This is a genomic window from Halioxenophilus sp. WMMB6, from assembly GCF_033283405.1.
Taxonomy (GTDB): domain Bacteria; phylum Pseudomonadota; class Gammaproteobacteria; order Pseudomonadales; family Cellvibrionaceae; genus Halioxenophilus.
Window position 1 is genome coordinate 57672 of record NZ_JAWMQR010000008.1, and the last position, 57143, is coordinate 114814.

The following is a 57143-nucleotide window of genomic DNA, read 5'->3' on the forward strand; positions in this document are numbered from 1 at the left end:
TGTGTGGAGATCACCAGCCTGCCGCAGGAGGATATCGACGAAGCCCACCGCCGCTTAACCGAGCGGGTGATTCCGCCGGTGCTGGAGGTGGGCATGAAGCTCGACGGCTACGAAGTACAACAGGTGTTGTACAGCGGGCCGCGCAGCCACATCTACCTGGTGAAACACCCCAACCACCAGGGCTGCTTTGTGCTGAAGGCGCCGTCGGAGAGTTTCGCGGAAGATGCCCTCTACCTGGAGGGGTTTGTGCGCGAGCAGTGGGTGGGGCGCAAGCTCAACAGCGACCTGGTAATGAAGATCTACCCACAGGAGGAGAGCCGCTTCCTCTACCACCTGTGCGAATACGTCGAGGGGCAGACCTTGCGTCAGTGGATGCACGACAACCCGGCGCCGGCCCTCGATCGCGTGCGCGCCCTCACCCGGACTATCGCCCAAGCCCTGCGGGTGCTGCAACGGGCGGGCATGGTGCACCGGGATCTGAAGCCGGAAAACATCATCCTCACCCGCGATGGCCACGCCAAGCTGATCGATTTTGGCACCGTGCAGGTGGATGGCCTGGCCGAGGTGGGTTCGATAATCAAAGACGATACGCCTGTCGGCTCGGTGAACTACATCGCCCCGGAGTATTTGCTCGGTGGCCGCGGTGTCAGCCAGTCGGATCTCTTTTCACTGGCGGTGATCGTTTACGAGATGCTCACCGGCCAGCAGCCCTACCAGTTGGAGCACGCCCATCGGCGCACCCCCACCAACCTGGCCCAGTGGCAATACCGGCCTCTGCGCGAGCTGCGCAAGGATATTCCCAAGTGGGTGGACCTGGTGTTGATGAAGGCGGCCAACCCCAATGTGCACAACCGCTACCAGGCCTTCTCTGAATTTCTGCAGGATCTACAGGTACCCAACCCGGGCATGCTCAAGCAGATAGAGGATGCACCACTGATTGAGAAGCACCCCGCCCGCGTCTGGCAGCTGATCGCTTTTGGCCTGTTGGTGATCGTGATTATTCAGGCCTATTTGTTAAGCCTGCGTTAGTTGAGGGCGTCGGCCGTCTGCTGGGCGATCATCAACTCTTCATTGGTGGGAATAACATAGACGCCAACCGCACTATTGGCGCCGGCATCGATGCGGGTAGCGTGACGTTGATTGGCGAGCTCATCCAACTGCACCCCCAACCAGCCAAGGCGTTCGCAAATCATGGCGCGGGTGGCACTGCTGTGCTCGCCAATGCCGCCGGTAAAGACAATGGCATCCAATCCACCCAGGGCTGGTAGCAGTGACGCCAGCTTTTGTGCCGCGCGCAGGGCGAACAGCTCGCGGGCTTCACGCGCCTCGGCGGCACTGCTCTGCTCCAGATCGCGCATGTCGCTGCTGATACCCGATACCCCCAACAGACCCGACTGCTTGTAGAGCAGGTTTTGCACCTGCGCCAGACTCATGCCCAGCTCCTGACAGAGGTGCAACACCACGCCCGGGTCCAGCTCGCCGCAGCGGGTACCCATCATCAGGCCATCCAACGCGGTAAAGCCCATGGTGGTGGTCACACTTAAACAGTCGCGCAGGGCACACATGCTGGCACCGTTACCCAGGTGGGCCACCACCACCCGCGCCTGCTGCCTGGGCGCCAAATGCACCGGCAAAACCGTGCTGATGTAGTGGTAGGAGAGGCCGTGAAAACCATAGCGCTTAACGCCGGCGGCCATCAGCTCCCGGGTTAGGCCAAACCAGCGCGCCAAGGGCAGCTGGGTGGCGTGGAAGGCAGTATCGAAACAGACCACCTGGGGCAGCTTGGCGTAGTAGCGGGAGATCACCTCAATGGCGTCCAACTCGGCGGGCAGGTGCAGTGGCGCTAATGGCACCAGCTTGTGCAGCTCGGCCATCACCTCGTCGCTGACCGGCGTGGGCAGGGAGAAGCGGTCGCCGCCGTGCACCACCCGGTGGCCGACGGCAGCCACAGCGGCACTGCCATGCCGGTTTTCCACCAGCGCCATCACCCGGTCGAGGGCGTACTGCGCCGGATGGGCTTCACCCTTGTTGAACTCAATTTTGCCGGCATCAATCTGCGTCAGCTCGCGAGCATCGTAGACCGAGTACTTAAGATTGGAGGAGCCGGCGTTGAGGGTGAGGATGACTTTGGTCATATCACGATTTTTTGCTGCGCGCGTAGATCAACCCCAGGGCGCAGGAGGCCATACGGGTGGGCCCACGGCCGGCCGCCCGGCTGGTGAGAATCACCGGCACCCGGGCACCCAATACAATACCGGCGCCATCAATACCAAACAGATAACCGAGCTGCTTGTAGAGCATATTGCCCGACTCCAGATCCGGGGCGACGATGATATCGGCGTCACCGGCCACCTGGGAGACAATCCCTTTGGCGGCGGCCGCCTCTTTGGAGATGGCATTGTCGAAGCCGAGCGGGCCATCGAGCAGGCCACCGGTGATCTGGCCGCGCTCTGCCATTTTGCACAGGGCAGTGGCATCCAGCGTGGAGGGGATGGCCTCGTTGACGGTCTCCACCGCCGATACCAGCGCCACCTTCGGCACCCCCCGCCCCAGGGCCAGAAAGAGATCGATGGCGTTTTGCACAATATCGGTTTTTACACTGAGGTTGGGCTTAATGTTGATGGCCGCGTCGGTTAAAAAGAGCGGCTTGTGGTAAGTGGGAATATCCAGGGCGAAGACATGGCTCATGCGCCGGCCGGTACGCAACCCTTCGGTTTTGCTGACGATGGCGGCCATCAATTCATCGGTGTGCAACTTGCCCTTCATTAGGGCCTCCACCTCACCGCGGGCGGCCAGGGACACGGCAATTTCGGCGGCCTCGTGGCTGTGTTCGGTGGCGATCAGTTTGTAGGGGGAGATATCCAACCCCTCCTGCTCCGCCACCGCGCGGATTTTGTGCTCCGGGCCCACCAGTATCGGCGTTAAAATGCCGGCTTCGGCCGCCTCCACCGCGCCACCGAGCGAGGCGCCATCCACCGGGTGAACGATGGCCGTCACCAGTGGTTCCAGCTGCGCCGCCGCAGTCATCAGTTCATTAAAAAACCTGCCGGCCTGCTCTTTAAACTCCACCTCGGGCAGCGCCACTTTTTTGCGCTTGATCTTCTCTATGGGGGCAATCACCAACGCCTCCCCCACCACCACCTGTTTGCCATCCTGATTGCTGCAGTCACAGGCAAAACGCAGATGGTTTTTGCCGTCGTTGAGTTTTTCGATCACCTTCACCGAGGCGGTAATGGTGTCGCCCACCTTCACCGGCCGCAGAAATTGCAACGACTGATCGAGATAGATGGTGCCCGGCCCCGGCAACTGGGTGCCCAACACGGTGGAGATAAGCGCGCCGCTCCACATGCCGTGGCCGATAATGCCGTGAAACATATCGCTCTTGGCGTACTCCTCATCCAGGTGCGCGGGGTTAACATCGCCCGACATCACGGCAAACAGCTGGATGTCGCGGGTGGTGAGCACATGGTTGACGCTGGCACTGTCGCCGACTTCGATCTCTGAAAAGGTTCTGTTTTCAATACAATCCGACATGTTGCAACAATTCCGCCCTGTAGCCTGCGATCAGAAAATTACGCGCCTGTTGAATTTAAGAAAGTCATTTCCAAAACAGTAAATTCAAAAACACTCGATTCGATACATCCAATTCAAAACCCAAGCTTTCAACACCCGTTAATTTTTGGGTTTCAAAAACTTGGATTTGAAAAACTTGGGCTTCAAAAACTTAGGTTTCAAAAATATAGGTGCCCGGGGCGTCACCCAACAGTGGCAGCCCCTGCTTGGGCGCACCCATGGCCGGTGGCGCCACCGGTTCACCGGAGCGTTTTTCCAACCAGTCGGCATACTCCAGCCACCAGGAGCCCTCCTTCACCGGGGTTTCATCCAGCCAGTGATCCGGGTCAAGGTAGACATCCTGGTCGCTGCGGGTGGAGACCCGGTAGTGGCGTCGGGGATGGCCTGGCTCAGAGACAATGCCAGCGTTGTGACCGCCCTTGGTGAGCACAAAGGTCACCTCGGTGTCGCTTAGAATGTGAATTTTATAGACCGACTTCCAGGGTGCGACGTGATCTTTTTCGGTGCCCACGCAGAAAATCGGCGCGCGAATATCGGTAATGGAGATGGGCCGGCCGTCGACCAGGTAGTGACCCTGGGACAACTCGTTGTTTAAAAAGAGGTGACGCAGATAATGGCTGTGCATGCAGTAGGGCATGCGCGTGGCATCGCTGTTCCAGGCCATTAAATCGTTGCTGGTGCTCTTCTCGCCCATCATGTATTCGTGCACCAGGCGCGACCAGACCAGATCGTTGGAGCGCAACATCTGGAAGGCACCCGCCATCTGCGAGTTATCCAACACCCCCTGGTGCCACATCATATCTTCCAGGAAGGTGATCTGACTCTGGTCGATAAAGAGCATCAATTCGCCGGCTTCGCTGAAATCGGTTTGTGCCGCCAGCAGACAGATACTTTTAAAGCGTTCCTGCTGGGCACGCGCCTGGGTAGCGGCGGCGATGGAGAGCAGGGTACCGCCCAGGCAGTAACCCACGGCATGGGCCTGCTTCTGGCCGGTGATCTTTTCGATGGCGTCCAGGGCGGCTTCAATTCCGAGCGTGCGGTAGTCCTCCATGGTTAATTCACGGTCCTGGCTGGTGGGGTTGTGCCAGGAGATGGTGAACACCGTGTAGCCCTGTTCGGTCAGGTATTTGTAGAAGGAGTTCTCCGGCGAGAGATCGAGAATGTAATATTTCATGATCCAGGCGGGCACCACCAGAATCGGCTCCGGCTTCACCTGCTCGGTGGCCGGTTGGTATTGAATCAGCTCAATCAGCCGGTTGCGAAACACCACCTTGCCGGGGGTGGTGGCCAGGTTCTCCCCCACCTTAAAGTTTTCCGCCTCCGCCGGGCGCTGGCCGCTGCTGGCCCGGCGCATATCGTCCAACCAATAGTGGAAGCCGCGCACCAGGTTGGCACCGCCCTCCTGCCAGGTTTGCATCTGCACTTGTGGATTGGTGGGCAGAAAATTACTGGGCGAAAGCATATCGAGCAGCTGCCGGGCGCCAAACTCCACCATATTTTCGTGGTGCTTGGAGACGCCGCGCACACCGGTGGTCGCCTTGTACCACCACTGTTGAGTCAGCAGAAAATTTTGATGAATTAAATTGTAGGGCCACACCTGCCAACTGGTATGGCTGAAGCGCGGGTCGTTGTCGAGGGGTTTAATGCAGGGCTCGCTCACCGACCAGAAGCAGCTGCAGGTGGCGTAGTTGAGCAGGCGCATATTTTTGTTGATCGACTTCTCCAGCAGGCGCCACTGCTTGCCTGGCGATATCGCCAGATGGGAGGCCCAGTCGGCGTAGGCTTCCAGCACCGAAGCGGGCGAGATACCCATGGTCAACTTGGCCATGGTGGCGTGCACCGAACGGTCCAGTTGATCGCCCATCAATTTGGAAGGGGCGTGAATAATTTCGGAGAGCTCCTCAAGGTAACGATGAAAGGGCCAGATGGCATCCACCCGTTTGAGTTTCTCCTGGGTGCGTTCGCTCAGATCTTTAGGGTAGTGGTGCTCACGATCCAGATAGACAACATTACTAGAGCTGTTCATAAAGGTACTCACACTGCCCGACTGCAGCGGGCGTTGACTAGATCAAAAAGGATTAGCGCGCGACCTCGGCCAACTCGGTTTTCTGCTGCTGGCCGCGCACATAAGTTAACCACTGTTCACTCATTTTCGCGACCGATTTAAACCCCTGGGCCCGGGCAAAGGTCTCAATCGCGGCGGTGAACTGTTTTTGCCGATACTGGGCCATGCCCAGCAACACCAGGGCGTTACCCTTATCGTGCAGGCCGCCCTTGGCCAACGCCTGCTCGATAGCAACGGCGGCACCCGCCCAATCCACCACCGAGATATAGGTGTGCGCCAGGCGCAGACTGCTGTTGCCATCCTCAGCCATGGCCGCTGCCCGGGTTAGAGGGGCGATGGCGCGCTTCGGTTCCTTGGCCAGAGTCCAGGCCTGGGCCAGCAACTCCAAATCCCGCTGCTCGGCCAGCCAACCCGCCGCAGGCGCCTCGCCACCAACACCAAACTCTCCCGCGCCCACATCGCGCCAATTCAGTTCCCGTTCCAAAACCCGCGCCGCCTTGGCTGGCACCCCCTCGGCAATAAATAACTGCGCCAACAACAGCACCTGGGATTTATTGTTGAGGTAACCCGACTCATAGAGCGGCTCCAACAACAGCAGCTGCTTTTGCAACTGCTCCAACTGGCCGTACACGGCCGCCAGGTTGTAGACGTATTTATCTTTGGGGTAGTCGCGAATCAATTGGTCGAGCACCGGCACCATGGCCTGGTAGTCACTGCGGAAATGGTAGATGGCATTCAACAGCAGCAGCCAATTCTCGCGGGCCCTACCACCGGCCGCTTGCTCTACATCAATCGCACTCTTAATGGCGGCTTCCGCCCGAGGATAATCCTCCTGGTGGTAGAAGCACTGGGCTCGCAAGGCGAGCAGATTGCTGTCCGGTTGCTGTTTTATTTGCAACAGTTGCTCGGAGTAGGCAATGGCCTGGGGGTAGTTTTCGGCCACCATCTGCAGCTGTACCAATACCAGCAGTGCGCTCTGGCGCAGACCATCGGGAATATTACTGGCCGCCACCACCGCCTCGAAGCTGGCCACCGCTTGAGGGTACTTTTTTTCCATGGTGAAAATATTACCTTCCAAATTTTTCACCTGGGCCAACTCATGGTCGTTCAGACTGCGCGCCATAAGATGGTTGAGCAGAGCGTGGGCTGCAGCATAGTCCTCCGCCTCGGCCGCCTCCTGTACTCTCTGCATCTGTTCAAACACTTTCTGGTCCATACCAATCACCGCCCAACTGGCGGCACTGGCAAACAGCAACCAGGCGACACAACTTAACAGCCAATAGGTTTTAATCGGTTTGCAGTTCGAAGATAAATCGGTTGTAGACACCTTGCACCTCAATGGCTTCGCCATTCACCACGCGCGGTTTGTATTTAAATTTCAGAGCGGCATCCAGCGACACCTTTTCAAAGACGGGGTGATCACACTGGCCCGGCACAACACTCACATTTTTCACCGAGCCGGTGGTGGTCACGGTATAGGTAACCAGGCAGGCCCCCTCAATACGCCTTTGCTGCGCCACCAGGGGATAGACCGCCGCCACTTTAACGATCGGCAGATACTCTCCGTCGTGGGCACCAAAGCCGATACCCGTCGGATTGATATCCAGGCCTGGATCAACGCCGGTCGGCAACGCAGTCACCGCCAGGGCATTGGCCGAAGCACTACTCTCCTCGGCGGGAGCATCCGGAGCGTCGGGCGGGGGGGCGCTGTTGGGCCGTATCAAATTACGGGTTTTGGCCTGCACGGTTTCATTGCGCTTCACCCGCACAAAATCGAGCGACTGTACCCGGCCGGACTCATCCAAATGCTGATCACCGGATTCGATCAAGGCCGACATAAACCAAGTAAGAAAAAAGGCGACCAGCAGCCCAAGCAAAGTACTCAATAGCAACCGCCAGCGCTGGCCGCGATGGTTAAACTGCAAGCCGGTATTTATCCCGGCCGAGGAGCTCATGCTTACTCCTGGGCGGCCAGGGCGATATCAAATACCCCAGCCTGACGGGAAGCATCCATCACCTGCACCAGACGCTCATTGGTGGAATTTTTATCGGCCTGAATAACCACCGTGCCTTTCGGATTTTCGGCGTGCAGCCGTTCGATGTTGGGCCGCAGGGCGCGCACATCGATTTCCCGGCGATTAATCCACACCCGGTTATTGTCATCGATGGCGATCAGAATATTGGCCTTCTCCTGCACCACGGCGGTGGCCGCCTGGGGCGGATTCACCTCAATGCCGGACTCTTTGGTAAAGGTGGCGGTAACAATAAAAAAGATCAGCATAATAAACACCACATCCAACATGGGTGTGATATCAACACCCGCCTCTTCACCCGATTTTTTAGCGGTCAGAAAATTTCTCATCGGTTTACCTCCGGCTGGGTTTGGTAATGCAGCAGCTCACTGATCAACTCCTGCTCGGCCTGCGCCCGACGGCTCAACATACTCGCCAACAACAAACCGGAAATCGCCACCACCATACCGGCCATGGTTGAGATGGTCGCTTTGGAGACCCCCGCCGCTGTCGCCCGCGGACTGTTGGCACCGGTGGCGGCCACCGCATCAAACACCTCCAGCATGCCCAACACCGTACCCAACAAACCTGCCAATGGGCAGATTTTTACCAGGGTATTGATAATGCCCAGGTGCTGATTTAACACACACTTTAATTGTGCGAGCAGGCGCGTACGAAACTGCTGAGCAAACCAGGAGCGACGATCACTGCGCGCCAACCACAATTGATACGCCTGGCGAGCATAGCTTGGGTAGGCAAATTGAAAGAAGAGCAAGCGTTCGATAATCATGCCCCACATTAAGAAGGCGATAAGTATGATCAGCAGCAAAATATTGCCACCCAACTCCAACAGATCGCCAAACCAGGGAAAATAGTTATCAAAAAATAGCGATAGCATAACCGTCTCACGCCGGCTCTAAGGTTTTATGACCAACATCCGACGGCTGATTTTGATCAGCAGGAACCACACGGTTTTGTTCGGCCTGGCCCGCGACAATAGCCACCCCCTCCTGTTGCAGAATATCGTTGATCTGCTCCGCCCGGGTTTGCAGTAGGTTGTGCAACAACAAGGTGGGAATGGCAACGGTTAAGCCCAACACCGTGGTTACCAACGCCTGCGAGATACCACCGGCCATCAATTTCGGGTCGCCGGCACCAAACAGGGTGATCGCCTGGAAGGTGACGATCATACCGGTGACCGTACCCAGCAACCCTAGCAGCGGCGCCACGGCGGCGATTATTTTCAGAAAGGAGAGGCCGCGATTGATTTTTGGAATTTCCCGCAGTACGGCTTCGCCCAGTTTTAACTCCAGGGTTTCGGTATCCTGATGTTTATTCTCCGCATAAACCGCCAGAATTCGGCCAAGGGGATTATCACCCGGCACATCCGCTTGGCGTACCTGCTGTTCTATTTTCACCTGCAACAAAGTGAGGTAGGTGAAACGCACCAGCGCCAGTGTAATACTGACTATGCCCAAGGCAATAATGATGTAACCGATCACACCGCCCTGGGCGATACGCTCACGTAAGCTGGGTGCTTTTACCAAGAGTTCCAGCAGTTGCCCGCGGGTGGGGTCGACAGCCACCAAGGCCACCTCGCCGTTACTGGACTCCAGATTTTTAATGCGCTGCAGGTAACGGTTGGCGGGTTGACGTCCATACTCCACCACGCGCCCGGTCTCGGGGATAAATTGCAGATAGTGACCGTTGGCCACCAGGTTGAAGCCGCCAATGCGGGTAACCGCAGTTACCACCTCTACTCCTTCAGCGGTAAGTACTGGTTGATCAAACTGCACCACTTTTCCCAGTGCGGTCATCTCGCGCTGCATTTCAAACCAGAGCCGTTCGATTTCAACGATGGAGGGCAGCTCTTTGGTCTGCCCCATCTTTACTGAAAAATCCAACAGTGTCTGGCTGCGCTCTGGGTAGTGCAGCTGAGTAATGGAGTTGGAAAATTGTGCGTTGGCATCACTGGCGACCTGCTGCAGAACGCCAAACAGCTCTGTCAAACCACCCAAACGCTGGTTCAGTCGTTCCTGCAGCAGGGCCAACTCCTGTTCGTTACTTGCAAACGCCTGCTCCTGTTGCGTGCTCAGCGCCTGCTGACGCTCCTCTTCAGCAATAATATCAACCAACAGCTGCTTTTGATTTTTTTGATCATCTATAAAATTTTTCAACCGTTCAGCTTGTAGCTGCCGATCCTGATCCCGACCCTGCTCAACCTGCCGCAATAATTGATCGACACTAAACGGTGCCTCGGCTGCGCTCAACGGCAGCACCACAACCCAACAAGCCAAGAACGCCAGCACCTGTCCTTTAAACTGAAACATTTTTACGCTCCGCTATTTTGCCGACGAGTAGGCGATTGGAATATTGATCATCTCCGGCGGCGTCTCCTTGGCCGCCACCTTCAGCCCCTGTTCAACAAAACGGCGCACAGCACTGCTGTTATCGACCTGCCACTGTTTTTTAGCCACATCCCAATAACCGGTGGAGTGCTGGCCAATAAGTGAGTAGAGCAAAGCTATTCGGCCCACCCGCAACACCTCGGCATCGTAACTTTTACCGTCGATCTGCAGCTGGCTTTTATAGGATTCAATGGAACGACCAAACTCATTTTCGATCTCAAACGCTTCAAATACCCGGCGACACTTCTCGGCGGTGGAGACATCGGAGCGGGCCAGCATTGCGCGTAAACCGTCAACCCGCTGACGCCGCTCGTCGAGTAAAAAAGGCATATCCAATTCGACAAACTCCGCCAACGAATTAATCATCCGCTCCATTAACGGCGTGATACGGCGTTCAATAACCGCGGCATCGGCGATGGAATTTTGTAAGGTGGTTATCTCCTCCTGCTGACTATGTAGCTGGCGGGCCAGCAGGCGGTTGTATACATCCAGGCTATCCACTGAATCCAGGCGAGTTTCGTACTCTTTAATGGCAGCCTGGGTATCCTCGTAAATCGCATCAATCTGTTGTTGGGACTGTTGCGCACTCAGCAAACGCTGCTCGCCCTCCGACAATACCGGCTGCGTGGTGTCCGCTTGAAGCGGCAAAGCGCTCACCAGCGCGATCACCAGTAAAAAAATATTTAAAAAAAGAGATTGCCCAACCATTACCCCACACCCCGTTTTGCATAACCAATTGTTGACAACCGAGATAACTAACCACTGCGCTATTACTCCGGCTACAACACAATTTGTTTGTAGTAATGCGAATTAAAAAATAAAAACAGGCCATTTATGCGGCCGTATTTATCTGCATAGCGCAGAGATACAACTCAACCAACGAGATCGATTAGATATTCTTCCCTATTCGCCGGCTTGATTCACAGCAATTGAGCAGCACGCTTCATCAAGTGGTAACAAAAGGGAGAGATAGGAGAAGTGGCCAGTGTAAAAGTGGCAGGTGACAAGCAGGTGACAAAAATCGGCTAACTGCGCCGGTCGCTATTCAGCCAGCGCCGCTATTTTTATGTGCTGACACTCTTTAAGCGGCGGCCTTCTTTTTATGCGGTAGCCCGTAAGGCACGCGCCGTAAAAATAGGCCCAAGCACTTCAAACACCACCGTGGTGGCAATTACGATTTGTAACAGTGGTTGCTGGTATTGCGGAAAATGGATAGCCGCCACCAGCGCCATACCAATGGCCGCACCCGCTTGCGGGAAGAGCCCAAAGCCGATCCAGCGGCGCGTCAGCGTCGGCAGGTGAGCAATGGTCGCCCCCAGATAGGCACCCGCCCATTTACCCAAGCAGCGGCACGCTACATAGATAGCAGCCGTGAAGCCAACCGCCAGCAGGGCATCAAACTCCAATTGCGCACCGGCCAATGTAAAAAAGAGCAGCAGAAAAGGCCATTCAATATTTTCGATGGCATGGAAGGGGCGATCATGGTGGCGCGCAACATTGGCAATGGTGGCACCCATCACTATGGCGGCCAGCAGGAAGGAGACCTCCAACCAGAGCGCCAAACCGCTGCAGAGAAAAACCAGGCAGAGTGCTTCTAAAAGAATCGGCTCGCCGGGTTTTAAACGGCCGGTGAGATAAGCCGCCGGCAGGCCCAGCGCGAAACCCAAACCAATACCACCGCCCAATTCCCGCATGGCAATCATCAAGGCACCACTTTCGGTGCTACTCGCCATTGCCGCCACCAGCGTCACCCCCACCGAAAAAAGTAATAGCCCCCAGACATCATCCATGGCGACAATCGCCAGCAGCAATCTGGAAAAAGGGCTGTTGACCCGATTTTCAACCACCGCATCAAAGGCCACCTCCGCAGCCGTGGCGGCGGCAATGCAGCCCAAAATAATGGCCAGTTGCCAATCGACCCCGGTGACAAACAGACCGAAACTGACCAAGAGAGTGGTCACCAAAGCTTCGCTGATAGAGACCCAGAAAAGGCTGGCACCGTGGCGGATAAAAGTGTCGGAATTCAAACTGCCACCCAACAAAAAACCGATCATCACCAAAGCCACACTCGCCAGCCAATCAAATTGCAGACGTACCGGCTCGGGAACCCAGTCAAAACCTTGCGGGCCCACCAAAATTCCGATCACCACCAACAGGGTTACCCGAGGTATCGCGGTTTTGCGAGCAATAGCATCCGCCGATAAACCTAGTAAAAAGAACAGGCCAATCGCTACCAATAGTTGTGCGTATTCGGTCATCAAAAGCCTCTAAACCTGTTGGCCAAACCAGCATCATCAGCAACATAACAATCATTCAAAAACAGTGAGCGGTGAGTAGCCACTCGCTCACCACTTATCAGTATTGAAATGTTCCTGTAAAAAAGTGACCTGCCTCTCAGATGGTGAATTTTCTACACCACTGCTTTTAACTTTATTGCTCAATTCCTGGATAATTCGAACACTCGACAGACCCGCCAAACTGGCTTGTTCCGGTCGCAGATTTTTTATCTGCCGTCGGCAGCTTAGACTTTAGGTCTGCTGGGCAAGGGATTCTGATCCAAGGCGTTCCAGGCAACAGGGAAGTCAAAAAGCAAACGACTTTATTTCAAGCAACAGTCAATAAAGCGCAGGTTGATTTGCTCTAAATCCCCTGTTCTCTATTTTGTTTGCGTTAATAAGTTTGTGGGCTTACGCGCCGTTTTAAGCGCGATCGCCACTGGCCTTGCGATTATTTCCGATAAGCACACACAGTCTATACAAACCTTTGGCCACTCATGTTGCCGGCACTACTTGCCGGCGTTGGTTGTCGACACCAATTGTCGATCCTGGTCAAGCGCTGTCGCGGGGGTTTAGCGACTCAGGCAAAATTTAACAAGGACGCTGCAGATGATTTTAGAAAAAGCCAAACGCTCTCAGCGGGGGCGCCCAATCTCCTTCGACAAGGCCCAACTGGTCGACTCTGTCATGCATAAATTTTGGGAGCTGGGTTACAACAAGGTTTCGCTCAACGAAATCGCCAAGGATCACGGCCTGACCCGCGCCAGCCTGTATCACAGTTTCGATTCCAAAGAGGCGCTTTTTTTACAGGCTTTGCAACTCTATCTGCAACGCGCACCCGATGTATTACTGGAGCACAGCCGCGAACCGGAGCAGGTGGGCAGCCTGTTGTTCGCCCTGTTTGACAGCATCTGCAAAGCCCGGGCGGAAGATCCGCAGCGGCGCGGCTGCCTGGTGCTCAACTGCATGCACGAACTGATCACCACCGACAGCCCGCTCGCCGATCACATGCAGGCCATACTGACCCGACGTCAGGGCCAAATGAAAGCACTGGTGGAACGCGCCCAGCGCAATGGAGAAATAAACCCCGGTGTCGATGCCGAGTTAACCGGCAACATGGTGATCAACTTTCTGTTTGGCTTAAACACCTTCTCCAAAACCTGCACCGATGAACAGCAGCTGCTGGCTCTGTGCGAAGCCTTTCTCAACAGTCTCGGCTTTCACCGCCAAACCGAACTCAATCAGCGCGCCATGTAGCGCTTGTCACTGCCCCCAACCGGCCATTTCAATTCGCTCCAGCTGCCGCACTCACGGCATCGGCAACTCCGGCAGGGCGGGGGTATCCATCTGCACCACGTGTTGGTAAACCCGGCTGCTCTTGTGATGCTCACCCATATGCGCCAGCAGGCGCGCCATTTCGGCGTAGGCGATGCGCGACGGCGAGACCTTGGCACTGGTTTCAAAATACTCCAGCGCCCGACCCCACAGGTGGTTGCGCAGGCAGATCCGGCCGAGGCTTAGCAACAGTGCCCAGTCGTCCGGGTGTTGTGTAAGCCAGTGCTCCGCCGCCCGCAGCTGTTTAGCGGGCTCGACCGTCGCCAGCAGGCCATAAAAGATCACCAGCTCCGAATGCCAATGGTGACGCAGGTATTTGCGCACCAGCGCCTCCACCTCGACCCCTTCCTGCAGCGCCAGCAGCTGCTGGCAGTAGGCCAGTAACACCTCTGGCTGCTGTTGCACCTGGGCTGACTGCTCCAGCCAGAACATCTGCAGCTTCTGCTTATCGCCGTCGTGGTGGTGACTGCTTAGGCTGCTGCCCAATTGGTGCAGATGCGCCACCACCAGTTGGCCCTGCAACTCCAGCCAGCGTTCTCGCGGCAGACGCCGGCGCAACCCGGGCAACAGCTCCCGCACCGACTCCCAGTGGCCCAAGGCGATATGAGCATCGCACAGCCGGTCGCGCACCAGGGCATCGTGGGGATGGCGTTTGACCGTCGCCAGCAGGGTTTGCAGGCGCTCCTGCTGGCGCCCGGCGCGGCGATAGATCTCGGCCCGCGCCAGGGCCAAGGTCACATCCTGCTCACCAAAGTGCTCCTTGGCCCGATCAAGGAAGGCCAAAGCCTGGTCGACGTCGCCCAGGGTATGGGCAGAGTCGGCCGCCGCCAGCAAGTTTACCAACGGCATGGGCGAGCGCTTGGCCGAGCGCAACAGCCAGCGCTGGGCCTGCTCGTGATCACCGCGCAGGTAGGCGAGCAGTCCGCGCTCGGTTAAACGGGTGTAGTTTTCCGGGCTGCGCCGGCCAATCAATGGCAGCAGCAGGCGCCACAGCCAACGCAGCCAACGCAGCCCCCAGTAGCCGCCTACCACCAGCACCACCACTGCGGCGATGGCAAACCAGAGGTTCATCTCGACGGTGGTTTGACTGATGGCGATCAGTACATAGCCGGGCAGGTGGGTAATCAGTTGGTCGAGCAGCACCGCCGCCAACACCAGGGCCACCAGATAGACCAGCGCTTTCACAGTCAAACGCTTAATCACTCGGCGCTCTCCTGCTCTGACCCCTTAAGTTGATGCAGGCGTTCGATATAGGCCTGCAACTGCTGCAGTGAACCGGTGATCTGCGGCAGGGTGACCGCAATCGGCATCTGGCGCAGCTGACTAAGCTCGGTTTGCAGAGCTTGATTGGCTGGGCTTTCGGGGAAGTAGCGCTGTACCAGCAGCAGCGCCTGTTCCAGGCTCGCCTGGTAGATCGACTGCTGTTCCCGCAACATCGCCACCTGGGCCTGCTCCAGACTCAGACGCACATTCTGGCGCAGGTACTCCTCCGAGGAGGGCGGTAACAGCGGTGCCGCATCCTGCACATGGGTGCGGATAACTATGTAGCTGTTGAGCTTGGCGCCCAGCATGCCGGGTAGCGCCTTGATGCCGCTCCAGGCCTTACCGGGCAGGGATTTAAACCAGCTCCAGACGCCGGTGGCGGTCTCCGCCGCTGGCGCTTCGCTGCTACTGGAGAGCACCACCGGCTCGGCATCCAGCTCTGGAATTTGATAGAGCGGCAACTGCTCCATGTTGTCGATCAGCCCCTGCAGGCGCAGGTAGATACCCTCTTTATCGACCTTGGCCGCCAGGCGTACGGCGGCCAAATCGTGGGCCAGAGCCTGGCGCACGGGAAAGAGGTCGGGCAGGGCCAGGTCGCGCAGAATGTTGTCGGTGGCCTCCATCAGCCCCAGTGCCGAGCTTGCCTGGCGGTCGACCAGCAGCCGCTGGTTGGCCAGGTGCAGCAGATAATGGGCCTCGGCCAGCTGCCAATCCTCGCGCGAGGTGTTGGAGAGTGAGAGCAGGCGTTGGTTATGGGCATCGAGCCGTTCGGTAACAGCACGCAGATCATCCTCCAGCTTGGAGCTCTCCTGCCCGGCGGCGGTTTGCACTTCGGCCAATGCGGCCTGGGCACTCTGCAGTTCTACCGCCAACCCTTGGCGCGCCGCCCGCGCCTCGGTCAGCTGCACTTCGGACTGGGCCACATTGGCCGCTAGCGCCTGCCACTGTTGCCGCTGCCACCAGAAGGCGGCCACCACCAGGGCGACGGCCAACAGGCTGATCACCCCGGCCCCGCTGGCTAAAAACCACAAAGGGCGGCTGCGCGAGACGATTACCGACCGGGCGGCCGCTTGTTCGGCTTTCAAATTTGCGGGTTCGGCCTTTGGCGTCGATGATTCAGCCTTCGGCTTTGCTGGTTCGGCTTTCGGCTTCGATGATTCAGCCTTTGCCTTCGATGGCTCGGCCTTTGGCTTTGCTGGTTCAGCCTTTGCCTGGGCTGTTTCGGCTGTCGACGTTGACGATGCGGCTGTCGCCGCTGACTGTTCGCTGGGCGTGTCACTCGCCTGGCTGTTCAGCTCGGGCTGTGCGGCCGCCTCTTCCTTTTTGTTATTTGAATCACTCATTAACCGTTTCCAACACCTGTTGTCGTTAACTTATCGGGTGGTTCGGGAGCAACGCGCCCAACATGGCGTCGTCGGTGGCGTTGTCTGCCACGATTATTTGTTCAAAGCCCAACGCTCGGGCGACCCCGGCCACCCGGCTACCAGGCACCACCAGCGGTTGCCGAGTGAGTGCCTGGCGGCCACCACTGGCCAGGGTTTTGGCCAGCAGTTCGACGCTTTCGCCGCTGTAGGCGAGCATGGCGTCGTCCGGCTGGCTGCCGAAATCACTGGCTTGCAGTGCCAGGCTGGCCTCAGCCGCCCAGCGCCGACCGTAGAGCGGACACTCATCCACCCGGCCACCCCGTGCGCGGAGCGTTTCCGCTAATAGGGCGCGCCCCCCTTCACCCTTAAAAATAATGACGCGACTATTGGCCAATGCTTGCAACTCGGGCAGTGCCGACAGCGCTTCGCTGTCCATTACCGCCACCGGCGCCGCCGCCAGGTGACCATGTTCGGCCAGTGCCTTGGCCGTGGCCTGGCCGATGGCAAGCAGGGTTAAACCCACAGGCCACTGCGGCCAAAAGCGGTCGATGAGAGCCACACCGTAGTGCACCGCATTCTGGCTGATAAAAATGGCAAACTGGTAGAGATCGAGATCCATTACCTGCTGGCGCACGGTTGGGGTCTCCGCCAGCGGTTCGATCGTCATCACCGGCTGCAGCCAGCCGGCCACTCCCAGGGCGGCCAGCCGCTGTTGAGTTTTACGCCCCTGCGCCTCTGGCCGTGTAATCCAGACCCGCATAGTTAACTGTGACTGTCGCCGTAAACTTCAGCCAGGATCTTATCGGCGCCCGCCGCCAACAGCCGCTCGGCCAGGGTTACCCCCAGGCTCTCCGCCTCGGTAAGCGGCCCGCGAATGGCATCGCGCAACAGTAACTCACCAGTGGGCTGGCCCACCAAGCCACGCAGCCAGAGCTGGTCCTGCTCGAGCTCGGCGTAGCAGCCGATGGGCACCTGGCAACCGCCCTCCAGGCGGCGGTTCATGGCCCGCTCTGCCGTTACCCGCACCGCGGTCGGCTCATCGTGCAAGGGTGCCAACAGCGCCAGCGTCTCGGCATCGGCCAGCCGACACTCAATTCCCACTGCCCCCTGGCCACCGGCCGGCAGGCTTAACTCGGTACTCAGAAACTGGCGAATACGGTCGCCCATCTCCAGACGGATAAGGCCCGCCGCCGCCAGAATGATGGCGTCGTAGTCGCCGGCGTCGAGCTTGGCCAGGCGCGAATTGACATTGCCGCGCAGGAAGTTGATTTTCAGGTCCGGGCGCGCCGACAGCAGCTGGCACTGGCGGCGCAGGCTGGAGGTACCCACCACCGCGCCGTAGGGCAGCTCCTCAAAACTGGCGATGGTGTTGGAGACAAACGCGTCGCGCGGATCCTCGCGCGGGCAGATCACCGCCAGCCCCAGCCCCTCAGGAAACTCCATGGGTACATCCTTCATGGAGTGCACGGCGATATCGGATTCACCGGCCAACAGCGACTGCTCCAGCTCTTTGACAAACAGCCCCTTGCCGCCAACTTTGGCCAGGGGCACATCCAGGATGTGGTCGCCGCGGCTGGTCATGGGGCAGAGTTCTACGGTGAGATTGGGGTGCACCGCTTCCAGGCGGGCTTTGACATATTCCGCCTGCCACAGTGCCAGGGCACTTTTGCGGGTGGCGATGCGCAGGGTTTTGGCGCCCGGGGTGGAACCCGAAGCAGAGGCGTTGGCCATTGGGAGGTCCATAGGTTGGTCGACATGGCGGCTATGATAACAGCCCTTAGTGCCTAGCGTTCAACCCTGTCGGCAACTAGGGTCTATCCCGGCGACCGGCCCGGAACCTCTCCCGGGCGCAACTACAGGTTCTGTAACAGCTGTTTCACGGAAGAGAGGTGGCGGCGGCTGACCGCGGGTTTGCGTTCGCAGCCCTCCAGGCGCAGGTGGTAACCCCCCTCCTGGCTCTTCTCCAGGGCGAGAATGTACTTCTTGGCCACCAGGGCATTGCGGTGTACCCGCACAAAGCGGGAGCCAAGCAGGGTTTCCAACTCTTTGAGGGTGTCGTCGATCAGGGTTTCGCCGCCGGCGTGGATCACCGTCACGTATTTTTGATCGGCGCTGAAGTAGCGAATACTGTCGATCTCGATCAGCTCCAGGCCGCGGTGGGTTTTGGCGCTGATGTGCTGGCGCTGGGGCACCGGGCTCTCGTCGGTCTGCTGGCTGCGACGCTGCAGGCGGTTCATGCTCGCCGCCTTGTCGATCACCGCTTTCAGATCCTCGCCGCGCACCGGCTTGAGCAGGTAACCGACGGCGTGCACGCCGAAGGCCTCCAGGGCGTACTCATCGTAGGCCGAGCAGAAGATAATGGCCGGTGGATCCTCGAGCTCGCTGATCTGTTTGGCCACCTCCATGCCAGAGGGGCCCGGCATGCGAATATCGAGCAGCACCAGATCCGGATCTTCCGCCATGATCAACGTTAATGCTTCATCGCCGTTTTCGGCCTCACCAACCAATCTGCACTCCGGCAGGTCCTGCAGTAACTTTTTTAAACGCTCTCGGGCCAGGGGCTCATCGTCTACTAGCAAGATATCCATGTAATCCTTCTCGACTCGGTTTAATGATTAGTTTTTTCTCATACCCATAATTATGGGTGAATTTCGCTCGTTTGCCGGTTTTCTTTCGAATTTGCCTCTAGCCATCTATAGCTTAGATGGACTCGGTAGCGATCGTGGTCCGGGCCGGCACTAAATGTGATCTGATTACCAAAATGGGCCTGCAATCTGGCCCGGATATTGGCTTGGGCTATACCGTTGCCCGGCCGCGCCACCGCCTGCTCTGGCAGCGGGTTGACCACCGTGACATTGACCCGGCTCTCGCCCACCTCGGCAATCACCTGAATTTCGCCACCCTCGGGGCGCGGTTCGATGCCGTGGTAGACCGCATTTTCAAGAATCGGCTGCAGCGTCATGCTGGGAATCAGGCACGACTCCAGATCGCCCGTTAACTGCCATTCAACGCGCAGGCGACGCGCCAGGCGCAGCTCTTCGATCTCCAGATACTGCCGGGCCAGCTTAAGCTCCCGCGCCAGGCTCACCAGCGCCGGCTCGGCAATGGCGGCGCGGAACAGATCACACAGATCGAGCACTACCCGCTCGGCGCGTTCCGGATCAAAACCGATCAGGCTGACCACCGCATTCAGGCTGTTAAACAGAAAATGGGGCCGGATGCGCGCCTGCAGGGCGTTGATCTGCGCCTGGTTACTGGCCTGTTGTTGTTGGATCAACTGCTGCTGCAGATACATATAACGCAGCACCACCCCCCCTAAAATGGCGGCAATAAACAAAACCTTAATCAGCGATGACCAGTGCACATCCCGCCAGAAGAGCCACTGCCCGGCGAGGGTGTAGCCAAACGCCAGGGTCAGCACCAGCAGGTAACTGAGCGCCCCCGCCAGCCAGGGCGGGCGGGCTCCCAGCCAGAGCCGGCACTTACACAACACCGCCGCCGCGGAGAGGGTGATCCACAGCATCAACATGGAGATCTGTCCCAGCGCCGGCCAATCGAAAGCGGTTAACGGCGCCTGCATCAGGGTGACCACCAGGGCCAACAGCGCGGTACCCAACACCTGGAACAGTACCGCCTGCAGGGAGCAGAGGTCGGGGTAGAAGGGTTCCGGGGGGGCGGACGGATGGGTCTGCGGTTTGGGTGATACTGGCTGCTCTGGCATTCGCCGTCGATCTCTTCAGGGGCTTAGGGAAAATTAGGATAACCGTATAAGTATCGGCCAAAATTTATAGTTTTCGAGTTACGCCAAGCGTTGGGCTATAATCGCGCCGCCTTGGTCTTTTGCATATGCGGCCTCAGCGTCGCCGGGCATCGACCACTTCGAATAACGTTTTTGCCACCACCCGGCAACCCTCTCAACACAGGTCTTTCGGTTATGAGTAAAAAAACCCCCAGCAACCAACAGTGGGGAGGTCGCTTCAGCGAAGCGACGGATGAATTCGTGCAGCGCTTTACCGCCTCAGTCAATTTCGACCAGCGACTCTACGCGCACGATATCAAAGGCTCCATTGCCCATGCCACCATGCTGGCCAAGGTCGGGGTACTGACCGACACCGAACGCGACCAGATCATCACCGGCCTCACCCAGATCGCCGGCGAAATTGAGAGTGGCGAGTTTCAGTGGCAGATTGAGCTCGAAGATGTGCACATGAACATCGAGGCGCGGCTTACGCAGCTGATCGGCATCACCGGTAAAAAGCTGCACACCGGCCGCTCGCGCAACGATCAGGTGGCGACCGATATCCGCCTCTTTCTGCGCGATGAGATCGACGCTATCGATCTCGAGCTGGTACGCCTGCAAACCGGCCTGCTCGATCTGGCCGAGCGCGAAGCCGAGACCATTATGCCCGGCTTCACTCACCTGCAAACGGCGCAGCCGGTCACCTTTGGCCACCACCTGCTGGCCTGGTTCGAAATGCTTAAGCGCGACCGCAGCCGACTGCTCGACTGCCGCAAGCGCCTCAATCAGTCGCCGCTTGGCGCCGCCGCCCTGGCCGGCACCAGCTATCCGATCGATCGCGCCTATAGCGCCGAGCTGCTCGGTTTTAGCCAGGCCACGGAAAACTCCCTCGACTCCGTCTCCGATCGCGACTTTGCCATCGAGTTTTGTGCCTTTGCCAGCCTGCTGATGACGCACCTGTCACGCGCCTCGGAGGAGCTGGTGATCTGGACCTCGGCCCAATTCGATTTTATTGAGCTGCCCGACCGCTTCTGCACCGGCTCGTCGATCATGCCGCAGAAGAAAAACCCGGATGTACCGGAGCTGGTGCGCGGTAAAAGCGGCCGCGTCAATGGCCACCTGATCGCCCTGTTAACGCTGATGAAATCCCAGCCGCTGGCCTACAACAAAGACAACCAGGAAGATAAAGAGCCACTGTTTGATGCGGTCGACACCGTTAAGGATTGCCTGCGCGCCTTTGCCGACATGGTGCCCGCCATCACCGCCAAAAAGGCGTCGATGCTGGCCGCCGCCAAACGCGGCTTCGCCACCGCCACCGACCTGGCCGACTACCTGGTGCGCAAGGGTGTCGCCTTCCGCGATGCCCACGAGATCGTCGGCCGCTCCGTGGCCTACGGTATCGCCCAGCAGAAGGACCTGGCCGAACTCTCTCTGGCTGAGCTGCAGCAGTTCTCCAGCCACATAGAGGAGGATGTGTTTGCCATTCTTACCCTGGAAGGTTCGGTGGCACTGCGCGACCACTGGGGTGGCACCGCCCCCAAGCAGGTACGCCAGGCCATCGCCAGGGCGCGAGCCTCGCTCGGCGAATAACAGAAGACGGGGTTCTGCCCAAGTGGGCGCAACCCCTGCACTTTTTTCCAGTCCGTTCTGCTCCAATCAGGTATCTGCCACTATACTTCGGCAATGGACTACCCAATCGACATCGCCAATCTCGATCAAGGACTTGATCGGGACCTGCTCATCAAACTTAAGAAGCGCTTTCTCGCCATCAGCGAGGAGCGTTTGGCGCGTACCCGCCTGGGCTTGAGTGATCGTCAACAGGTGGTGCTTGATGCCCTGCCCGCCCTCTACCACTACAACCACCCCGCCCTGCCCGGTTACGTCTCCAACCAAACGCCGGCCGGGCTCAGCAACTACAAACTGCAAAATCGCACCAAACTCGCCTTTAAGCGCTTGTCGCGCAGCTTCAACTTCAACGACACCAGCCACCGCGAAGCCGATGTACACGCCGTGTTTATTATGGGCAGCGTGGGTAGCATTGCCCACGGTAGCCGCAGCGATCTGGATGTGTGGGTCTGCCACCGGCCCGGCCTCGACAGCGCCGCCCTGCGCCTGCTCTCCCTTAAAGGTGAACGCATCTCCCGCTGGGCACAGACCCTGGGTGTTGAGGTGCACTGCTTCACCATGGATGCCGAGGCGTTTAAATCGGGTCGCATGGAGAACCTGGACGACGAATCGAGCGGCAGCACCCAACACTTTCTGCTGTTGGATGAGTTTTACCGCACCGCCATCTGGCTCGGTGGCCGCATTCCCCTGTGGTGGTTTGTGCCACCGGAACGGGAACAGGACTACAACCACTGCGCCGACCTGCTGGTGCGCAAACAGTTTATCCGGCCCAACGAGGTGCTCGACTTCGGCTCGGCTGCTCATATTCCCGCCGGCGAGTTTGTCGGCGCCGGTATCTGGCATCTCTACAAGGGGATCGACTCGCCCTACAAATCGGTGCTGAAACTGCTGTTGTTGGAGGCCTACGCCGACAACTACCCGCAGATCGATACCCTTTCGCTCGATTTCAAGCGCCGCGTCTACCACGGCGAGGTCAACCTCGATCGGCTCGACGCCTACGTCGGCCTCTATCAGCGGCTGGAGAACTACCTGACTGAGCGCAAGGAGCTGAAGCGCCTGGAGCTGGTGCGCCGCGCCTTCTATTTTAAGGTGCACTGCCCGCTCACCCGCTCCCCCAGTGCCCTTGGCTGGCAGTGGCGGTTGATGAAGTCGCTGGTGATACGCTGGGATTGGAACGACCGCCATATCGCCCACATGGACAACCGCAAAAACTGGAAGGCGGCCCAGGTAAAGCTGGAAAAACACAACCTGGTGCACGAGCTGATTACCAGCTACCGGTTCATCTCCAACTTCGCCAACCAGGTGGGCGCCAAAAACAGTATCGACCAGCAAGAGTTGGAGACACTGGGCCACAAGCTGCACGCCGCCTTCGATCGCAAGGCCGGTAAGATTGAGTGCATCAACCCCGATATCTCGGCCGATCTTTCCGAAGGCCTGCTGATGATCCGCTACCGGCCACAGCGGCCGACAGCCGAGCGCTGGTCGGTTTACGCCCTGCCCAACCGGCAGAGCATGACCAACCGCAACCTACTGCTGAAACAGGCCAGCCATCTGAACGAGCTGCTCTGCTGGTGCCTGGTCAATGAAATTTATAAAGAGGGTACCGAGATATTGGTGGAAGGCAGCCGCGTGAAAACGGCCAACATCAAACACTACCTCAGCTCGCTGGCCGGCTGTTTTAATTTCCCCTTGGAGAAGGCCAAGCACAGCGACTTCCTGGCCGGTGCTAAGCTCGACAAAGCGATGGTGTTTATCAATTTAATGGAAGAGGAGGAGCCAAGCGCGCGCGGCACCGCCAGCAATAGCGACCCCTTCTGCTACGGCGACGATAAAATTGATTTGGTAGGGTCAGTGGATCTGATCTATAGCAACAGCTGGAACGAGATTGTCTGCCAATCGTTTACCGAGCAGCCGCTGCTGCAGTTTACCCAACGCTATCTGCAACTCTGTTACAGCCAGGGTAACGCGCCTCTGCCCCGGGTTTATATTTTTTGCGCGCGCTCGCAGCACTCGGCCATTATCAACGCCCGCCTGCAGGAATTTTTCAGTGAACTGAATCCGGCCTTGCAGACGGTGTTATCGCAACCCCAACGGCTGGGGCTCAATTTCATTTTCCAAACCGACCAGCGCTACCATCTGCTGCGCGGCGATGGCCGTAAAAGTTCGCTCGACAGCTACAGCTCTGCCGACTATCTGCTCGATGCCGTGCAACGGCCCAACTATAATCCCGGCCACTGGCTGATTGATAATCGCACCCTGCCCGACACGCCACTGCGGCTGATCTACAGCAAGGCCAAAGAGCCCGGCATTAAGGTCTTTTTCTACCTGATGGGTGAGCACCGCGCCCGCCTCTATTTTATGGATGACCTGCAAAACCTGACCATTTCGCAGCTGCCCTTTGGCCGCCTGGACAATCTGCTGCAGGCCCAACATCTGTTCATTCGCCGCATCATCAGCCGCGAGCTCTACACCCGCCACAATAGCGACCAGAGCTTTGGCGTCTACCCGGTGACCTTCTATCGCCTGCGCCGGGTGGGCACCCGCTGGAGCCAGTGCGAGCCCATGCACGTGGCCGCGCAGGTGAGCAGCAACAATCACTTTGAGGTAAAAGCCATCGCCGAGCCCAGCCAATTGGCCGGTGCCCTCAGCTATCGGCTTATCTTCGATCAGATGGAGCTGGAAGGCGATGTCGAACAGCAGTTATCCGACACCGCCAAGTTCATCATGGCCCGCCGCGACAGCAAAGAGAGCTACCCCTGTTATTTGAGTGACCTCGATCTCTCCCTCTGCCGCAACGACCTGAGTGAAGGCGGCGATCTGCTACTCGGCCACTTCCTGCGCATCAAAAACGACATTGAACAGCGCATTAACGCCTACCAACGCAAACTCCCCTAAAACCGGCTTCGGCGCTGCGTGCGGCGTGGCTTCCTGTTATACTCGCGCGCTTTGGCCTGCGACCTTTTGCAAGGCCAGTCGGCCGGTTTAGAGCGAATTGACTATGCACCCACAGCGACAGCCCAAGGCAGCACATTGTATTTTACGTGCGGTTTTCCTATTGCTTGGCTGCTATCTCAGCATTGCACTCTCCGGCTGCGGACAAACCGGGCCACTCTATCTGCCGGATGAGACGCCCACCACCAACCAACCCGAAACCACTCAGTAACTTATACGCAGCGAAGTTTGTTTAGCTATGAACCCAACGGCCTACCGTGACGGAAACCTCTATTTTGAAGCACTGGATATCGCTTCCCTGGCAAAAGAGTACGGCACTCCGCTCTACCTCTACTCCAAGCCCGCTTTGGAAGCCGCCTTTCGCGCCTACCAGGCCAGTACCCAGGGTATCGACACCCTGATCTGTTACGCCGTTAAAGCCAACTCCAACCTCGCCGTGCTGCAAACCCTGGCCAAGCTCGGCGCCGGTTTTGATATCGTCTCCGTAGGCGAGCTCGAGCGCGTTCTGGCCGCCGGTGGCGACGCCACTAAAGTGGTATTTTCCGGCGTTGGCAAATCGGCCGCAGAGATGCGCCGCGCCCTGTCTGTGGGTGTGCACTGCTTTAATGTGGAGTCCGAGGCTGAGCTGGAACTGCTCTCCCAGGTGGCGACCGAGGCTGGCCAGGTGGCCAATATCTCCCTGCGGGTAAATCCCGATGTCGATGCCAAAACCCACCCCTACATCTCCACCGGTTTGAAAGAGAATAAGTTCGGCGTTGATATTGAATCGGCACCGGCTGTTTATCAGCGCGCTAAATCACTGCCCGGTATAAATATCGTTGGCGTCGACTGCCATATCGGCTCTCAACTGACCGAACTGGCCCCTTTCAAAGATGCCCTGGCTCGCATCCTGGCACTGGTCGATGAACTCGCCACGAGTGGCATTGCCCTGCAACATATCGATATGGGCGGCGGCTTGGGTATTAACTACTCCGGCGAACAGATCGTACCCAGTACCGATGCCTACCTGGCAATTCTGGCCGAGCAGTTACAGGGCCGCGGGCTGAAATTGATTCTGGAACCGGGCCGCTCCATCGCCGCCGCTGCCGGTGCCCTGGTTACCCAGGTGCAGTTCCTGAAGCCCACCACACACAAAAATTTTGCTGTGGTCGACGCCGCCATGAATGATCTGATCCGCCCGGCACTCTACCAGGCCTGGATGCGCATCCTGCCCGCCACACAGCGCACTACGCCGGCAGAGGAGTGGGATATCGTCGGCCCCATCTGCGAGACCGCCGACTTCCTCGGCAAAGAGCGCCGCCTGAGCCTGGAACAGGGCGATCTGCTGGTGGTGCTCGATGCCGGCGCCTACGGTTTCGGCATGGCTTCCAACTACAACTCTCGCCCACGGGTAGCCGAGGTTATGGTCGAGGGCGAACAGAGTTGGCTGGTGCGCGAACGCGAAACCTTCGCCGATATGATTCGCGGCGAACATCTGCTGCCGTAGCACCGGGTATCGATCTCCATGCGTATTCGATTCACCAAAATGCAGGGCCTCGGCAATGACTTTATCGTCATCGATGGCATCAGCCAGCAGCCCAACCTGACGCCCCACCTGGTGCAGCGATTGAGTGACCGGCGCTTCGGTATCGGCTGCGACCAGCTGCTGGTGGTGGAGCACCCCACCAAGCCCGAAGTCGACTTCCGCTACCGTATTTTTAATGCCGATGGCTCCGAGGTGGAAAACTGCGGCAACGGTGCCCGTTGTTTTGCCAAGTTTGTGCGCGACCGTCGCCTGACCGGCAAATCGGTAATTACGGTTGAAACCGCCAGCGGCATCATGACCTTAAAAGTACTCGCCGATGGCCAGGTCAGCGTCGATATGGGTGCGCCGATACTGCTGCCCAATCTGATACCACTGCAGGCCACCAACCAAAACCCAACCTACCGGCTCGAGATCGACGACAAAACCATCGAGTTCGGTTCGGTCTCCATGGGCAATCCCCACGCCGTGTTGCAGGTCAACGATATCAACGCGGCACCGGTGGCCACCTTGGGCGCAAAAATTGAGTCACACCCGATGTTTCCCAAGCGGGTCAATGTTGGCTTTATGGAGCGGGTTTCCGCCTCCGAAATTAATTTGCGGGTCTTTGAACGGGGCGTTGGCGAAACCCTCGCGTGCGGCACCGGCGCCTGTGCCGCGGTGGTCAGTGGCCGCCTGCAAGGTTTACTGGACGAGCAGGTCAACGTCCACCTACCCGGTGGCGACCTGGTGATACGCTGGTCGGGCTGTGGCCAATCGGTCATCATGACCGGGCCCGCCGTCACGGTTTTTCATGGACAAATTCGAGTATGAGTAAAACAGATAACAACGCACTTCATGCCGAGGCGGTACGCAAGTACCTGATCGAAAACCCGGAGTTCTTCCAACGCCATCGCGATATTTTGCAAAATCTACTGCTGCCACACGACACCGGCAATGCCGTTTCGCTAATTGAAAAACAGGTGAGCGTGCTGCGCGAGCGCAATGTGGAACTGCGCCACCGTTTGACACAGCTGGTGGAGAACGCGCGCGAGAACGACATACTGTTCGACAAGACCCGGCGCCTGGTTTTGTCGCTGATGGAAACCGATGAGCTGGGTGATTTTATAGATGCACTGCTCTATAGCCTGGATAACGACTTTCAGGTGCAATTCAGTACATTAGTGCTATTTGATGAACAGCTAGAGGGCCCGGTTGGGCCAGCGCGGGTTTATAACAGCCATTCGGCGAGTAAACAGTTTCCGAAACTCTGGCGAGCCCACAAAACCCTTTGCGGACAGCTGCCGCGGGAGGATATTCAACAACTCTTCCCCAAAAATATTCAGAGCATCGGCTCGGTCGCTGTGGCACCGGTCAACAATGGTTCGCCGCTGGGGCTGCTTGCCATCGGCCATAAAGACCCGGACTACTACCGCTCCAGTATGGGAACGTTATTCCTGGGTTACATAGCTGAGGTACTCAACCGCAGCTTGCCGCGTTTGATCAACAAAGCGGCAGGCCGCAGCTGAATCAAATGGGCCGACTACCGTAGCTGCTGTTTGGCTTCTGCGGCGGGTCGGCACAGACATTGGTATCAACCTGGCTGATCTTGCCGCCGCGGGCCAGAAACTCTTCGATCTGTTTTTGCAGCTCTTCGCGCTCGCGGTTTTTAGCGGCCAAGCTGTGATCGACAGAAATTTCACTGCTGGTTACATCTGCCGGCGAATCCGCGACATCATCGCTGTCAGTGTCGAAATCATCATTGTTTTCATCAGACATAAGTCACCTTCCACCAACCAAAACAAGTCACTCACAAGACAATATTTATAGCGCAAGATTTATTGCCTGGATCCAAATTTCAACCGCTTTTTTAGTATATTTTCGCCTTGAATAAGCATTCGTTAATATTGAAAGTTATATTTGACCGCACGTTCAAATTCGCGACCTTTAGTCCACAAAAAAACCCCGCCGGATGGCGGGGTTTCTGAAGATACGGACTGGATGAGGTGATTAAACGGCGTCGGCGCCAGTCTCTCCAGTTCGGATACGGATGATTTCATCCAAAGAGGTGATAAAGATTTTACCATCCCCAATTTTACCGGTTTGCGCGGCCTTGGTAATGGCATCGACCGCCTGCTCAACGACATCTTCGTCAACAGCCAGTTCGATTTTTACCTTCGGTAGGAAATCAACAACATACTCCGCTCCGCGATAGAGCTCTGTGTGGCCCATCTGACGACCAAAGCCTTTAACTTCAGTAACAGTCATACCCTGGACACCAACTTCAGAGAGCGCGCTACGCACGTCATCCAGTTTAAAGGGTTTGATAACAGCAGTGATTAGTTTCATGAACCTATCCTTCACTTATATTTAAACTTGTTGTTAGTGTTTTGGTCACGCTGTTCAAAAACCATCAGCGGAGAAGTGGATCTCAGGCCGTAACATATCACAAGTTTAGCAACTTATCAGCGACCCCATTGATGTTAAGTCCCTACGCCTGATTTTCATCAGTTTACCGCTACCGGCTCCTTAACCCGGCTGCGATTACCTCGCCAGCCATTTTGGTTAGCCTGCAGACCGAGCAGTGAGCTGCACAAGAACCCAGTTCAAATGGGAAGAAAACAAAAAGCCCGCTGATAAGCGCGGGCTTTTTGGTCAATCTTAGAGTTACTTACCAGCGGTAAATTCTGGGTAAGCTTCCATGCCACACTCGGCAAGGTCGACACCGTCGAACTCTTCTTCTTCGCTTACGCGAACGCCCATGATCACCTTGATGATGGCCCATACAACCAGGGATACCACAAATACCCAGATGAAGATGGTCAACGCACCAATGATTTGGCCGGTGAAAGAAGAACCGTCGTTAGTCAGCGGTACCAGCAACAGGCCCAGCAGACCAACTACACCGTGGACAGAGATCGCACCGACAGGATCGTCGATTTTCAGTTTATCCAGAGCCAGGATGCTGAATACTACCAACACACCACCCAGGGCACCGAAGATAGAGGCTTGCCAGATTTGTGGAGTGGAAGGCTCAGCAGTGATGGCAACCAGACCAGCCAGCGCACCGTTCAGTGCCATGGTGAGGTCAGCTTTGCCGAACAGGATGCGGGCAACGATCAAGGCAGCAACCAAACCACAAGCAGCGGCAGCGTTGGTGTTGGTGAATACCACAGCCACTGAGTTGGCGCTTTCAACCGAAGCGGTCGCCAGTACGGAACCACCGTTGAAACCGAACCAGCCCAACCAGAGGATGAAGGCACCCAGGGTAGCCAGCGGCAGGTTAGCACCAGGAATGGCGTTAACTTCACCATTCGGGCCGTATTTGCCTTTACGAGCACCCAGCAGCAGTACGCCAGCCAGAGCCGCAGCGGCACCCGCCATGTGCACAATGCCGGAACCAGCAAAGTCGCTGAAGCCCAGGTCACCCAGAGTGTACATACCGAAGACAGGGTTACCACCCCAAGTCCAGGCACCTTCCATTGGGTAGATGAAGCCAGTCATAACGATGGCAAACAGGAAGAAGGACCACAGTTTCATACGTTCAGCCACAGCACCGGAAACAATCGACATTGCCGTTGCTACGAACACAACCTGGAAGAAGAAGTCTGCGGAAGGAGCATAAGTTGCTGCGTCTTCTTCAACACCAGTGAATCCATCGCCGGTAATACCGGTCAGGAAGTAGTCACCGCCGTACATCAGGGCATAACCGCTGACGAAATACATAATGCACGCAATTGCGTACAGGGCGATGTTTTTGGTCAAGATTTCAGTGGTGTTCTTTGCACGCACCAATCCGGATTCCAGCATGGCAAAGCCAGCTGCCATCCACATAACCAGCGCGCCCATCACCAAAAAGTAAAAGGTGTCTAGGGCGTACTGAAGCTCCAAGATACTATTTTCCATAGCAGCTCTCCAAGGTTCCTATTTTTTGATTTAATGTCTTAACAGAAGTAATTAATTGTTGGTAATAAAGGGATTTTGCTCAGAGAGCATCTTCGCCTGTTTCACCGGTACGAATACGTATTACCTGTTCCAAATTGCAAACGAAGATTTTGCCATCTCCAATTTTGCCACTGTGAGAAGCCTTGCTGACTGCGTCGACCACTGCTTCTAACTGATCATCGCTGACGGCTACTTCCAACTTAGTTTTTGGTAGAAAATCAACAACGTACTCAGCACCGCGATACAACTCTGTATGTCCCTTCTGGCGACCAAAACCTTTTACTTCGGTTACAGTGATCCCCTGAACGCCCATTTCAGACAGTGCTTCGCGAACTGCATCTAACTTAAATGGCTTGATAACAGCTGTTACTAACTTCATGCCTTCCCCCTTTTATTTACCTATTGGATTGGGCGCTGCTACTAACAACTGCCCAGTCCGCTCACCCGGTGTGAATTCTCACCCACGCCGTAAAAGAAATGGCCCGACCGGTAAGCTCACTGGTAAGCGGGCACCCACAGGCGCCCGCCCTACAGCGTCACTAATCTTTGTTGATTAGAAACCTTTAGACCAGGAGACCCACACGATAGGATCGTCTTCACCTGACTCCTCATCGGCAGCGCTCAGAGAGACAGCGATGTCACCCCAATCATCCAATGATTTGCCCAGATCCAGCTGCAGGTAGCCGTAACTTACGTCACCAACGGCAGCATCACCGTCGTAATCGAAGTCGTAGAAGCCGTAAGTACCACCAATGCTCCAGCCTTCGCCCAGGTCGAAAGAGGCACCAACGTAGTAGTGCAGATCGCCCTCTACGAAGATTCCCGGCTCTTCAACATCGCTGTTAGCGGTGTAGGAGAGACCGGCAGAGAGGAATTGGAAGCTGAAATCCAGCAGGATTTCGCCAAAGTTGGCATCTTCGATGGTTGGGTAGGTGTAGTAGTTGTAAGTAACGCTGTAACCGAAGTCACCGGCTTCACCACCAAAGCCCAAGTAAAGGTCCATCTCGTTGCTGCCAAAGGCGGTGTTTGACAACCAGGTACCGGCGAAGAAACCACTCTCGTTGGAGTAGTCGATACCACCGGAAACAGCAGCGCCGTAGCCAGTTTGGGTAACACCACGCCATACGTAGTCACTAGCAACTGCTATGTTGGTGCTGATTTCAGCTTGTGCAGTTGCGCTAATGGCAGCAGCAGCCACGGCGGAAGCAAGTAAAGTTTTTGCCAATTTCATTCGTTGATCTCCAAATGTGTGCTCTATAGTTTTTCTTAAACGAAGCAGGAGGACACAACCCCAAGCCCGCCCGCCAAACTAGCACTTGATGTGCCAAAAACAAAAAAGTCTCGAAATTTCATATGGTTATAAGGAATATAGGGTTCTAAGCCCTTTTCAAAAGCAATAACACCCGCCGAAAACCGCCTTTGATGGTGGATTCAACGCTGCAACAATGCACCAATAAAATACACCAGCCACCCGCACGGTGCATATTTTCCTACTACGAGTAAGCAAGGGCGGGGTTTAGTCCGGGTATCCTCACTCTAACACCCAAAAAGCTGACCAATTGACTCTATATATTTGTAGTTTTTCTAACAAAATGGGTTTTCGGGGAGTAAAACTCCGCTTCTTCCGTGAATCAATCTCACACAACGCACCATAATGGATCCGATAATGATTTTGCGCCCCAAACTAAGGAGATAATCTCTCCGCTGGCGAACAGTCGCCGTTTCGCATTAAACTGCCAACCATGAAAACTCTCTTCGACAACCCCCTGCTTGACCGACTGCGCGAGCTCAACACCCCCAGCGCGCTTGAGCCGGTGAGCTCCGCACTGACGCAACGGCTGCTTGATCGCTACCAATTGGTCAGCCGCCAGGAGTTCGATGCCCAAAGCCGTCTTCTGGAAAAAACAGAGCAACACGTGCTCGAACTTGAGGCGCAGCTAGCGGAACTAGAGGCCAAACTGCAGGAATCCCCCTGATAGAATTGTCATAAGGTGGCATTTTTTCCGAGCGCTTAGCACAGAACTGCATGTCTTCCATGCCTAAGCCAGAGCCGCTCACTCGTGTCCCTTGCCATCATCCACTCCCGCGCCCTGCTGGGCGTTAGCGCACCACCGGTTACCGTCGAGGTTCACCTCTCCGGCGGCCTCCCAGGACTCTCCATCGTTGGCTTACCCGAGGCCGCCGTCAAAGAAGCGAGAGAAAGGGTGCGCAGCGCACTGCTCAATTGCCATTTTGAATACCCCGCCCGCCGCATCACCATCAATCTGGCTCCCGCCGATCTTCCCAAGGAGGGCGGGCGCTACGACCTAGCCATCGCCCTGGGGATATTGGTCGCCTCTAATCAACTGCCAGCCACCGGACTGGAGAGCATGGAGTTTTTAGGGGAGTTGGCACTGGGCGGGGAGTTGCGGCCGGTCACCGGAACTATTCCGGCGGCGATTGCCTGCAAGGCACTGGGGCGAGAGCTCTACCTACCCCAGGCCAATGGCGATGAAGCTGCACTGGTCTCTGATTTACGCGCCTACGTGGCTGGCGATTTGCTCAGTTTGTGTGCGCATTTGCGCGGCCAGCATCGCTTGCCGACACCATCACCGCAACCCCTCAACAAGCAGCCCAATGGCCCCGACCTACAGGACGTTCGCGGGCAGGAACAGGCTAAACGGGCACTGCAGATTGCCGCCGCCGGCTGCCACAACCTTCTTTATTATGGGCCACCCGGCACCGGTAAAACGCTACTGGCTAACAGGCTACCCGGTATTCTGCCACCACTGTCAGAAGAGCAATTGCTCGCGGTGGCTGCTGTATATTCGGTCGCCGGCCTGCCGCGTAGCTTTCAGGGGCTGCCGCCCATCCGTCACCCCCACCACACCGCGTCGGCGGTTGCCCTGGTGGGTGGTGGCAGTAACCCCAAGCCGGGGGAGATCTCACTTGCCCATCATGGCGTGTTGTTTCTGGATGAGTTGCCGGAGTTTCAAAGAACGGTGTTGGAGGTTCTGCGCGAGCCGCTGGAGTCTGGGCGAATCGATATCTCCCGCGCCAACCGCCGGGTCTCTTACCCCGCCCAGTTCCAACTGTTGGCGGCGATGAATCCCTGCCCCTGCGGCCACTACCCGGAACCCCGCTGTAGTTGCACACCGGACCAAGTTCGCCGCTACCGCACCAAAATCTCCGGGCCACTGCTCGACCGAATCGACATGCATGTACCGGTAAAGTCGCTCAAACCAAGCCAGTTACAATCGTTGCCAGAGGGGGAGAGCAGCGCCGATGTGCGCCAGCGGGTTATTGCCGCCCAAGGGGTGCAGCACGGGCGACAGGGGAAGCTTAACAGCGAGTTGAGTGGCTCAGAGCTGATGGCATACTGCCAGTTGAGTACGCCACTGGCGCAATTTCTTGAGGCGGCTACCACCAAGTTGGGCCTATCGGCCCGCGCCTACCACCGCATTTTACGGGTGGCACGCACCATTGCCGACTTGGCCAATGATGCCGATATCAGCCGGGGGCATCTGGCCGAAGCTATTGGCTACCGCCAACTCGACCGGATTGCCGGCGGTTAGAACTCATAACCAAAGGGGTTGGTTTTATCCCTGCGATGAACCCCATCGCCATCCTCCCGCTCAACGCTGACCCAAAAATCGTCAATCGCTCCGCGCCCATCCACCTGACAGGTCACGTAGTTATTGGTGCTCTCACCTTTTTTGCTGTTGCGAATTTGGGCAGAAAAGAAGACCAGATAGAGGCTTCGCTCCTGGTCATAACGGGTGGAAAGGTCATCGATTCCGTAGCTGTGCAGACTTTCGCCAACGTACTGCTTCAATTTGGTTTCGCAGACTAGATAGGCATCGGTCAACGTGACATTTTTATAGCCGCCAGCGCCTGTCTCCTGGCCCTGGAACTTGAGCACCGTGAACGAGGTAATGCCGACCGAGGTAAATACCAGGCAGACAAAAACCAGAATAATGATGAGCTGGGAACGGTTGTTTTTCGATTTACGTGCCATTGACGACCTTAGTTTAGGGCTAATAACGGGCACGACTGCAAACCGATGGAAAACAGAAAGCGCCGCTTCAAGTTTAGACGCTTTCGCAGATAGTCAGCGGGCTTTGCGATAATTCCCGGCTAGGCGATGACTAGCGGGCCCGCCATTACCAGCACTCCCTCTATTTATAGGTATGCTATAGGCATGGCCCCACACATTATTGCCCCGCATCGGCAGCCGGCCGATAGACCCCAAAATTGATATGCCCCTCGGCCGCCAACTCTCCGGCATGCAAACGGCTCATTACCCCTTGATCACAATAGAGCAGATACTGCTGCTTGGGCGCCAGCTCCTCCAGCGAACGCGCTAGCTGATAGAAGGGTATGGTCAGCACCTGCACCCCTGGAATCAGCAATGGTTTAACCTCCTGCTCATTGGGATGACGAATATCGATCACCACCGCCGCCGTCGGCACATAGGCGAACTCATCGACCGGCACCTCCTCGGCGGGGGTCAGCAGGTCGATAATGCTCTCCACCTTGGCCTCGGTTACGGCGCTGTCGAGCACTGCAAAATCGAGTAGCGCCTCGTCGGCCAGCACCCGCTCCAACTTGGCCCGGGTGGTCGGTTTTTTGGAGATGACCCCGCAATACTCCGGCATGCTGGCGGCATACTCCTCGGTACCGATAGCCCGCGCCAATTTGATGATATCGCCCTTGTCCGTGGTAATCAGTGGCCGCAGCACCAGGGTATTGGTCACCTCATCAATCACCGCCAGGTTGGTCAGGGTTTGTGAGGAGACCTGCGCCACCGCTTCGCCGGTGACCAACGCCTGGATTTTCATCCGCTCGGCGATTTGGCTGGCGGCGCGCAGCATCATCCGCTTGAGGATTACACCCATATTGGCGGGCGGCACCTTGGTAAGGATCTCAGCGACCACCGACTCAAACGGCACAGTAATAAACCGCACCAAATGGGAAGCGCCGTATTTCTGCCAGAGATAGTAGGCCACCTCTTTACAGCCAAGTTCATGGGCGCGCCCACCCATATTAAAGAAGCAGTAGTGGGTACGCAGACCGCGCTTGATGGTGAGATAGCTGGCCACCGTGGAGTCAAAGCCGCCGGAGATCAACGACAACACCGGGTCCTGGGTACCCAGCGGAAAGCCCCCCAAGCCCGGAACCTCCTGGCGCACAACAAAGAGTCGATCATCTTTGATCTCGAGCTTTACCGTGACATCGGGCTCCTTTAACTTCACCCCCCCCGTCACACAGTTTTGATTGAGACCACCACCGACATAACGCTCCACATCAATCGAGGCGAAGTCGTGGTTGCCGCTGCGCTTAACGCGCACACAGAAGGTTTTACCGGCAAGCTGGTCGCCCCATACCGAAGCCGTTGCCCGGTAGATATCGTCCTGGGTAGCAAAGTCGAAGGCATCAACGGCATAGAAGAAGGCGATACCAGGGGTTTGCGCCAACACAGTGCTGACCCTAGCCTCCAGCTCCTCATCGTCCGGGCCGGAGATCTCCAGCTTCTCCCAGTCGCGGCGCACCGAGAGCTCCCGGCTCAGGCGGCGCAGCAGGTGGTGCAGGTTATCCTGCAGCTGACGAGTGAAACGCTTGCGCACCGGCGCGCTTTTGATGGTGATCTCGGGAAACAACTTAACAATGAAGTGCATAACGTCTGGCGTGTCGATGGTTACAAAGCCGCCTAGTATAAACCAACCACCTCTAAAGCAGAGGCCCACACTCATCCATCCGCCATAAACCGAGCCGAAAAATATCACTGCAACAGGCTCTTTTCAGCGGGCCGGCGATTGGTTAGCATGGGCCGCCAACGCCAGCCTCGCCTGCCCCCTTATATAGGGTCGCTATTGGTGCAACCATGTAACACCAGCCCCAATACGATGCAGGCAACCCCTTCGAAGTACAAACCCACACGTTGATTTTTCGAAGAATTATTCAAACGCTTCATCTGCCGGCGGATGGCACAGAGATTGCCTTATTATGATGCACCCAATACAAACCTCTAGCTAGAGGTGCACACTTAGGGGAAGATCACACACCATTACACCGGGCAGTAAGCGCCAACTATAAGCTTTACACCCATCTATATATATCTGGCACAGCCATTTTGGAGGAATACATGTCAGAGCAGACTCTGAAACTCATTACTGATAACGAAGCCAAATGGATCGACCTGCGCTTCACCGATACCAAAGGTAAAGAGCAGCACGTTACCATCCCAGCCTCTGAAGTTGACGAAGACTTCTTCACCGATGGCAAAATGTTCGATGGCTCATCCATTGCCGGCTGGAAAGGCATCAACGAATCCGACATGATCCTGATGCCTGACGATTCCTCAAGCTTCCTGGACCCGTTCACCGACGAAGTCACCGTTATTATCCGCTGCTCCATCGTTGAGCCTCTGACCGGCGAAGGCTACAACCGCGACCCACGCTCCATTGCACAGCGCGCCGAAGCCTACCTGGTAAGCACCGGCCTGGGCGACACCGCTTTCTTCGGTCCAGAACCTGAGTTCTTCATTTTTGACGACGTCAAATGGGGCGCAGACATGTCTGGCGCTTTCTACAAAATCGGCTCTGAAGAGGCAGCCTGGTTCTCTGGCGTTGAACTGACCGATGGCAACATGGGTCACCGTCCTGGCATCAAAGGCGGTTACTTCCCAGTGCCCCCTGTCGACTCCCTGCACGACATCCGTGGCGCCATGTGTAACGCCGCCGAAGCCATGGGTCTGGTCATCGAAGTACACCACCACGAAGTGGCTACCGCCGGCCAGTGTGAAATCGGTGTTGGCGCCAACACCCTGGTGAAAAAAGCCGACGAAGTACAAATTCTGAAGTACGCCGTGCACAATGTTGCCGCCGCTTACGGCAAAACTGCCACCTTCATGCCTAAGCCTCTGGTAGGCGACAACGGTAGCGGTATGCACGTTCACCAATCGTTCACCAAAGATGGCGCCAACCAGTTTGCAGGCGACGCCTACGCTGGCCTGTCTGAACTGGCTCTGTACTACATCGGCGGCGTAATCAAGCACGCTAAAGCACTGAACGCTTTCTGTAACGCCTCCACCAACTCTTACAAGCGTCTGGTACCTGGCTTCGAAGCTCCGGTTATTCTGGCTTACTCTGCCCGTAACCGTTCTGCATCTATTCGTATTCCGTTTGTCTCTTCTCCGAAAGGCAAGCGTATCGAAACCCGCTTCCCAGACTCCACCGCCAACCCATACCTCTGCTTTGCTGCACTGCTGATGGCTGGCCTGGACGGCATCAAGAACAAGATCCACCCTGGCGATTCTGCCGATAAAGACCTGTACGACCTGGAGCCGGAAGAACTGGCCGAGTACCCAACTGTTTGTGCCTCTCTGGAAGAAGCACTGGTAGCTCTGGATGCCGACCGTGAGTTCCTGAAAGCTGGCGGCGTATTCGACGACGACATGATTGACGCTTATATCGAACTGAAAAAAGAAGATATCCAAGCGATCAACATGACCACTCACCCACTGGAATTCGGCCTCTACTACAGCTGCTAATTCCTATTGGTGAATGCACCACGTCAGAGCCTGGCTCTGGCAAAAAAAAGCCCCGGCCAACACCGGGGTTTTTTTATGCACTATTTATGGCACTCAACCAAGAATCCAGACTGCGAAACTATGCACAAATTTATCGCTCATATTAAGGTGGCATTGCCTTCACCAGCACACTAACATTGCCTTAAATGCCAATTTGGGCCGCCAAGAGAACACACCATGACTCGATTCGCGCTTCGCCTCACCACCTGCACCTGCCTCACCCTGCTGTTGGCCTGGACAAACCAGGGCTACAGCCAGAGCACGGTCTACAAGCATGTCGACGAAGCCGGTAACGTGCTCTACTCAGATAGCCCACAATCATCCGATGACGAGCCGGTAGCGCTGCCTCCCATCAATACCCAGCCGGCACCCAGCGTATCCAGCACCTCGAGCCGCAAAGCCGTAAACGAACAGCCGGAGTATATCCTCGAGATCAGTCACCCCAAGCACGACACCACCATTACTCCCGGCCAGACAGAGGTGATGGTTAGCGGCCACCTTTCACCTGGCGCCCGGGAACCGCTGCACTTCGAACTACTGCTGGACGGCGACAGCTACAGCCAAAACAGCTCCCCCTCCTTTCTTATCAGCCCTATCTATCGCGGCACCCACACACTGACCATTCGCGCACTTGATGAATATGGCGACACGGTGGTCACCTCGGAAAGCATCCAAATCCATGTAATCAGGCCGACAGTTTCAAATTAGGGCGACAGCGAATAAGGCGCACCAATAATGCGCACAAAAGTATATGTGACCACAATAGGACCATCGACAGCTAACACCCGGCACAGGGTGCACCTCTTTGGTTCGGTTCTTGCTTTCTGTGCTTGAATTGTTACCAGCACTTTGGAAAGAATGAGCGCCGACCCCAACTATAAATTGCTACTCGACAGCCTCAGTACCGCCGTGGTTGTGGTTAATAGCAAGCTGGAAATCGGCTACCTAAACCCCACAGCCGAAGCACTGCTGGCGGTGTCTGGCGAACGTATCCTGAAAAGCCCTGTTACCAACTTCTTTTTGGAGACAGAGAGCGCCATCGCCGCCATGGAAGACGCGGTGCGCTACCAACACCACTACACCAAGCGCCGGGCCAAGTGGCAGCTGCACAATGGCCAGCTGATCACGGTCGACTACTCAGTCACCCCACTTCAGGATCCACCGGGTTTGGCACTGGAGATACAACCCCTCGACCGGCTGCTCAGAATCAGCCGCGAGGAGGCGGTTATCTCCGCCCAGGAGACCACCCGCAACCTCGTGCGCGGCCTGGCCCACGAGATCAAAAATCCACTGGGCGGGATTCGCGGGGCAGCTCAGCTGCTGTCGAGAGAGTTGCCCAACCCACAGCTGCATGAGTACACCGACGTCATCATCGATGAGTCCGACCGCCTGCGGAATCTGGTCGACCGTATGCTTGGCCCGCGACAGCTGCCCAAATGGGCCAAAATCAATATTCACGAGGTACTGGAACGCGTCGCTACGCTCATCAGTGCCGAGAACATTGGCTCCGACCAGAGCCACAAGGTAACGCTCAAGCGGGACTACGACCCCAGTATTCCGCAGTTGCCCGGCGACCAGGAGCTGCTGATCCAATCGGTGCTCAACATTGTGCGTAACGCCATGCAGGCGCTGTCGGAGTCGGCCACACCCGGAGCCACCATTACCCTGCGCACCCGAATACAGCGCCAATTCAGTATCGGACGGCAGAGTTATCCGCTGGTCTGCCGCATCGATATTCTCGATAACGGCCCCGGCATTCCGCCGGAGATCATTGAAGATATCTTCTACCCAATGATCTCCGGGCGCGCGGAGGGGTCCGGTCTTGGACTGGCCATCTCCCAACAGCTCATCAATCAGCACAACGGTCTGATCGAATGCGAGAGTCGACCGGGCAACACCATTTTTTCAATTTATTTACCGATGGAAATTTCTCATGCCGAAACCTAACAGTGTTTGGATTATCGACGACGACAAGTCAATTCGTTGGGTACTGGAAAAGTCACTGCAACAGGCCGGAATTGAAACCCAATGTTTCGAAACCGGCGATGCCGCCCTGGCCGCCAGTGCCAGTGGCAACAAACCCGATGCGGTACTGAGCGATATTCGCATGCCCGGCATTGATGGCCTGGCGCTACTGGAGAGCTTGCACGTCAAGTATCCCAATCTGCCCATTATCATCATGACCGCCCATTCCGACCTCGACAGCGCGGTAGCGGCCTACCAGAGCGGTGCCTTCGAATACCTGCCCAAGCCGTTCGATGTCGACGAAGCCCTGGCAGTCACCCGCCGCGCTCTGGCCCACGCCGAGGAGCAGAGCCAATCGTCGGTGCCTGAGACGACTGCCGCCAAGGTGCCGCAAAGTGGCGATATTATCGGTGAAGCACCGGCGATGCAGGAGGTGTTCCGCGCCATTGGTCGCCTCTCACAATCCAATATTACAGTGCTGATCAACGGTGAATCCGGTACTGGTAAAGAGCTGGTCGCCCGCGCCCTGCACGAACACAGCCCGCGCCGCAACCAGCCGTTTATTGCCTTGAACATGGCCGCTATCCCCCGGGACCTGATTGAATCTGAGCTGTTTGGCCATGAGAAGGGCGCCTTTACCGGTGCCGGCGGCCAGCGCCAGGGCCGCTTCGAACAGGCCAATGGCGGCACCCTGTTTTTGGATGAGATTGGTGATATGCCCGCCGATACTCAGACCCGACTGCTGCGGGTGCTGGCCGATGGCGAGTTCTACCGGGTTGGTGGCCATACCCCGGTGAAGGTGGATGTGCGCATCATTGCCGCCACCCACCAAAACCTGGAAGAGCTGGTTAGCGAAAACCGCTTCCGGGAGGATCTGTTCCACCGCCTGAACGTTATTCGCATCCATATTCCACGCCTCTCCGACCGGCGCGAGGATATCCCCAAGCTCGCCAAACACTTCTTCCAGAAGGCCGCCGCCGAACTGGGTGTCGAGCCGAAAATCCTCACCGTCGAAACCGAAAAGTATCTGTGCAGCATCGCCTGGCCCGGCAACGTACGGCAACTGGAGAACACCTGCCGTTGGATTACCGTCATGGCCTCCGGCCGCGAAGTGCACGTGCAGGATCTGCCACCGGAGTTGATGGAACACAGCCGTGAAGTGGAGCCTTCAGGGGATTGGAACAAAGCGCTGCGCCACTGGGCCGACCAGGCACTGGCGCGCGGTCAGAGCGATATTCTCTCGGAAGCGGTACCCATCTTTGAACGGGCCTTGATTGAAACAGCACTGAAACATACCGCCGGGCGTAAACGCGACGCCGCCAATCTGCTGGGCTGGGGTCGCAACACCCTGACGCGCAAGTTGAAAGAGCTGGGTATGATTGAAGCGGGGGATGACAACGGCGAGGATTAATCCCCGCCGTTAGCGAGCGCTGGCAACCAGCATTTAATTGGCCGGGTTGGCCGCCGCTTCCTGTTGTGCCTTGGCAACCGCCTGGGCGAAGAGGGCATCGAAATTGACCGGCGGCAGCATCAGGGCCGGGAAGCTACCCTTGGTAACCGTACTGTCGATCGCTTCCCGCGCGTAGGGGAAGAGAATTTGTGGGCAGGCGGTGTTCAGTGCCTGGGTCAGTTGCTTACCTTCCAAACCGGCAATGGTAAAGGCGCCGGCCTGCTGTACTTCCACCAGAAACGCCGTTTCATCTTCCAGTTTTACCGTTACCGTCAGCGTCAGCACCACCTCGTAGAGATTCTCATCGATACGGGTTGCCTTGGTGTTGAGCTCCTGGTTGATGCTCGGTTGCCACTGCTTGCGAAACGCCTGGGCACCCATGGGCGCTTCGAAAGAGAGATCTTTGATGTAAATTCGCTGCATGGCGAACTGCACTTGCTGGGCAGCTCCTTCAGTGGACGAATTGGCTTCATTGTTGGATGGTGCTTGATCTTCAGCCATGGTGCTGCCTTGTTCCTTGTTACTCTAGGTTAAAATTGCTCGGTGCAGACGTTACGCAGAGAACGCCCGAGTTGCAGTGATAAGCCGGTTTACGCCGCTCACACACATTCAGGCAATTGTGGGGATGGTTTGTGAAATTTCAATGGCTAACAGACGATTCTTATCAGACTGCCCGCTGCCCGGCGTCGACAAGCATGGCATCCAGCTCGCCAGCCCGCTCCAAGTCATACAGATCATCACAACCGCCAACATGGAGATCGCCAATCCAGATTTGCGGCACGGTCGACTGGCCACTTTTGCGCATCATCTCCTGGCGCAATGGATAGTTGCCATCGACGGGAATCTCCTGGAACTGCACTCCTTTCGACTGCAACAGATTTTTGGCTCGAATGCAGTATGGACAAAAGCGAGTGGTGTAGATAACTACTGACATATCCTCACCTGTAACTACGACTACTGATCAATTCAACCGATGCTGAACAAACCACTCAATAAAGCTATTTAGCGACTTAATTACTTAACTACTGGCAATTTTTGGGCCTGCCATTCGGCCATACCCCCTTCCAAGCGGGCCACCTGATAGCCCAACTTGACCAGTTCACGGCCTGCGGCACCCGTGTGCTGCCCCATTTTATCGGTCAGGATCACCGTTTTACTCTGGTGCTTGGCCAGCTCCGCGAGGCGATCTTTCAATTTCGCGTAGGGAATATTGATCGCTTCACTGATATGCCCGGCTTTAAAGTCGCCACTGTCACGCAGATCGACCAGCACAGCCTGGTCGTTGTTGAGCAGGCGGGTGGCCTCATGGGTAGAGACGGAATTACCGCTGCGGCGCTTTTCATTCCAGAAATAGAGAATCACCAGGGCCAGCAACAGGCTCACCAGCAACCACTGTTCGGTTGCAAATGCCACAAAATTTGTCACGCAAACTCCAATTTATCATTGATATATTCCCGGCCTCCCTTGGGGCCGGCCGGCAGTATACACCATGGCGATAAACTGCACAGAAGCGGACGGAAACATTTGTATTTTAGGCTCAGTTTTGGTTAGCTCACGGCACTTAATGGCAATTCACTAAGGCACTTATGCTGCGCAAATATCTTCTTCCCCTACTGGCACTGGCTGTGGTCAGCGCTCACGCCGATGAGGCCAGCGAATATCAGGCCAAACTGACCGAACTGAAGCAACTCATCGAGCAGCTGCAGACGCAGCTGAAAGAGGTGAAAGGCACCAAGGATTCGCTCACCCAACAACTGGCCACCAGCGAAACCGAAATCGGTGATCTCACTCAAAAAATCCGGCAACTGGAACAGGAGCTGGCCCAGCAAAAAAAGCGACTAGCGCTGCTCCATGAGCAGCGCGATCAACTCCAGTCCCGCAAAGCCGAACAGAGCCAGGCAGTAGCCGACCAGCTCGCCTCGGCCTACAAGCTCGGCAACCAGAGCCAACTCAAAGCCCTGCTCAATATCGACGACAGCCAGCAGGTGGCCCGCATCCTGCGCTATCACGAATACATCGTGCGCGCCCGCAGCGAGAAGATCAGTGAGTATCGAGCCACGGTTAGCGAACTCGACCAGGTCAGCGACGACATCACAGTGCAGGCCTCTGCTCTGGAACAGCAGGCCGAGCGGCTGAAGGAGCGCCAGGCGCGACTGAAGAGCCTCAACCGAAGCCGCCAGCAGACCATCGCCCGCCTCGACCAGGAGAGCCAAACCACCGAACGCAAAATCGCCAAACTCGGCGCCGAGCGCAAAGAGTTGCAGCAACTGCTTGAGCAGGTCTCGCGCCTGATTGTGGATATCCCTATCCCCAGTGATCTACAGCCCATACAGAAGCTGAAAGGCAAGCTCGCCTGGCCGGTTAAAGGGCGTATCAAATACCAGTACGGCAGCCTGATTGCAGGCGGGCCGCTCACCTGGGATGGCGCCCTGATTGAGGTATCCGCCGGCACGGAAGTGAACGCCATCCACGGTGGCCGGGTGGTCTTTTCCGACTGGCTGCGCGGCCAGGGACTGCTACTGATCATCGACCACGGCAACGGATATGTCAGCCTCTATGGCCACAACCAAACGCTCTATAAAGAGGTAGGGGATTGGGTAAAGGCGGGGGAGGTGATCGCGCTAGCCGGCGCCAGTGGCGGCCAGAAACAAGCCGGGCTCTACTTTGAAATACGCCACAATAATGAACCGCAGAACCCCAAATTATGGTGCAAAGGCTAGAATAAAAAGTGCCACCGGCCTTAGGATGAGCGTATTTATCGGTAATAGCTTGCTTTTATAGCACTTTCACCCCACCTTGATCTCTAACCTAGATGAATTGACCCTGCGGGTAGCCTCTACAACCAGAGCTACATCGCAGCGAATGGCCACCACGCACTCAGGCACCGCTAGGAGAATGCCCATGAATTTCCGTTTTTGGCCCGCCATTTTGTTGGTATTTGCCACCACCAGCTGGGCCCAAACCTCCAGCGAAGACGACGCCGCCCAGCTGCCCCTGGATGACCTGCGCACCTTCACCAAGGTCTACTACCAGATCCGCAGCACCTACGTCGAAGAGATCTCCGACCGCGAGCTGCTCGAATACGCCATTAAAGGCATGTTGAGTGAGCTCGACCCCCACTCCAACTACCTGGATGCCAGCTCCTTTGACGACCTGCAGGTAAACACCACCGGTGAGTTCGGTGGCCTGGGCATTGAGGTGGGCATGGAGAACGGCTTTGTTAAGGTGATCTCCCCCATCGACGACACCCCCGCCTCCCGCGCCGGCCTGCAGGCCGGTGACCTGATCATCACCCTCGATGGCAAACCGGTGAAAGGTATGTCCCTGAACGACGCCATCGAATTGATGCGCGGCCCGGTGGGCAGTGAAATCGATATCACCGTGGTGCGCGACGGTGTCGACCAACCCTTTGATGTCACCCTGGTGCGCGACACCATCAAAGTGCGCAGCGTGCGCTCACGCATGCTGGAACCAGGCTACGCCTACCTGCGTATTGCCCAGTTCCAGTTAAAAACCGGCGAAGACATGGTCGATGAGCTCAACAAACTGAAAGCCAAAAACCCCAATCTGAAAGGGGTGGTGCTCGATCTGCGCAACAACCCTGGCGGCATTCTGCAGGCTTCGGTGAAGGTGGCCGACGCCTTCTTAGAAGATGGCCTGGTGGTCTACACCAAGGGCCGGGTGGAAAACGCGGATGTCGAGTACCGGGCTACCCCGGGCGATGAGATCAACGGCATGCCGCTGGTGGTGCTGATCAACGGTGGCTCCGCCTCCGCCTCCGAGATTGTCGCCGGCGCCCTGCAAGACCATGGCCGCGCCGTCATTATGGGCACCGACAGCTTCGGCAAAGGCTCTGTGCAGACGGTAATTCCAATCAGTGAAGATCGCGCCATCAAACTGACCACGGCACTCTACTTCACCCCCAACGGCCGATCCATTCAGGCTCAGGGTATCGTGCCCGACATCACTGTCGAGCGGGCGCAAATCACCAACCTGGAAACACCGGAAGCGCTAACCGAAGCCGACCTGCGCGGCCGCCTGGATAACGCCAACGGTGGCGAGGCACGCGACGCTAAAACCCGGGAGCGAATCAATCACGACACGCCGGATCTCGCCACCCGTGACAACCAGCTCTACGAAGCCCTTAACCTGCTGAAAGGCATAACCATTTTTGCCAAGCGGGATAACAGCACCAGCTCCACGCAAATGGCAGACAACAGCACTCAGCAGTAGCTCGGCTCATTGATCAAGTCTTTGCTGTTTGCCGGGCGCCTACGGCGGCTGGCGCTGACGCTCTGTTTGGGGCTGGCGCCGGCCGCTCACAGCCAGCAAGCGATCATCGTTATCGACGATCTCGGCTACAGCCTGATGAACGGCCTGGCGGTGGCCGAACTTCCCATGCCACTAACGCTCGCCATCATCCCCCTCAGTCCCCACGCGCAAACTATTGCCAAGCTTGCCACCATCCAGGGCAAGGATGTGATCATCCACTCGCCCATGGCCAGTATCGATGGCCGCGAACTCGACCAAGGCGGGCTCTACCCGGACATGAGCAAGCACGAGTTTCAACTCACCCTCGAACGCCAACTGGCCGCTCTTCCCCAGGCCATTGGCCTCAACAACCACATGGGCTCCCTGCTCACGCAGCAGCCCCTGGCCATGTCCTGGCTGATGCAGCGCCTGCGAGCCAAACAACTTTTTTTCATCGACAGCCGTACCAGCTCTGAGACGGTCGCCCGGCAAACCGCACAGAGCTACCAGGTAACCTCTTGGCAGCGGGATGTGTTTCTCGACAACGAGCGCGACCCCGCCGCCATCTTGAACCAGCTTCTGACGCTGGAGCAGATCGCCCGGCAGAAGGGGGTTGCCGTGGCCATTGGCCACCCCTATGAGGAGACCATCGCGGTGCTCAGTGAACAGAGCCAACCCATTCGGCGGCAGGGGCTGGTATTGGTCACACCATCCAAGCTTTTAAATGAACAACTTTTGGCACGCAAAACTGAAAATTAGGCAATACCGCTCATAAATTGCATCTACACTTTAAAACACAAGCAATTCATTGTGGGCGTTTAGAGGAAAAGTTTGCTTTTTGTGCCAACAAGGGCTGCAAAAGCGCAAATTACCGTTAGCACCACTAAACGCACCATTCGGGGCATATTTCCCGTCTCCGAGTGGAAAAATCGCCGATTTGGTGCTTTTTTGGCCGAAAGATGTGATATGATCGACACTTCGTTAGGACGATGAAGATGTTTTAAGCGTCAATTGCCTGAATTATCCAGATGTAAAGTGTGCAATTAGCGCGTTACTCGGAAGTGTTAGTTCGGTGTGTGGGTAATGCTCACAAATTAATTGACGGCTTAATACGGCAAACTGTGCATGGAGACTCCATTACCTGCACTGGCTCAGCCGATCAGTAGCAGATGCATGCGGAGGTAATAACTATGGCAGAGAAACGACTTGGCGATACCGGGCCAGCTCCAACTCGGTCTGACCGAATCTACGAGAAAAGCTCCTACTTTTACTACAGAACCCGCGAAGGGCTCGATATCGGCCCGTTCGACACCCAGAAAGATGCAGAGCGCGGCGTAGAGGATTTCATCGATTTCCTACACACCGAACCGCACTCCGCGCAAACCCTGCAGCAGTACGCCAGCCGGGTAGCCTGATACCCCAATAGCGGGGTATCAACTCCAGCTCGCGAGCGCAGCGGCTTGCCATAGCTGCAGCACGCTATATTAGCGATAGTGAATATTCTGTAGAAAAATACGCACATAAAGCACATAAAAAAGGGAGCTTCTGACAGCTCCCTTTTTGTTTCAGCTTATTTTCCCAAGCCCTACCTTTTCTACGTCTGCAGCCACTTTTGACTTTGGCCATTTGTGCTCAGAGGCGCATCTCGATGCCGTGCTCAGCCATAAACTGCTTGGCTTGGCCAATTGAATACTCGCCAAAGTGGAAAATACTGGCCGCCAGAACCGCGTCGGCCCTCCCCTCCAACACCCCTTCCACCAGATGATAGAGATTGCCAACACCACCGGAGGCAATCAACGGCACGGGTATGCGATCGCTCATGGCCCGGGTCAAACTCAGATCGAAGCCGTTTTTGGTGCCATCTCGATCCATACTGGTCAGCAGAATCTCGCCGGCGCCATATTCGACCATCTTCTCTGACCACGCCAAGGCATCAATACCAGTCGGCTTGCGCCCACCATGGGTGAAGATCTCCCAGCGGGGCTCCTCATCGGGCCCGCTGACCCGTTTTGCATCAATGGCGACAACAATGCATTGGGCACCAAATTTGGCGGATGCCTCGCGCACAAAATCGGGGTTGAATACCGCCGCCGAGTTGATCCCCACCTTATCGGCACCGGCGTTGAGCATATTGCGAATATCGTCCAGGGTGCGAATACCACCGCCAACCGTCAACGGAATAAACACCTCAGAGGCGATCTTCTCCACCGTGTGCAGTGTCGTGTCGCGCCCCTCGTGGGTAGCGGTAATGTCCAGAAAGGTGATTTCGTCGGCGCCCTCGTCGTTGTAGCGCTTGGCAACCTCAACCGGGTCACCCGCATCGCGAATATCAACAAACTGCACGCCTTTGACGACCCGACCATTGTCGACGTCCAGGCAAGGGATAATTCGTTTGGCGAGGGGCATTACGTTCACTCCAATAGGCGGGGGCCGGGCATTTTACCCCAGATTGAAGCGAGATAAAGATGAAATAGGCTCAGGACTTGGGCTTATTGGCGTACATGCGCTCGTCGGCCAGGCGCTTGAGATCTTCCAACGAGTCGCCATCAATCGGCCACACCGAGCTGCCGACACTGATGCCGAGTAGCACTTTGTCGCCGTTACCCACCTCAAACGGGCGCGCGACTATCTCTTTCAAGCGACGACTCAAGGCGCGCTGCTGGCTCTCCTGCAGCGCCTCGCGAATGACAATCAGAAACTCGTCACCGCCAATCCGGCCTATGTGCTCACCGCCGCGCAGTTTGCCGCGCAGGCGCCGGGAAAATTCGATCAACACCTGGTCGCCGGCCAGGTGGCCGTAGACATCATTGATGTACTTGAACTGGTCAAAATCGATGAAGACCACCGTAAAGCCGCGCCCTTCCCGCAGCCCCAGGGATTGCAACTTGCGCAACTGGTAATCGATAAAGCGTAAATTGGGCAGTTGCGTCAGCGGGTCGAGATGGGCCAGCTGGCGTAGCTTGCGTTCATTTTGCTTGAGGCGGGTGACATCGTGGCAGGTCACCAGAATCCCGGGCTCACCACTGTCCAGAGCAACCGGCAGATAGCTGACTTCAAAATAGCCGACATACTCAGGGGATTCGCTGTCCAGGCGAAAGCGCTGGCTGGCATTGGTGACCTCTCCGGCCATGCAGGCCGCCAGTGCCGGCTCGGTGATGGACTGGTACTCGCTATCGGCAAAGAGTTCGTAAAGCGCCACGCCGGGAACCTCCGCTTTGGGCCGGCCCAGCTGCTCTGCCACCCGCTTGTTACAGGCGACGATACGTGCGCACTGATCCACCAGAACGTACATATTACGCTCATCAGCATCGAACAACGCCAGTGAATCTGAACTCACCGGCGTTAACGAATTGCCCGCAACAGGCACCTTTTTTGGCTGATTTAGCACGAACCACCCCATCTCACTCTGCGATACACCCATAGCAGCTGGCTGCTATATCCCTCGCCAATATTGTTTTTTTTGATTCTCAGCCAATCAACTGGTTCAAACGAACCCTTCCCTTGTCTGACTTGTATTTGACTTGATTAACAGCTGTTGCCTGACTTTGATGGCCAAAAGCGAATAAAGAACGCCACAACCGGCCTAAATCAGGCCAGGGCCATGCACAGAAACCTGCTATTGAGTATTACGGAGATGTTGAGCCGCCGAACGGCCCGTAAACGGACGCAAACTTGGGTTTGCTGTTTCGGGAGAGGATGTCTGCCGAGGTCGTAAAAAGCAACACAAAAAAGGTAAAGATGAACTGCCTCTCAACTTTACCCTTTTCTTGCTCAGAGTCTTACGGAAACTCAGCCAGACCAGTGACAGAAATTGCGCAACAACTGCAACCCTGCACGATGGCTCTTCTCGGGGTGGAACTGCACTGCCACCAGGTTATCCTTGGCAACCGCTGCACTGAAATCGACGCCGTAGTTGGAACGGCCTATCTCATAGTGAGAATCGCTCAGTTGCGCGCAGTAGCTGTGCACGAAGTAGAACCGTTCGCCATCTTCAATACCGTCCCACAGAGCATGGGGACGAGTTTGATAAACATTGTTCCAGCCCATGTGTGGCACTTTCATCGGCTGGCCCATGGCATCGCGCAGATCCTCACCGAAGAAACGCACCTCTCCCGGAATCATATCCAAACAGTCAACGCCTCCGTTCTCCTCGCTGTGTGTCAACAGTGCCTGGAGTCCCACGCAGATGCCTAAAACCGGCTTACCGGTCGCAATTTGGCTACGAACGAGCTGATCAAAGCCCAATCGGCGGATCTCAGCCATACAGTCGCGGATAGCCCCGACACCGGGAAAGATCACCCGCTCGGCGGCACTGATCTGTTCGGCGTCGGCGGTGATCAGCACTTTCTGGTCGGGTGCGACATGCTGCAGGGCACTGGCTACCGAGTGCAGGTTGCCCATGCCGTAATCACAGATTGCAACGGTTGCTGTAGCCACAGCCAAATCCTCGCGGTTGAAAAGTGGAGAGTTAGAGAGTGCCCTTGGTGGAGGGAGTGCGATCACCCATGCGCGGATCGACCTCCAGCGCCATGCGCAATGCGCGGGCAAAGGCCTTGAACACGGTTTCAATCTGGTGGTGTGCGTTATCGCCGCGCAGGCAGTCGATGTGCAGGGTCACCTGGGCGTGGTTGACGAAGCCATGAAAAAACTCGGAGAAGAGCTCGGTATCGAAAGCGCCGATGCGCTTTTGGGTAAACGGCACGTTCATAACCAGGCCGGGGCGGCCGGAGAAGTCGATCACCACCCGCGACAGGGCTTCATCAAGGGGCACATAGGCGTGGCCGTAGCGGCGCAGCCCTTTCTTATCGCCCACAGCCACCGCCATCGCCTGGCCCAGAGTGATGCCGATATCCTCCACCGTGTGGTGATCGTCAATGTGGATGTCACCCTTGCAGGTGATATCGAGATCGATCAGGCCGTGGCGGGCAATCTGGTCGAGCATGTGTTCGAGGAAGGGGACCCCGGTGTCAAATTTCCCCACCCCGGAACCGTCCAAATCCAGGCTGACCTGAATTTGTGTCTCCAGGGTATCTCGGCTGACACTAGCGTTACGTGCGCCCATGGGTTTTCTCCGGTACAAAAATGAGGGCGGATTATAAGTCCGAAGGCCTCACTTCACCAGGGCAGGGGGGCCACATCCCTCAATCGAGCAGACCAAACAGCCCCCGCTGGTAGTCGGCCATGGCCTGATGCAGCTCTTCCGCGCGGTTCATAACAAACGGGCCGTAGCGGGCAATGGGCTCTTGTAGCGGCTTGGCAGCAATCAACAGACAGCGGCCGCCACCGACTCCGCCGGCAATCACCAGCGACTCTCCCTGGCCTAACAGGGCCAGCTGCTGGGCAGACAGAGGCTCGCCGGCTACCGCCAACCGCCCGGCAAAGGTGTACGCCACCGCCGCATGCTCGTCCGGTGTCGACACCGTCAGCGTCACCCCTTCCAGCAACTGGATATCCAGCAGCAACGGCGCCACCGCGATGTCATCGACCGGGCCGGTGACCCCCGCAAAGGTGCCGGCCAACACCTTAACCCGGGCACCGGCGGTGGGCTCCACCAGCGGAATGCTCTCAGCCGCGAACTCTTGATAACGCGGCGCACGCATCTTTTCGGCAGCGGCCAGGTTTATCCAGAGCTGGAAGCCCCACAGCCGGCCCTCGTTTTGCTCTGGCATTTCGGAGTGCAGAATGCCGCTACCGGCGGTCATCCACTGCAGGCCGCCACCCTCGATCACACCGCTGTTGCCAGCGCTGTCTCGGTGGCGCATTCTGCCCTCCACCATGTAGGTGACGGTTTCAAAGCCGCGATGGGGATGGGCGGGAAAGCCGCCGATATAGTCCTGGCTATTGTCGGAGCGCAACTCGTCCAACAGCAGCAGTGGGTCGTGCTGGGGCAGGGCGCGGGCACCAATGGCCCGATTAATCAGTACCCCGTCACCGTCGCGGGTGGCGCTGGCGGGGAGGGTGGTTAACACCGAACGTTCACTCATAGTGACCTCGACTCACAGGAAAGAGAGTTTGGGCCCCCGGGGGACTACCCCGGTGGGGTTTATCTGTTTGTGGCTGGCGTAATAGTGCTGCTTGATCTGCTCAATATCGATGGTTTCCGCCACGCCCGGGTAGTGGTAGAGCTCGCGCACATAGCGCGACAGGGCTGGGTAGTCGGCAATCTGCTGGTAGTTGCATTTAAAGTGGCCAAAATAGACCGCATCGAAGCGCACCAGGGTGGTAAACAGGCGCCAATCCGCCTCGGTGATCTGGCCGCCCACCAGGTAGGGGCTCTCGCCCAGCAGCCGTTCCAACTCGTCCAGGGCGGCAAACAGCCGGTCAAAAGCCTCCTCGTAGGCCTGCTGGCTGGTGGCAAAACCGGCCCGGTAGACGCCATTGTTCACATCGTCGTAGATCCAGCGGTTCACCCGGTCGATCTCGTCGCGCAATCGTTGTGGATAAAAGTCGAGTTTGTTACCGGTCAGGTGATCAAAGGCGCTGTTGAACATGCGGATGATGTCGGCCGACTCGTTGCTGACGATGGTCTGCCGTTGCCGGTCCCACAGTATCGGCACCGTGACACGGCCGGTGTAGTCGGAGCGGGCACGGGTGTAGATCTGGTGCAGAAAATCGCTATTGTAGAGCCTATCGCCCTGGGAGGCGCCCTGCTGCTCGAAGGTCCAGCCCTGGGTCAGCATCTCCGGGTGCACCACCGACACCCCAATCAGATTGCTCAGGCCTTTGAGCTGGCGAAAGATCAGGGCGCGATTGGCCCAGGGGCAGGCCAGGGAAACATAGAGGTGGTAGCGTCCGGGCTCGGCGGCAAAGCCGCCCAATCCGGTTGGGCCGGGCTTGCCACTGGCGGTGACCCAGTTGCGAAATTTCGACTGCTCGCGCTCAAAACTGCCACCGGAGGCGTCGGTGTCATACCACTGATCCCACCAAACCCCATTGATCAACAAACCCATAGCCAACCTCGTCTGCTTAACTTTTAACGAGGCCACATGCTAAAAAGATGACCTGGAGGTCACCAGCTAGAACATTTGCCCGACTTATTCACAAAATTTGATCTAGTGAACCAATCCCCACCAATAGAGACAAATAGCCCCAGGGACTAGCCTGTTAGCGCCGCTTCCATTAGCATTCATTAATCGTCTAGGTTGTATAAAACCCTCCATGCCCGCCAATACCCGCCGTCAACAAGCCCATCGACTGCTCATCGCTCTGTTGATGACGCTCTGCTTTGTTGGTGCGCAGATGGCCGATGCCCACCACCTGGCCAGCCATGCCCACGCCGGCGAGGAGGCCGACCAGGGCCTCTGCCAGCTGTTGCACACCCCGCCGGCACTCCTGCCCGAGGCACCGCGGGTTACCCCCCTAATCGTTACCCCGGTCGAACCCGGACTGCGCTACCAAACACCGGAGCTGCTGTCGGATCAATTCCGGCCCTTTGCCATCCGCGCGCCACCCATTAGCACTCACCGTTAACTGCGTGAACTCAGCCCCGGTACGCCGTGGCTGTCCATCAATATGTGTGAGAGTTACACCATGACTGACCAATTCAGAGCCAAACTCCGTTTGGCGCTACCCTTTGCCTTATCCGGTTTGGGCACCGGCGCCGTCTGGGCGCAAACCGACGACCAGGTTCACCAGCCACTGGAAGAGGTGGTGGTCACCGGCCAGCTGCAAAAGAGCCTCGCCGAAACCGCCCTGCCGGTGAGTGTGTTAAGCGATGAGCAACTGCGCCAGCAGCAGAGCACCAACCTCGGCGATACCCTGAAAAACATCGCCGGCGTGCACTCTTCCAGTTTTGGCAGCGGCGTTGGCCGCCCCATTATTCGCGGCCAAACCGGCAACCGGGTGCGCGTGCTGCAGGGCAGCCTCGGTACACTCGACGCCTCTTCGGTCAGCCCCGACCACGCCAATGGCATCTCACCCCTGGCCGCCGAACGCGTTGAAGTCGTGCGCGGCCCGGCAACACTGCTCTACGGCAATGGTGCCATCGGTGGTGTTATCAATGTCATCGACAACCGCATCGCCAGCGAACCGCTCTCGCCACGGGCGGTGTTCGATATCAGTCACAACAGCAACAACCAGCAGAATACCGGTGCCCTACTGCTGGAACAGCCGTGGCAAAACTGGAATTGGCACCTCGATGGCAGCCGCTATAGCGCCGACGACAGTGACATTCCCGTGCCCGCCAATCCGGAACAGGCCGACGAGTATCGCGGGGTGCTGGAAAACAGCGACCGCGAAGGCGACAGCATCACCCTGGGCAGCAGCTACCTGACCGAAAACGGTTACCTTGGGCTGGCGGTGAGTCGCTACACCACCAACTATGGCCTGCCGGAGGGGTTGCATGAGCACGCCGACGCCGAAGCGGAGGAGGCCGATGTGCGCATCGACCTGGAGCAGACCCGCTATGAATTCAAGGCCGGTCGCGATCTAAATGGGCTGTTTAACTCTTTGGAAGCAAGCCTGGCCTACACCGACTATCAGCACCGTGAGCTGGAGGTCACCAGCGCCACCACCGAGGTGGGCACTCAAATTGCCAACCAAGGTTTCGACTCCCGCTTCACCCTCAGCCACAACCCTCTGGCTGGCTGGCAGGGGGTTGTTGGCCTACAACTGCAGCAGCGGGAGTTTGGCGCCACCGGCGAGGAGGGCTATATCCTGCCCACCGATATCGCCAGCGCCGGCCTGTTTGCCGTAGAGAGCCTGGATATCGCCCAATGGACCATCGAACTGGGCGCGCGCCTGGAACATAACCAAACCGAGCTGCACCAGGGCTGCAAACAGAGCAGCAATACCACCAGTGCCTCGGCCTCGTTGCTGCGCCCGGTGAGCCAACAGAGCAGCGCCTGGGTGTCGGCGAGCTGGTCGGAGCGGGCCGCCACCGAAGAGGAGCTCTACTCCAACATCGACCCGGCCAGCTGCAGCCACTTCCCGGGTGAGGCCCTGGTTACCCACGCCGCCACCGGCTTTATCGAACTCGGCAACCCCGAGCTCGATCGCGAAACCAGCCAAAACCTGGAGTTGGGCTGGCGCCGCCATCAGGGGCTCTGGACCGCTGAGGTCAACCTCTACTACAACCAGATCAACAACTACATCTACGCCGCCAACAGTGACCAGGCCGACGCCCCCGAACTGTTCAACCTGGTTGCCGACAGCGACACCCTGCTCTACTACAGCCAGGCGGATGCCCATTTTTATGGCGCCGAACTGAGCGCCACCGGCCACCTCTATGAGTTGACCAGCCATCACCTCGATTGGCGGCTGCAGGGGGATTGGGTGCGGGCACAGCTCGACTCCGGTAGCAACGTACCGCGCCTGGCGCCCGCGCGTCTGGGTACCGAATTGGCCTGGGTAGGCGAGCGCTGGACGGTAAGCCTGGATGCCAGCCACGTCTTCAGCCAGACCCATACAGCCCCCGGCGAGACCAACACCGACGGCTACACCCTGGTGGGCGCCTACGCCGACTACCACTTTCTGCCCAACGGCCAGGAGTGGACCCTCTATCTGCGCGGCAACAATCTGCTCGATGAGGAGGTTCGCGACCACACCTCGTTTATCAAGGATGCCGCACCGGCGCCGGGGATAGGTGTGGAGGTAGGCCTGCGGGTGACCTTATAAGCCCCGCTTGAGAGGCAACCCCGGCAACAAAGTGCCGGGGTTGTCGCAATTCTGGTAATTGAGTCAGTAACTGTGACATAGTTACCGGCGACACGGACGCCGGGCCCAGGGCCCCACAGAATAAGATTAACCAGTGAATGAATGCCCCCGAGCCTTTTAGCCCGAATCCAATCTCACCGTTGAACATCGCCCTGTTGGGCTATCGCAGCCACCCCCACGTTGGCGGCCAAGGTATCTTCCTCAACTATTTGAGCAAAGCCCTGGTGGAGCTCGGCCACCGGGTGGATGTCATCAGTGGCCCGCCCTACCCGGAGCTGGACCCAAGAGTCACGCTGGTCAAACTGCCCAGCCTCGATCTCTACGCCAGTGCCAACCCCCTGCGCGAACTGCGCTGGCGCCATCTGGCCAGTTTTACCGACAGCTACGAGTACCTCTCCAAGATGACCGGCGGCTTTGCCGAGCCCTACACCTTCAGCCGGCGCGCCGCCGCCTACCTGAAAGCCAACCCCGGCCGCTACCACATAGTGCACGACAACCAGTGCCTGGGGTGGGGCTTGCTGGCCATGGAGCGGGCCGGCATTCCGGTGGTGGCCACCATTCACCACCCCATCAGCCGCGATCTGGAGATCGCCCTGGCGGCGCAGCCCAGCCCCTGGCTGAAGTTAATGACCAAGCGCTGGTATCGATTCATCCGCATGCAGATGCAGGTGGCGCGTAAATTACGCCATGTGGTGACTGTCTCCGAGTGCTCCCGCCAGGATATCGCCAGCGCCTTTGGCCGCCCACCCGCCACCATCGATGTGATCGCCAACGGTGTCGATACCGAACTGTTTCGGCCGCTGCCGGAAGTCACCAAGGAGCCGCTGCGACTGATCACCACCGCCTCGTCCGACCAGCCATTAAAAGGCCAGAAGTTCCTGCTGCAGGCGGTGGCACAGTTGCGAGCACGCTACCCCAAGCTGCAGCTGGTGGTCATCGGCACCTTAAAAGAAGAGGGCGAGACCGCCCAGCTGTTAACCGAGCTCAACCTGCAGCAGTGCGTCAGCTTTAAAAGCCAGCTCACCACCGAGCAGTTGGTGGCAGAATTCAACCGCGCCGCCATCGCCATTACTCCCTCCTTATATGAGGGCTTCGGCCTGCCGGCGGCCGAGGCTATGGCCTGTGGCACGGCGGTCATCACCAGCGATGGCGGCGCTCTACCCGAGGTGGTGGGCGATGCCGGCCTGGTGGTGCCGGCCGGTGACAGCCGCGCCCTGGCCGAGGCGATCGACAAGTTGATCAGCAACCCCGAACTCGCCCGCCAGCTGGCCGAACAGGGGCGTGCGCGCATTCTGCAGCACTTCAGCTGGCACGGTGCCGCAGTCGCCTTCAGCCACTATTACCAGCAAATTCTACAAGGGCAGTCCGACCCGCAATGCACACCATCGATTTCCAACGCCTTGAGCTAGCCCCCAATTCGGTCATTCTCGACCTCGGCTGTGGCGAGGGGCGCCACAGCATCGCCGTGCCCGGCAGTAGCGACCAAAACCTGGTGGTCGGCGTCGACCTCGGCTGGAAGGATCTGCTCAAAGCCCAGGCCAAAGCAGCCGAGACCCAAACCTTCTGCCAGGAGAACCGGCTGCCCGTGGGCGCCAACCCCAGTTGGATCAACGCCAATGGTCTGCGCCTGCCGTTTGCCGATGACAGCTTTGACCGCGTTATCTGCTCCGAAGTGTTGGAACACATCGACGACTATCAAGGGCTACTGACAGAGATGCACCGGGTACTAAAGCCCGGTGGCCTGCTTGCGGTGAGCGTGCCGCGCCAGTGGCCAGAGCGGGTCTGCTGGAGCTTCTGCGACGAGTACAGCCAGACCCCGGGTGGCCACATCCGCATTTTTAACGCCCGCCGCCTGCGTCGCACCATTATCAACCTGGGCTTTCGGCCTATTGGGGAGCACTGGGCACACGCCTTGCACACCCCCTACTGGTGGCTTAAGTGCCTGCTCTGGGACAAACCCGATCACCCCCTGCTGCAGGCCTACCACCGCCTGCTGGTCTGGGATTTGATGTCCGCCCCCTGGCTAACCCGAACACTGGAAAAAATACTCAACCCACTAATGGGTAAAAGCGTGGTGCTCTATTTCCAGGCAGAGCCCTCCAACTAACACCCACGACACCGCATGAATCAGACTAATAAAATAATTACAGAACAACAGACACTCAGCCTCGCCCTGGCCCAGGCTGCCGGCTAC

At 57.3% G+C, this 57143-nt stretch carries 55 protein-coding genes (2 of these 55 cut by a window edge); 23 read left to right on the top strand and 32 right to left on the bottom strand.

Annotated features, from left to right (window positions below; translation table 11 throughout):
* A protein-coding gene (locus SBL51_RS17455; protein WP_317932388.1) for a bifunctional protein-serine/threonine kinase/phosphatase crosses the window boundary here: on the top strand, positions 1 to 1029 show its 3' portion. It extends 747 nt beyond the left edge of the window; 1029 of the gene's 1776 nt are visible here — the last part of the coding sequence; its start codon lies off the left edge, out of view; its stop codon occupies positions 1027 to 1029.
* Here SBL51_RS17455 and SBL51_RS17460 read toward each other — a convergent pair.
* The 10 genes from SBL51_RS17460 to SBL51_RS17505 all read right to left on the bottom strand — a co-directional run bounded on the left by SBL51_RS17460 (position 1026) and on the right by SBL51_RS17505 (position 12316).
* A complete protein-coding gene (locus SBL51_RS17460; protein ID WP_317932389.1) occupies positions 1026 to 2135 on the bottom strand; it encodes an acetate/propionate family kinase in 1110 nt (369 codons plus the stop codon). The genes SBL51_RS17455 and SBL51_RS17460 overlap by 4 nt on opposite strands.
* Position 2136: 1 nt before the next feature.
* Positions 2137 to 3534, bottom strand: a complete 1398-nt coding sequence (locus SBL51_RS17465) for a bifunctional enoyl-CoA hydratase/phosphate acetyltransferase (protein WP_317932390.1) — start codon at positions 3532 to 3534, stop codon at positions 2137 to 2139.
* Between the two features lie 190 nt (positions 3535 to 3724).
* Positions 3725 to 5599 carry a PHA/PHB synthase family protein gene (locus SBL51_RS17470; protein ID WP_317932391.1) on the bottom strand — a complete coding sequence of 625 codons (1875 nt, stop codon included), beginning with the start codon at positions 5597 to 5599 and terminating at the stop codon, positions 3725 to 3727.
* A gap of 52 nt (positions 5600 to 5651) precedes the next feature.
* Entirely contained in the window at positions 5652 to 6965 is a 1314-nt protein-coding gene (locus SBL51_RS17475; protein ID WP_317932392.1) for a tetratricopeptide repeat protein, read from the bottom strand.
* A complete protein-coding gene (locus SBL51_RS17480) occupies positions 6925 to 7593 on the bottom strand; it encodes an energy transducer TonB (RefSeq protein ID WP_317932393.1) in 669 nt (222 codons plus the stop codon). Before SBL51_RS17480 ends, SBL51_RS17475 begins: the two co-directional genes overlap by 41 nt.
* Positions 7594 to 7595: 2 nt before the next feature.
* Entirely contained in the window at positions 7596 to 8000 is a 405-nt protein-coding gene (locus SBL51_RS17485; protein WP_317932394.1) for a biopolymer transporter ExbD, read from the bottom strand.
* On the bottom strand, positions 7997 to 8548 hold the full coding sequence (locus tag SBL51_RS17490; RefSeq protein ID WP_317932395.1) for a MotA/TolQ/ExbB proton channel family protein: 552 nt from the start codon (positions 8546 to 8548) through the stop codon (positions 7997 to 7999). The genes SBL51_RS17485 and SBL51_RS17490 overlap by 4 nt, the downstream gene beginning before the upstream one ends.
* Before the next feature lie 7 nt (positions 8549 to 8555).
* Complete coding sequence (locus tag SBL51_RS17495) at positions 8556 to 9980, bottom strand: MotA/TolQ/ExbB proton channel family protein (protein WP_317932396.1); 1425 nt, start codon at positions 9978 to 9980, stop codon at positions 8556 to 8558.
* A gap of 12 nt (positions 9981 to 9992) precedes the next feature.
* Positions 9993 to 10766, bottom strand: a complete 774-nt coding sequence (locus tag SBL51_RS17500) for a DUF3450 domain-containing protein (protein WP_317932397.1) — start codon at positions 10764 to 10766, stop codon at positions 9993 to 9995.
* Positions 10767 to 11158: 392 nt separating this feature from the next.
* Positions 11159 to 12316 (bottom strand): cation:proton antiporter, encoded by a 1158-nt coding sequence (locus SBL51_RS17505; RefSeq protein WP_317932398.1) that lies wholly within the window; start codon positions 12314 to 12316, stop codon positions 11159 to 11161.
* 627 nt (positions 12317 to 12943) lie between these two features.
* On the opposite strand from SBL51_RS17505, the gene SBL51_RS17510 reads away from it, so the two are divergent.
* Entirely contained in the window at positions 12944 to 13591 is a 648-nt protein-coding gene (locus SBL51_RS17510) for a TetR/AcrR family transcriptional regulator (RefSeq protein WP_317932399.1), read from the top strand.
* A 51-nt stretch (positions 13592 to 13642) separates the two neighbouring features.
* On the opposite strand, the gene SBL51_RS17515 is transcribed toward SBL51_RS17510, so the two are convergent.
* The 6 genes from SBL51_RS17515 to SBL51_RS17540 form a co-directional block, all read right to left on the bottom strand.
* On the bottom strand, positions 13643 to 14872 hold the full coding sequence (locus tag SBL51_RS17515; protein WP_317932400.1) for a heme biosynthesis protein HemY: 1230 nt from the start codon (positions 14870 to 14872) through the stop codon (positions 13643 to 13645).
* The gene (locus SBL51_RS17520; protein WP_317932401.1) at positions 14869 to 16275 is read right to left on the bottom strand and encodes a uroporphyrinogen-III C-methyltransferase; all 1407 of its coding nucleotides are present in this window, start codon (positions 16273 to 16275) and stop codon (positions 14869 to 14871) included. Before SBL51_RS17520 ends, SBL51_RS17515 begins: the two co-directional genes overlap by 4 nt.
* 25 nt (positions 16276 to 16300) lie before the next feature.
* Positions 16301 to 17056 carry a uroporphyrinogen-III synthase gene (locus SBL51_RS17525; RefSeq protein WP_317932402.1) on the bottom strand — a complete coding sequence of 252 codons (756 nt, stop codon included), beginning with the start codon at positions 17054 to 17056 and terminating at the stop codon, positions 16301 to 16303.
* 2 nt (positions 17057 to 17058) lie between these two features.
* Entirely contained in the window at positions 17059 to 18027 is a 969-nt protein-coding gene (hemC, locus tag SBL51_RS17530) for a hydroxymethylbilane synthase (RefSeq protein ID WP_317932403.1), read from the bottom strand.
* Positions 18028 to 18149: 122 nt separating this feature from the next.
* The gene (locus tag SBL51_RS17535) at positions 18150 to 18884 is read right to left on the bottom strand and encodes a LytTR family DNA-binding domain-containing protein (RefSeq protein WP_317932404.1); all 735 of its coding nucleotides are present in this window, start codon (positions 18882 to 18884) and stop codon (positions 18150 to 18152) included.
* A gap of 50 nt (positions 18885 to 18934) precedes the next feature.
* Positions 18935 to 20017 carry a sensor histidine kinase gene (locus tag SBL51_RS17540; protein WP_317932405.1) on the bottom strand — a complete coding sequence of 361 codons (1083 nt, stop codon included), beginning with the start codon at positions 20015 to 20017 and terminating at the stop codon, positions 18935 to 18937.
* Between the two features lie 213 nt (positions 20018 to 20230).
* On the opposite strand from SBL51_RS17540, the gene argH reads away from it, so the two are divergent.
* The 6 genes from argH (at position 20231) to SBL51_RS17565 (ending at position 27643) form a co-directional block, all read left to right on the top strand.
* Positions 20231 to 21625 (top strand): argininosuccinate lyase, encoded by a 1395-nt coding sequence (gene argH / locus SBL51_RS17545; RefSeq protein ID WP_317932406.1) that lies wholly within the window; start codon positions 20231 to 20233, stop codon positions 21623 to 21625.
* A 93-nt stretch (positions 21626 to 21718) separates the two neighbouring features.
* Complete coding sequence (locus tag SBL51_RS17550; protein ID WP_317932407.1) at positions 21719 to 24556, top strand: class I adenylate cyclase; 2838 nt, start codon at positions 21719 to 21721, stop codon at positions 24554 to 24556.
* A gap of 103 nt (positions 24557 to 24659) precedes the next feature.
* Positions 24660 to 24824 carry an LPS translocon maturation chaperone LptM gene (gene lptM / locus SBL51_RS23295; protein ID WP_411860494.1) on the top strand — a complete coding sequence of 55 codons (165 nt, stop codon included), beginning with the start codon at positions 24660 to 24662 and terminating at the stop codon, positions 24822 to 24824.
* A gap of 27 nt (positions 24825 to 24851) precedes the next feature.
* Entirely contained in the window at positions 24852 to 26099 is a 1248-nt protein-coding gene (gene lysA / locus SBL51_RS17555) for a diaminopimelate decarboxylase (RefSeq protein WP_317932408.1), read from the top strand.
* A gap of 18 nt (positions 26100 to 26117) precedes the next feature.
* Complete coding sequence (gene dapF / locus SBL51_RS17560; RefSeq protein WP_317932409.1) at positions 26118 to 26948, top strand: diaminopimelate epimerase; 831 nt, start codon at positions 26118 to 26120, stop codon at positions 26946 to 26948.
* Positions 26945 to 27643 carry a DUF484 family protein gene (locus SBL51_RS17565; protein WP_317932410.1) on the top strand — a complete coding sequence of 233 codons (699 nt, stop codon included), beginning with the start codon at positions 26945 to 26947 and terminating at the stop codon, positions 27641 to 27643. The genes dapF and SBL51_RS17565 overlap by 4 nt, the downstream gene beginning before the upstream one ends.
* A 1-nt stretch (position 27644) precedes the next feature.
* Here the strand turns inward: SBL51_RS17565 and SBL51_RS17570 are convergent, their stop codons facing one another.
* The 5 genes from SBL51_RS17570 to SBL51_RS17590 form a co-directional block, all read right to left on the bottom strand.
* A complete protein-coding gene (locus SBL51_RS17570) occupies positions 27645 to 27893 on the bottom strand; it encodes a hypothetical protein (protein ID WP_317932411.1) in 249 nt (82 codons plus the stop codon).
* Between the two features lie 231 nt (positions 27894 to 28124).
* Complete coding sequence (locus SBL51_RS17575) at positions 28125 to 28463, bottom strand: P-II family nitrogen regulator (protein ID WP_317932412.1); 339 nt, start codon at positions 28461 to 28463, stop codon at positions 28125 to 28127.
* A gap of 318 nt (positions 28464 to 28781) precedes the next feature.
* A complete protein-coding gene (locus SBL51_RS17580) occupies positions 28782 to 30020 on the bottom strand; it encodes an ammonium transporter (protein ID WP_317932413.1) in 1239 nt (412 codons plus the stop codon).
* Between the two features lie 79 nt (positions 30021 to 30099).
* Positions 30100 to 30438: a P-II family nitrogen regulator gene (glnK, locus tag SBL51_RS17585; protein ID WP_317932414.1), complete on the bottom strand. Its 339-nt coding sequence runs from the start codon at positions 30436 to 30438 to the stop codon at positions 30100 to 30102.
* 174 nt (positions 30439 to 30612) lie between these two features.
* Positions 30613 to 31290 (bottom strand): TorF family putative porin, encoded by a 678-nt coding sequence (locus tag SBL51_RS17590; protein WP_317932415.1) that lies wholly within the window; start codon positions 31288 to 31290, stop codon positions 30613 to 30615.
* Positions 31291 to 31801: 511 nt separating this feature from the next.
* On the opposite strand from SBL51_RS17590, the gene SBL51_RS17595 reads away from it, so the two are divergent.
* Together SBL51_RS17595 and SBL51_RS17600 are read left to right on the top strand one after the other, a co-directional pair.
* Positions 31802 to 32035 carry an accessory factor UbiK family protein gene (locus SBL51_RS17595; protein ID WP_317932416.1) on the top strand — a complete coding sequence of 78 codons (234 nt, stop codon included), beginning with the start codon at positions 31802 to 31804 and terminating at the stop codon, positions 32033 to 32035.
* Positions 32036 to 32119: 84 nt separating this feature from the next.
* Complete coding sequence (locus tag SBL51_RS17600) at positions 32120 to 33613, top strand: YifB family Mg chelatase-like AAA ATPase (protein WP_317932417.1); 1494 nt, start codon at positions 32120 to 32122, stop codon at positions 33611 to 33613.
* Here SBL51_RS17600 and SBL51_RS17605 read toward each other — a convergent pair.
* Positions 33610 to 34056, bottom strand: a complete 447-nt coding sequence (locus SBL51_RS17605; RefSeq protein ID WP_317932418.1) for a hypothetical protein — start codon at positions 34054 to 34056, stop codon at positions 33610 to 33612. The two genes, SBL51_RS17600 and SBL51_RS17605, sit on opposite strands and share 4 nt — an antisense overlap.
* 196 nt (positions 34057 to 34252) lie before the next feature.
* On the bottom strand, positions 34253 to 35716 hold the full coding sequence (gene thiI, locus SBL51_RS17610) for a tRNA uracil 4-sulfurtransferase ThiI (protein ID WP_317932578.1): 1464 nt from the start codon (positions 35714 to 35716) through the stop codon (positions 34253 to 34255).
* Between the two features lie 467 nt (positions 35717 to 36183).
* On the opposite strand from thiI, the gene glnA reads away from it, so the two are divergent.
* The 4 genes from glnA (at position 36184) to glnG (ending at position 41005) form a co-directional block, all read left to right on the top strand.
* Positions 36184 to 37590 carry a glutamate--ammonia ligase gene (glnA, locus tag SBL51_RS17615; protein WP_317932419.1) on the top strand — a complete coding sequence of 469 codons (1407 nt, stop codon included), beginning with the start codon at positions 36184 to 36186 and terminating at the stop codon, positions 37588 to 37590.
* 216 nt (positions 37591 to 37806) lie between these two features.
* On the top strand, positions 37807 to 38337 hold the full coding sequence (locus SBL51_RS17620; RefSeq protein WP_317932420.1) for a DUF4124 domain-containing protein: 531 nt from the start codon (positions 37807 to 37809) through the stop codon (positions 38335 to 38337).
* Positions 38338 to 38487: 150 nt separating this feature from the next.
* A complete protein-coding gene (gene glnL, locus SBL51_RS17625; RefSeq protein WP_317932421.1) occupies positions 38488 to 39576 on the top strand; it encodes a nitrogen regulation protein NR(II) in 1089 nt (362 codons plus the stop codon).
* Positions 39563 to 41005, top strand: a complete 1443-nt coding sequence (glnG, locus tag SBL51_RS17630; RefSeq protein ID WP_317932422.1) for a nitrogen regulation protein NR(I) — start codon at positions 39563 to 39565, stop codon at positions 41003 to 41005. The genes glnL and glnG overlap by 14 nt, the downstream gene beginning before the upstream one ends.
* Positions 41006 to 41038: 33 nt before the next feature.
* Here the strand turns inward: glnG and secB are convergent, their stop codons facing one another.
* From secB to SBL51_RS17645, 3 genes are all read right to left on the bottom strand, one after another.
* The gene (gene secB, locus SBL51_RS17635) at positions 41039 to 41545 is read right to left on the bottom strand and encodes a protein-export chaperone SecB (RefSeq protein WP_317932423.1); all 507 of its coding nucleotides are present in this window, start codon (positions 41543 to 41545) and stop codon (positions 41039 to 41041) included.
* A 163-nt stretch (positions 41546 to 41708) separates the two neighbouring features.
* Positions 41709 to 41978, bottom strand: a complete 270-nt coding sequence (gene grxC, locus SBL51_RS17640) for a glutaredoxin 3 (RefSeq protein WP_317932424.1) — start codon at positions 41976 to 41978, stop codon at positions 41709 to 41711.
* Between the two features lie 80 nt (positions 41979 to 42058).
* Entirely contained in the window at positions 42059 to 42469 is a 411-nt protein-coding gene (locus SBL51_RS17645) for a rhodanese-like domain-containing protein (protein WP_317932425.1), read from the bottom strand.
* Positions 42470 to 42630: 161 nt separating this feature from the next.
* Here SBL51_RS17645 and SBL51_RS17650 point away from each other — a divergent pair, with 161 nt between their 5' ends.
* The 4 genes from SBL51_RS17650 (at position 42631) to SBL51_RS17665 (ending at position 46710) form a co-directional block, all read left to right on the top strand.
* Positions 42631 to 43764, top strand: a complete 1134-nt coding sequence (locus tag SBL51_RS17650) for a murein hydrolase activator EnvC family protein (RefSeq protein WP_317932426.1) — start codon at positions 42631 to 42633, stop codon at positions 43762 to 43764.
* A 181-nt stretch (positions 43765 to 43945) separates the two neighbouring features.
* Positions 43946 to 45277, top strand: a complete 1332-nt coding sequence (locus tag SBL51_RS17655; RefSeq protein ID WP_317932427.1) for a S41 family peptidase — start codon at positions 43946 to 43948, stop codon at positions 45275 to 45277.
* Between the two features lie 9 nt (positions 45278 to 45286).
* The gene (locus SBL51_RS17660) at positions 45287 to 46054 is read left to right on the top strand and encodes a divergent polysaccharide deacetylase family protein (RefSeq protein ID WP_317932428.1); all 768 of its coding nucleotides are present in this window, start codon (positions 45287 to 45289) and stop codon (positions 46052 to 46054) included.
* Positions 46055 to 46485: 431 nt separating this feature from the next.
* Positions 46486 to 46710, top strand: coding sequence for a DUF6316 family protein (locus tag SBL51_RS17665; RefSeq protein ID WP_317932429.1), 225 nt, complete (start codon positions 46486 to 46488; stop codon positions 46708 to 46710).
* A gap of 217 nt (positions 46711 to 46927) precedes the next feature.
* On the opposite strand, the gene hisF is transcribed toward SBL51_RS17665, so the two are convergent.
* The 6 genes from hisF to SBL51_RS17695 form a co-directional block, all read right to left on the bottom strand.
* Positions 46928 to 47701, bottom strand: a complete 774-nt coding sequence (gene hisF, locus SBL51_RS17670; protein ID WP_317932430.1) for an imidazole glycerol phosphate synthase subunit HisF — start codon at positions 47699 to 47701, stop codon at positions 46928 to 46930.
* A 70-nt stretch (positions 47702 to 47771) separates the two neighbouring features.
* Positions 47772 to 48683 carry a diguanylate cyclase gene (locus SBL51_RS17675; protein ID WP_317932431.1) on the bottom strand — a complete coding sequence of 304 codons (912 nt, stop codon included), beginning with the start codon at positions 48681 to 48683 and terminating at the stop codon, positions 47772 to 47774.
* Positions 48684 to 49084: 401 nt separating this feature from the next.
* The gene (gene hisH, locus SBL51_RS17680; RefSeq protein WP_317932432.1) at positions 49085 to 49732 is read right to left on the bottom strand and encodes an imidazole glycerol phosphate synthase subunit HisH; all 648 of its coding nucleotides are present in this window, start codon (positions 49730 to 49732) and stop codon (positions 49085 to 49087) included.
* 31 nt (positions 49733 to 49763) lie between these two features.
* Entirely contained in the window at positions 49764 to 50357 is a 594-nt protein-coding gene (gene hisB / locus SBL51_RS17685) for an imidazoleglycerol-phosphate dehydratase HisB (protein ID WP_317932433.1), read from the bottom strand.
* Between the two features lie 79 nt (positions 50358 to 50436).
* On the bottom strand, positions 50437 to 51279 hold the full coding sequence (locus SBL51_RS17690; RefSeq protein ID WP_317932434.1) for a pirin family protein: 843 nt from the start codon (positions 51277 to 51279) through the stop codon (positions 50437 to 50439).
* Positions 51280 to 51291: 12 nt separating this feature from the next.
* Positions 51292 to 52245, bottom strand: a complete 954-nt coding sequence (locus tag SBL51_RS17695) for a glutathione S-transferase family protein (protein WP_317932435.1) — start codon at positions 52243 to 52245, stop codon at positions 51292 to 51294.
* Positions 52246 to 52453: 208 nt separating this feature from the next.
* Between SBL51_RS17695 and SBL51_RS17700 the strand changes: the two genes are divergently transcribed.
* The 5 genes from SBL51_RS17700 to SBL51_RS17720 form a co-directional block, all read left to right on the top strand.
* A complete protein-coding gene (locus SBL51_RS17700) occupies positions 52454 to 52765 on the top strand; it encodes a DUF2946 family protein (protein WP_317932436.1) in 312 nt (103 codons plus the stop codon).
* 60 nt (positions 52766 to 52825) lie between these two features.
* Complete coding sequence (locus tag SBL51_RS17705; RefSeq protein WP_317932437.1) at positions 52826 to 54910, top strand: TonB-dependent receptor; 2085 nt, start codon at positions 52826 to 52828, stop codon at positions 54908 to 54910.
* A gap of 137 nt (positions 54911 to 55047) precedes the next feature.
* Positions 55048 to 56358 carry a glycosyltransferase family 4 protein gene (locus SBL51_RS17710; protein ID WP_317932438.1) on the top strand — a complete coding sequence of 437 codons (1311 nt, stop codon included), beginning with the start codon at positions 55048 to 55050 and terminating at the stop codon, positions 56356 to 56358.
* On the top strand, positions 56325 to 57056 hold the full coding sequence (locus SBL51_RS17715; RefSeq protein WP_317932439.1) for a class I SAM-dependent methyltransferase: 732 nt from the start codon (positions 56325 to 56327) through the stop codon (positions 57054 to 57056). Before SBL51_RS17710 ends, SBL51_RS17715 begins: the two co-directional genes overlap by 34 nt.
* 15 nt (positions 57057 to 57071) lie before the next feature.
* Positions 57072 to 57143, top strand: the 5' portion of a protein-coding gene (locus SBL51_RS17720; protein WP_317932441.1) for a hypothetical protein. 987 nt of this gene lie beyond the right edge of the window; 72 of the gene's 1059 nt are visible here — the first part of the coding sequence; it begins with the start codon at positions 57072 to 57074; its stop codon lies off the right edge, out of view.

What these genes read in the sequence shown, in the direction of transcription:
- SBL51_RS17535 (WP_317932404.1), bottom strand. Translation starts at nt 18,884, where the DNA reads ATGGATATCTTGCTAGTAGACGATGAGCCCCTGGCCCGAGAGCGTTTA.
- grxC (WP_317932424.1), bottom strand. Translation starts at nt 41,978, where the DNA reads ATGTCAGTAGTTATCTACACCACTCGCTTTTGTCCATACTGCATTCGA.
- thiI (WP_317932578.1), bottom strand. Translation starts at nt 35,716, where the DNA reads ATGCACTTCATTGTTAAGTTGTTTCCCGAGATCACCATCAAAAGCGCG.
- SBL51_RS17690 (WP_317932434.1), bottom strand. Translation starts at nt 51,279, where the DNA reads ATGAGTGAACGTTCGGTGTTAACCACCCTCCCCGCCAGCGCCACCCGC.
- SBL51_RS17495 (WP_317932396.1), bottom strand. Translation starts at nt 9,980, where the DNA reads ATGTTTCAGTTTAAAGGACAGGTGCTGGCGTTCTTGGCTTGTTGGGTT.
- SBL51_RS17485 (WP_317932394.1), bottom strand. Translation starts at nt 8,000, where the DNA reads ATGAGAAATTTTCTGACCGCTAAAAAATCGGGTGAAGAGGCGGGTGTT.
- hisF (WP_317932430.1), bottom strand. Translation starts at nt 47,701, where the DNA reads ATGCCCCTCGCCAAACGAATTATCCCTTGCCTGGACGTCGACAATGGT.
- SBL51_RS17500 (WP_317932397.1), bottom strand. Translation starts at nt 10,766, where the DNA reads ATGGTTGGGCAATCTCTTTTTTTAAATATTTTTTTACTGGTGATCGCG.
- SBL51_RS17620 (WP_317932420.1), top strand. Translation starts at nt 37,807, where the DNA reads ATGACTCGATTCGCGCTTCGCCTCACCACCTGCACCTGCCTCACCCTG.
- SBL51_RS17460 (WP_317932389.1), bottom strand. Translation starts at nt 2,135, where the DNA reads ATGACCAAAGTCATCCTCACCCTCAACGCCGGCTCCTCCAATCTTAAG.
- SBL51_RS17470 (WP_317932391.1), bottom strand. Translation starts at nt 5,599, where the DNA reads ATGAACAGCTCTAGTAATGTTGTCTATCTGGATCGTGAGCACCACTAC.
- SBL51_RS17525 (WP_317932402.1), bottom strand. Translation starts at nt 17,056, where the DNA reads ATGCGGGTCTGGATTACACGGCCAGAGGCGCAGGGGCGTAAAACTCAA.
- SBL51_RS17700 (WP_317932436.1), top strand. Translation starts at nt 52,454, where the DNA reads ATGCCCGCCAATACCCGCCGTCAACAAGCCCATCGACTGCTCATCGCT.
- SBL51_RS17710 (WP_317932438.1), top strand. Translation starts at nt 55,048, where the DNA reads ATGAATGCCCCCGAGCCTTTTAGCCCGAATCCAATCTCACCGTTGAAC.
- lysA (WP_317932408.1), top strand. Translation starts at nt 24,852, where the DNA reads ATGAACCCAACGGCCTACCGTGACGGAAACCTCTATTTTGAAGCACTG.
- SBL51_RS17695 (WP_317932435.1), bottom strand. Translation starts at nt 52,245, where the DNA reads ATGGGTTTGTTGATCAATGGGGTTTGGTGGGATCAGTGGTATGACACC.
- SBL51_RS17575 (WP_317932412.1), bottom strand. Translation starts at nt 28,463, where the DNA reads ATGAAACTAATCACTGCTGTTATCAAACCCTTTAAACTGGATGACGTG.
- SBL51_RS17550 (WP_317932407.1), top strand. Translation starts at nt 21,719, where the DNA reads ATGGACTACCCAATCGACATCGCCAATCTCGATCAAGGACTTGATCGG.
- SBL51_RS17490 (WP_317932395.1), bottom strand. Translation starts at nt 8,548, where the DNA reads ATGCTATCGCTATTTTTTGATAACTATTTTCCCTGGTTTGGCGATCTG.
- SBL51_RS17510 (WP_317932399.1), top strand. Translation starts at nt 12,944, where the DNA reads ATGATTTTAGAAAAAGCCAAACGCTCTCAGCGGGGGCGCCCAATCTCC.
- SBL51_RS17465 (WP_317932390.1), bottom strand. Translation starts at nt 3,534, where the DNA reads ATGTCGGATTGTATTGAAAACAGAACCTTTTCAGAGATCGAAGTCGGC.
- SBL51_RS17605 (WP_317932418.1), bottom strand. Translation starts at nt 34,056, where the DNA reads ATGGCACGTAAATCGAAAAACAACCGTTCCCAGCTCATCATTATTCTG.
- SBL51_RS17715 (WP_317932439.1), top strand. Translation starts at nt 56,325, where the DNA reads ATGCACACCATCGATTTCCAACGCCTTGAGCTAGCCCCCAATTCGGTC.
- SBL51_RS17480 (WP_317932393.1), bottom strand. Translation starts at nt 7,593, where the DNA reads ATGAGCTCCTCGGCCGGGATAAATACCGGCTTGCAGTTTAACCATCGC.
- SBL51_RS17570 (WP_317932411.1), bottom strand. Translation starts at nt 27,893, where the DNA reads ATGTCTGATGAAAACAATGATGATTTCGACACTGACAGCGATGATGTC.
- dapF (WP_317932409.1), top strand. Translation starts at nt 26,118, where the DNA reads ATGCGTATTCGATTCACCAAAATGCAGGGCCTCGGCAATGACTTTATC.
- SBL51_RS17520 (WP_317932401.1), bottom strand. Translation starts at nt 16,275, where the DNA reads ATGAGTGATTCAAATAACAAAAAGGAAGAGGCGGCCGCACAGCCCGAG.
- glnG (WP_317932422.1), top strand. Translation starts at nt 39,563, where the DNA reads ATGCCGAAACCTAACAGTGTTTGGATTATCGACGACGACAAGTCAATT.
- secB (WP_317932423.1), bottom strand. Translation starts at nt 41,545, where the DNA reads ATGGCTGAAGATCAAGCACCATCCAACAATGAAGCCAATTCGTCCACT.
- SBL51_RS17540 (WP_317932405.1), bottom strand. Translation starts at nt 20,017, where the DNA reads ATGCCAGAGCAGCCAGTATCACCCAAACCGCAGACCCATCCGTCCGCC.
- SBL51_RS17665 (WP_317932429.1), top strand. Translation starts at nt 46,486, where the DNA reads ATGGCAGAGAAACGACTTGGCGATACCGGGCCAGCTCCAACTCGGTCT.
- glnK (WP_317932414.1), bottom strand. Translation starts at nt 30,438, where the DNA reads ATGAAGTTAGTAACAGCTGTTATCAAGCCATTTAAGTTAGATGCAGTT.
- SBL51_RS17705 (WP_317932437.1), top strand. Translation starts at nt 52,826, where the DNA reads ATGACTGACCAATTCAGAGCCAAACTCCGTTTGGCGCTACCCTTTGCC.
- SBL51_RS17655 (WP_317932427.1), top strand. Translation starts at nt 43,946, where the DNA reads ATGAATTTCCGTTTTTGGCCCGCCATTTTGTTGGTATTTGCCACCACC.
- hemC (WP_317932403.1), bottom strand. Translation starts at nt 18,027, where the DNA reads ATGGCCAACGCCTCTGCTTCGGGTTCCACCCCGGGCGCCAAAACCCTG.
- SBL51_RS17580 (WP_317932413.1), bottom strand. Translation starts at nt 30,020, where the DNA reads ATGGAAAATAGTATCTTGGAGCTTCAGTACGCCCTAGACACCTTTTAC.
- glnL (WP_317932421.1), top strand. Translation starts at nt 38,488, where the DNA reads ATGAGCGCCGACCCCAACTATAAATTGCTACTCGACAGCCTCAGTACC.
- SBL51_RS17650 (WP_317932426.1), top strand. Translation starts at nt 42,631, where the DNA reads ATGCTGCGCAAATATCTTCTTCCCCTACTGGCACTGGCTGTGGTCAGC.
- SBL51_RS17595 (WP_317932416.1), top strand. Translation starts at nt 31,802, where the DNA reads ATGAAAACTCTCTTCGACAACCCCCTGCTTGACCGACTGCGCGAGCTC.
- SBL51_RS17505 (WP_317932398.1), bottom strand. Translation starts at nt 12,316, where the DNA reads ATGACCGAATACGCACAACTATTGGTAGCGATTGGCCTGTTCTTTTTA.
- hisB (WP_317932433.1), bottom strand. Translation starts at nt 50,357, where the DNA reads ATGGGCGCACGTAACGCTAGTGTCAGCCGAGATACCCTGGAGACACAA.
- argH (WP_317932406.1), top strand. Translation starts at nt 20,231, where the DNA reads ATGAGTAAAAAAACCCCCAGCAACCAACAGTGGGGAGGTCGCTTCAGC.
- glnA (WP_317932419.1), top strand. Translation starts at nt 36,184, where the DNA reads ATGTCAGAGCAGACTCTGAAACTCATTACTGATAACGAAGCCAAATGG.
- SBL51_RS17565 (WP_317932410.1), top strand. Translation starts at nt 26,945, where the DNA reads ATGAGTAAAACAGATAACAACGCACTTCATGCCGAGGCGGTACGCAAG.
- lptM (WP_411860494.1), top strand. Translation starts at nt 24,660, where the DNA reads ATGCACCCACAGCGACAGCCCAAGGCAGCACATTGTATTTTACGTGCG.
- SBL51_RS17590 (WP_317932415.1), bottom strand. Translation starts at nt 31,290, where the DNA reads ATGAAATTGGCAAAAACTTTACTTGCTTCCGCCGTGGCTGCTGCTGCC.